The 56575-nt window shown below is 56.5% G+C and carries 54 protein-coding genes and 5 pseudogenes (2 of these 59 only partly in view); 17 read left to right on the top strand and 42 right to left on the bottom strand.

Annotation, left to right across the window (positions count from 1 at the left end):
• Positions 1–748 carry the 5' portion of a dicarboxylate transporter/tellurite-resistance protein TehA gene (tehA, locus tag K5I40_RS05195; RefSeq protein WP_223075352.1) on the bottom strand. The gene continues 257 nt to the left of window position 1, outside the view, so only the first 748 of its 1005 coding nucleotides appear in the window; its start codon is at positions 746–748; its stop codon lies beyond the left edge, outside the window.
• 122 nt (positions 749–870) lie between these two features.
• Here tehA and ydcK point away from each other — a divergent pair, with 122 nt between their 5' ends.
• The gene (gene ydcK / locus K5I40_RS05190) at positions 871–1851 is read left to right on the top strand and encodes a YdcK family protein (RefSeq protein WP_223075353.1); all 981 of its coding nucleotides are present in this window, start codon (positions 871–873) and stop codon (positions 1849–1851) included.
• On the opposite strand, the gene rimL is transcribed toward ydcK, so the two are convergent.
• The 4 genes from rimL to K5I40_RS05170 form a co-directional block, all read right to left on the bottom strand.
• Positions 1846–2397, bottom strand: coding sequence for a 50S ribosomal protein L7/L12-serine acetyltransferase (gene rimL, locus K5I40_RS05185; protein WP_223075354.1), 552 nt, complete (start codon positions 2395–2397; stop codon positions 1846–1848). The two genes, ydcK and rimL, sit on opposite strands and share 6 nt — an antisense overlap.
• A 50-nt stretch (positions 2398–2447) precedes the next feature.
• Positions 2448–4103 (bottom strand): glucan biosynthesis protein D, encoded by a 1656-nt coding sequence (locus K5I40_RS05180; RefSeq protein WP_039028634.1) that lies wholly within the window; start codon positions 4101–4103, stop codon positions 2448–2450.
• Positions 4104–4479: 376 nt separating this feature from the next.
• Positions 4480–5253: an ABC transporter substrate-binding protein gene (locus K5I40_RS05175; RefSeq protein ID WP_138369062.1), complete on the bottom strand. Its 774-nt coding sequence runs from the start codon at positions 5251–5253 to the stop codon at positions 4480–4482.
• A gap of 11 nt (positions 5254–5264) precedes the next feature.
• Positions 5265–6434, bottom strand: a complete 1170-nt coding sequence (locus K5I40_RS05170) for a pyridoxal phosphate-dependent aminotransferase (RefSeq protein WP_039028867.1) — start codon at positions 6432–6434, stop codon at positions 5265–5267.
• Between the two features lie 110 nt (positions 6435–6544).
• On the opposite strand from K5I40_RS05170, the gene K5I40_RS05165 reads away from it, so the two are divergent.
• Positions 6545–7387: a LysR family transcriptional regulator gene (locus tag K5I40_RS05165; RefSeq protein ID WP_138369063.1), complete on the top strand. Its 843-nt coding sequence runs from the start codon at positions 6545–6547 to the stop codon at positions 7385–7387.
• Here K5I40_RS05165 and K5I40_RS05160 read toward each other — a convergent pair.
• Entirely contained in the window at positions 7374–8882 is a 1509-nt protein-coding gene (locus K5I40_RS05160; RefSeq protein WP_223075355.1) for a carboxylesterase/lipase family protein, read from the bottom strand. The genes K5I40_RS05165 and K5I40_RS05160 overlap by 14 nt on opposite strands.
• Before the next feature lie 42 nt (positions 8883–8924).
• Complete coding sequence (locus tag K5I40_RS05155) at positions 8925–10268, bottom strand: VOC family protein (protein WP_223075356.1); 1344 nt, start codon at positions 10266–10268, stop codon at positions 8925–8927.
• A 273-nt stretch (positions 10269–10541) separates the two neighbouring features.
• Between K5I40_RS05155 and K5I40_RS05150 the strand changes: the two genes are divergently transcribed.
• Both K5I40_RS05150 and K5I40_RS05145 read left to right on the top strand, forming a co-directional pair.
• Positions 10542–11465, top strand: a complete 924-nt coding sequence (locus K5I40_RS05150) for a LysR substrate-binding domain-containing protein (protein WP_039028629.1) — start codon at positions 10542–10544, stop codon at positions 11463–11465.
• A gap of 280 nt (positions 11466–11745) precedes the next feature.
• Complete coding sequence (locus tag K5I40_RS05145; protein ID WP_223075357.1) at positions 11746–14124, top strand: glucose/quinate/shikimate family membrane-bound PQQ-dependent dehydrogenase; 2379 nt, start codon at positions 11746–11748, stop codon at positions 14122–14124.
• Positions 14125–14170: 46 nt separating this feature from the next.
• On the opposite strand, the gene K5I40_RS05140 is transcribed toward K5I40_RS05145, so the two are convergent.
• The 9 genes from K5I40_RS05140 to K5I40_RS05100 form a co-directional block, all read right to left on the bottom strand.
• Entirely contained in the window at positions 14171–14623 is a 453-nt protein-coding gene (locus K5I40_RS05140) for an energy transducer TonB (RefSeq protein WP_138369067.1), read from the bottom strand.
• Between the two features lie 175 nt (positions 14624–14798).
• Complete coding sequence (locus K5I40_RS05135; RefSeq protein ID WP_039028626.1) at positions 14799–16490, bottom strand: methyl-accepting chemotaxis protein; 1692 nt, start codon at positions 16488–16490, stop codon at positions 14799–14801.
• 171 nt (positions 16491–16661) lie between these two features.
• Positions 16662–17780: an S-(hydroxymethyl)glutathione dehydrogenase/class III alcohol dehydrogenase gene (locus tag K5I40_RS05130; RefSeq protein WP_103179746.1), complete on the bottom strand. Its 1119-nt coding sequence runs from the start codon at positions 17778–17780 to the stop codon at positions 16662–16664.
• 29 nt (positions 17781–17809) lie between these two features.
• Complete coding sequence (locus tag K5I40_RS05125; protein WP_039028624.1) at positions 17810–18085, bottom strand: metal/formaldehyde-sensitive transcriptional repressor; 276 nt, start codon at positions 18083–18085, stop codon at positions 17810–17812.
• Positions 18086–18313: 228 nt separating this feature from the next.
• Complete coding sequence (locus tag K5I40_RS05120; RefSeq protein WP_039028620.1) at positions 18314–18592, bottom strand: biofilm development regulator YmgB/AriR family protein; 279 nt, start codon at positions 18590–18592, stop codon at positions 18314–18316.
• 16 nt (positions 18593–18608) lie between these two features.
• A complete protein-coding gene (locus tag K5I40_RS05115) occupies positions 18609–18908 on the bottom strand; it encodes a hypothetical protein (RefSeq protein WP_052246150.1) in 300 nt (99 codons plus the stop codon).
• 47 nt (positions 18909–18955) lie between these two features.
• Positions 18956–19195, bottom strand: coding sequence for a regulatory protein YcgZ (gene ycgZ / locus K5I40_RS05110; protein WP_039028619.1), 240 nt, complete (start codon positions 19193–19195; stop codon positions 18956–18958).
• Positions 19196–19626: 431 nt separating this feature from the next.
• Positions 19627–20331 (bottom strand): BBE domain-containing protein, encoded by a 705-nt coding sequence (locus K5I40_RS23990; protein WP_251931005.1) that lies wholly within the window; start codon positions 20329–20331, stop codon positions 19627–19629.
• Positions 20328–21011 (bottom strand): FAD-binding oxidoreductase, encoded by a 684-nt coding sequence (locus tag K5I40_RS05100; protein ID WP_251931004.1) that lies wholly within the window; start codon positions 21009–21011, stop codon positions 20328–20330. The genes K5I40_RS23990 and K5I40_RS05100 overlap by 4 nt, the downstream gene beginning before the upstream one ends.
• A 173-nt stretch (positions 21012–21184) precedes the next feature.
• Between K5I40_RS05100 and K5I40_RS05095 the strand changes: the two genes are divergently transcribed.
• From K5I40_RS05095 to K5I40_RS05080, 4 genes and pseudogenes are all read left to right on the top strand, one after another.
• The gene (locus K5I40_RS05095; RefSeq protein WP_039028617.1) at positions 21185–21382 is read left to right on the top strand and encodes a hypothetical protein; all 198 of its coding nucleotides are present in this window, start codon (positions 21185–21187) and stop codon (positions 21380–21382) included.
• Position 21383: 1 nt separating this feature from the next.
• Positions 21384–22153 (top strand): annotated as a pseudogene (locus K5I40_RS05090) (hypothetical protein).
• A 162-nt stretch (positions 22154–22315) separates the two neighbouring features.
• Positions 22316–23299 (top strand): DUF1852 domain-containing protein, encoded by a 984-nt coding sequence (locus K5I40_RS05085; RefSeq protein WP_139565202.1) that lies wholly within the window; start codon positions 22316–22318, stop codon positions 23297–23299.
• Positions 23300–23326: 27 nt separating this feature from the next.
• On the top strand, positions 23327–24358 hold the full coding sequence (locus tag K5I40_RS05080) for a methionine synthase (RefSeq protein WP_039028614.1): 1032 nt from the start codon (positions 23327–23329) through the stop codon (positions 24356–24358).
• A 36-nt stretch (positions 24359–24394) separates the two neighbouring features.
• Here K5I40_RS05080 and K5I40_RS05075 read toward each other — a convergent pair whose 3' ends face one another.
• The 4 genes from K5I40_RS05075 to K5I40_RS05060 form a co-directional block, all read right to left on the bottom strand.
• Entirely contained in the window at positions 24395–25288 is an 894-nt protein-coding gene (locus tag K5I40_RS05075; RefSeq protein WP_223075358.1) for a siderophore-interacting protein, read from the bottom strand.
• A 104-nt stretch (positions 25289–25392) separates the two neighbouring features.
• Positions 25393–25875 carry a glutathione peroxidase gene (locus K5I40_RS05070; RefSeq protein WP_223075359.1) on the bottom strand — a complete coding sequence of 161 codons (483 nt, stop codon included), beginning with the start codon at positions 25873–25875 and terminating at the stop codon, positions 25393–25395.
• A gap of 59 nt (positions 25876–25934) precedes the next feature.
• The gene (locus K5I40_RS05065; RefSeq protein ID WP_223075415.1) at positions 25935–27398 is read right to left on the bottom strand and encodes a DUF1254 domain-containing protein; all 1464 of its coding nucleotides are present in this window, start codon (positions 27396–27398) and stop codon (positions 25935–25937) included.
• 14 nt (positions 27399–27412) lie between these two features.
• Complete coding sequence (locus tag K5I40_RS05060; RefSeq protein WP_223075360.1) at positions 27413–28891, bottom strand: DUF1254 domain-containing protein; 1479 nt, start codon at positions 28889–28891, stop codon at positions 27413–27415.
• A 196-nt stretch (positions 28892–29087) separates the two neighbouring features.
• Between K5I40_RS05060 and K5I40_RS05055 the strand changes: the two are divergent.
• Positions 29088–29764 (top strand): annotated as a pseudogene (locus tag K5I40_RS05055) (SOS response-associated peptidase).
• Between the two features lie 432 nt (positions 29765–30196).
• Here K5I40_RS05055 and K5I40_RS05050 read toward each other — a convergent pair.
• The 4 genes from K5I40_RS05050 to K5I40_RS05035 form a co-directional block, all read right to left on the bottom strand.
• Entirely contained in the window at positions 30197–31459 is a 1263-nt protein-coding gene (locus tag K5I40_RS05050) for a Y-family DNA polymerase (RefSeq protein WP_223075362.1), read from the bottom strand.
• Between the two features lie 168 nt (positions 31460–31627).
• Complete coding sequence (dsbG, locus tag K5I40_RS05045; protein ID WP_223075363.1) at positions 31628–32383, bottom strand: thiol:disulfide interchange protein DsbG; 756 nt, start codon at positions 32381–32383, stop codon at positions 31628–31630.
• Complete coding sequence (locus K5I40_RS05040) at positions 32319–34400, bottom strand: protein-disulfide reductase DsbD (RefSeq protein ID WP_251931003.1); 2082 nt, start codon at positions 34398–34400, stop codon at positions 32319–32321. Before K5I40_RS05040 ends, dsbG begins: the two co-directional genes overlap by 65 nt.
• Before the next feature lie 46 nt (positions 34401–34446).
• The gene (locus K5I40_RS05035) at positions 34447–34836 is read right to left on the bottom strand and encodes a hypothetical protein (RefSeq protein ID WP_039028605.1); all 390 of its coding nucleotides are present in this window, start codon (positions 34834–34836) and stop codon (positions 34447–34449) included.
• Between the two features lie 676 nt (positions 34837–35512).
• Here K5I40_RS05035 and K5I40_RS05030 point away from each other — a divergent pair.
• Positions 35513–36406, top strand: a complete 894-nt coding sequence (locus K5I40_RS05030) for a GntR family transcriptional regulator (protein ID WP_223075365.1) — start codon at positions 35513–35515, stop codon at positions 36404–36406.
• 45 nt (positions 36407–36451) lie between these two features.
• Here the strand turns inward: K5I40_RS05030 and K5I40_RS05025 are convergent, their stop codons facing one another.
• Together K5I40_RS05025 and phbB are read right to left on the bottom strand one after the other, a co-directional pair.
• Entirely contained in the window at positions 36452–37789 is a 1338-nt protein-coding gene (locus tag K5I40_RS05025) for a CitMHS family transporter (protein WP_139565210.1), read from the bottom strand.
• A gap of 74 nt (positions 37790–37863) precedes the next feature.
• On the bottom strand, positions 37864–38607 hold the full coding sequence (phbB, locus tag K5I40_RS05020) for an acetoacetyl-CoA reductase (RefSeq protein ID WP_039028602.1): 744 nt from the start codon (positions 38605–38607) through the stop codon (positions 37864–37866).
• Positions 38608–38917: 310 nt separating this feature from the next.
• Between phbB and K5I40_RS05015 the strand changes: the two genes are divergently transcribed.
• Complete coding sequence (locus tag K5I40_RS05015) at positions 38918–40006, top strand: lactonase family protein (RefSeq protein ID WP_223075366.1); 1089 nt, start codon at positions 38918–38920, stop codon at positions 40004–40006.
• Here the strand turns inward: K5I40_RS05015 and K5I40_RS05010 are convergent, their stop codons facing one another.
• The 4 genes and pseudogenes from K5I40_RS05010 to K5I40_RS04995 all read right to left on the bottom strand — a co-directional run bounded on the left by K5I40_RS05010 (position 40007) and on the right by K5I40_RS04995 (position 44622).
• Positions 40007–40918 carry a LysR family transcriptional regulator gene (locus K5I40_RS05010; protein WP_052246149.1) on the bottom strand — a complete coding sequence of 304 codons (912 nt, stop codon included), beginning with the start codon at positions 40916–40918 and terminating at the stop codon, positions 40007–40009.
• Between the two features lie 2 nt (positions 40919–40920).
• Positions 40921–43473 carry an aconitate hydratase gene (locus K5I40_RS05005; protein ID WP_251929548.1) on the bottom strand — a complete coding sequence of 851 codons (2553 nt, stop codon included), beginning with the start codon at positions 43471–43473 and terminating at the stop codon, positions 40921–40923.
• A gap of 262 nt (positions 43474–43735) precedes the next feature.
• Positions 43736–44307: pseudogene (locus tag K5I40_RS05000) on the bottom strand (DUF1349 domain-containing protein).
• Between the two features lie 57 nt (positions 44308–44364).
• On the bottom strand, positions 44365–44622 hold the full coding sequence (locus K5I40_RS04995) for a hypothetical protein (RefSeq protein ID WP_039028598.1): 258 nt from the start codon (positions 44620–44622) through the stop codon (positions 44365–44367).
• A 200-nt stretch (positions 44623–44822) separates the two neighbouring features.
• Between K5I40_RS04995 and K5I40_RS04990 the strand changes: the two genes are divergently transcribed.
• Complete coding sequence (locus K5I40_RS04990; RefSeq protein WP_231568109.1) at positions 44823–45488, top strand: hypothetical protein; 666 nt, start codon at positions 44823–44825, stop codon at positions 45486–45488.
• 129 nt (positions 45489–45617) lie between these two features.
• Positions 45618–46178 (top strand): hypothetical protein, encoded by a 561-nt coding sequence (locus K5I40_RS04985; protein ID WP_223075368.1) that lies wholly within the window; start codon positions 45618–45620, stop codon positions 46176–46178.
• Between the two features lie 15 nt (positions 46179–46193).
• Here the strand turns inward: K5I40_RS04985 and K5I40_RS04980 are convergent, their stop codons facing one another.
• The 5 genes from K5I40_RS04980 to K5I40_RS04960 all read right to left on the bottom strand — a co-directional run bounded on the left by K5I40_RS04980 (position 46194) and on the right by K5I40_RS04960 (position 49081).
• Complete coding sequence (locus K5I40_RS04980; RefSeq protein ID WP_223075369.1) at positions 46194–46541, bottom strand: low molecular weight protein tyrosine phosphatase family protein; 348 nt, start codon at positions 46539–46541, stop codon at positions 46194–46196.
• The gene (locus K5I40_RS04975; protein WP_223075370.1) at positions 46513–46764 is read right to left on the bottom strand and encodes a hypothetical protein; all 252 of its coding nucleotides are present in this window, start codon (positions 46762–46764) and stop codon (positions 46513–46515) included. Before K5I40_RS04975 ends, K5I40_RS04980 begins: the two co-directional genes overlap by 29 nt.
• A gap of 230 nt (positions 46765–46994) precedes the next feature.
• Entirely contained in the window at positions 46995–47390 is a 396-nt protein-coding gene (locus K5I40_RS04970) for an Imm63 family immunity protein (protein ID WP_223075371.1), read from the bottom strand.
• A 40-nt stretch (positions 47391–47430) separates the two neighbouring features.
• Positions 47431–47955, bottom strand: a complete 525-nt coding sequence (locus K5I40_RS04965; RefSeq protein ID WP_223075372.1) for a GNAT family N-acetyltransferase — start codon at positions 47953–47955, stop codon at positions 47431–47433.
• A gap of 76 nt (positions 47956–48031) precedes the next feature.
• Complete coding sequence (locus tag K5I40_RS04960) at positions 48032–49081, bottom strand: NAD(P)-dependent alcohol dehydrogenase (RefSeq protein ID WP_223075373.1); 1050 nt, start codon at positions 49079–49081, stop codon at positions 48032–48034.
• 112 nt (positions 49082–49193) lie between these two features.
• Between K5I40_RS04960 and K5I40_RS04955 the strand changes: the two genes are divergently transcribed.
• Both K5I40_RS04955 and K5I40_RS04950 read left to right on the top strand, forming a co-directional pair.
• Positions 49194–49580, top strand: coding sequence for a helix-turn-helix domain-containing protein (locus tag K5I40_RS04955; protein ID WP_223075374.1), 387 nt, complete (start codon positions 49194–49196; stop codon positions 49578–49580).
• 95 nt (positions 49581–49675) lie between these two features.
• Positions 49676–50119: an acetyltransferase gene (locus K5I40_RS04950; RefSeq protein ID WP_223075375.1), complete on the top strand. Its 444-nt coding sequence runs from the start codon at positions 49676–49678 to the stop codon at positions 50117–50119.
• 19 nt (positions 50120–50138) lie between these two features.
• Here K5I40_RS04950 and K5I40_RS04945 read toward each other — a convergent pair whose 3' ends face one another.
• Positions 50139–50723, bottom strand: coding sequence for an XRE family transcriptional regulator (locus K5I40_RS04945; protein WP_223075376.1), 585 nt, complete (start codon positions 50721–50723; stop codon positions 50139–50141).
• A 214-nt stretch (positions 50724–50937) separates the two neighbouring features.
• Here K5I40_RS04945 and K5I40_RS04940 point away from each other — a divergent pair, with 214 nt between their 5' ends.
• Positions 50938–51357 carry a histidine phosphatase family protein gene (locus K5I40_RS04940; RefSeq protein WP_309241928.1) on the top strand — a complete coding sequence of 140 codons (420 nt, stop codon included), beginning with the start codon at positions 50938–50940 and terminating at the stop codon, positions 51355–51357.
• A gap of 234 nt (positions 51358–51591) precedes the next feature.
• Positions 51592–52503, top strand: coding sequence for an alpha/beta fold hydrolase (locus K5I40_RS04935; protein WP_223075377.1), 912 nt, complete (start codon positions 51592–51594; stop codon positions 52501–52503).
• 10 nt (positions 52504–52513) lie between these two features.
• On the opposite strand, the pseudogene K5I40_RS04930 reads toward K5I40_RS04935, so the two are convergent.
• The 6 genes and pseudogenes from K5I40_RS04930 to K5I40_RS04905 form a co-directional block, all read right to left on the bottom strand.
• Positions 52514–52741 (bottom strand): annotated as a pseudogene (locus tag K5I40_RS04930) (SDR family oxidoreductase); the annotation flags it as partial.
• A 167-nt stretch (positions 52742–52908) separates the two neighbouring features.
• Positions 52909–53586: an ABC transporter substrate-binding protein gene (locus K5I40_RS04925; RefSeq protein ID WP_223075378.1), complete on the bottom strand. Its 678-nt coding sequence runs from the start codon at positions 53584–53586 to the stop codon at positions 52909–52911.
• Positions 53573–54951: pseudogene (locus K5I40_RS04920) on the bottom strand (MFS transporter). Before K5I40_RS04920 ends, K5I40_RS04925 begins: the two are co-directional and overlap by 14 nt.
• A gap of 14 nt (positions 54952–54965) precedes the next feature.
• On the bottom strand, positions 54966–55850 hold the full coding sequence (locus tag K5I40_RS04915) for an amidohydrolase family protein (protein ID WP_223075379.1): 885 nt from the start codon (positions 55848–55850) through the stop codon (positions 54966–54968).
• A gap of 9 nt (positions 55851–55859) precedes the next feature.
• Positions 55860–56513 (bottom strand): aspartate/glutamate racemase family protein, encoded by a 654-nt coding sequence (locus K5I40_RS04910; protein WP_223075380.1) that lies wholly within the window; start codon positions 56511–56513, stop codon positions 55860–55862.
• Positions 56514–56565: 52 nt separating this feature from the next.
• Positions 56566–56575 carry the end of an isocitrate/isopropylmalate dehydrogenase family protein gene (locus K5I40_RS04905; RefSeq protein WP_039028582.1) on the bottom strand. 1061 nt of this gene lie beyond the right edge of the window, so the window shows 10 of its 1071 coding nt (coding positions 1062–1071); its start codon lies off the right edge, out of view; it ends in the stop codon at positions 56566–56568.

The following is a 56575-nucleotide window of genomic DNA, read 5'->3' as shown; positions in this document are numbered from 1 at the left end:
GCATCAGCCGCAGAGTAAACAGCAGCTGCAGCAGGCCGTATCCGAACAGCATTTTGGCGAAGGTATCCGCTTCTCCGCCGTTCACGCTGAACCAGGCGCTACAGGCCACCAGCGCCGGTGCCAGCTGAATACCGAGGGATGAACGCATCGGCGCAGGCAGTTCCCCCGCGCTGCGCAGGCGCTGCAAAATCACCGGTTCAAGGCTCAGCCAGGAGAAGACTCCCGCGCCGAGAAACACCAGCCCGGCATCGTGAAAACCCAACGCGCCGCAGGCCATGGCGCTGATAAAGTTGTTCGCCACCGTCGGCAGATAGAGACCCGGCGTCGTCGCCTCCTCCGGATGTTTGCCGCGCCACAGCCCGGCGGACTGCCACGCCGCATAGCTCAGCTGAACCACCACGCCCACGGTAAACAGGCACAGCGCCAGCGGGCGATACCAGGGCACAAAGCCAATCGCCACCAGCATCGTGGTGGCAGGAAACAGGCTGACAAAACTGCTCATCACCGGATGACGCATCTCCGCCAGCACGCTCCCCGGAAAACGCACCAGACGGGTGATAAACGCCACGGTTAACAGCAGCCAAATAACCATCGCCAGCGAGACCAGGATCTCGCCCGGCCAGTGCGATACCGGCCAGATCGTGCTGGCGTAACGCCAGGCAAAGCCCATACCGATGGTCCCCAGCACCATGCCGTAGTAGCCAGCGGGCAAATTCAGAACGCGTTCAGTGGGTTGAGTCTTGTACATTTATTTTAAGGTATAAAATATATTTGAAATGCTAGTTTAAAGCGTTTCATTTGCGGATGCCACTCTTTCGATCAACGTAAACTTTGCTACGTTTAGTGAAGAGGACAACGGCGGGCACAGTGATGAATAAATATCGACTCAGCGATGAGAGCCGTCTGCACCACTGGCAGGACGGCGAGACCAGAACAGCGGTAAAAGTGCGTCAGATTATCGCCGCGCGGGATTTTAGCGATGTAAAAAGCGGCACGCGGGGCGGCTGGGTTGATGACGAATCGGCCTTGTCACACGAGCACGACTGCTGGATCTACGACGAGAACAGCGTGGTCTTTGCCGGAGCGCAGGTGAGCGGCAATGCGCGTATCACCCAGCCCTGCGTCATCAGCCATCAGGCATCAGTGGGCGATAACGTCTGGGTGGATGGCGCGCAGATCAGCCACGGCGCACGAATAAGTGACAAAGTCACCATTCAGTCATCAGTGGTGCGCGGTGAGTGCCACCTTTTCGACAATGCCCGGGTGCTGCACAACAGCATGGTGATTGCCGCCAAAGGGCTCACCCTGGACCATGAGCAGATCCTGCGAATTTTCGGTGAGGCCACGGTCAGCCAGTCGCGGGTGGTGCATCAGGCGCAGATCTACGGGAACGCCATCGTCAGTTACGCCTTTGTCGAGCATCGCGCCGAAGTGTTCGAGAACGCGCTAATCGAAGGCAACGAGGTGAATAACGTCTGGGTGTGCGACTGCGCCAAAGTGTACGGCAACGCGCGCCTGCTCGCCGGGCTGGAGGACGATGCTATCCCCACCCTGCGCTACAGCTCCCAGGTGGCGGAAAATGCGCTGGTTGAGGGCAACTGCGTCATCAAACACCATGTCCTGATTGGCGGTAAGGCCTGGCTACGCGGCGGGCCAATCCTGATTGATGACAAAGTGGTGATCCAGGGCCGGGCACGCATTCAGGGTGAAGTGCTGATCGAACATCATATTGAAATTACCGATGATGCAGTGATCGAAGCCTCTGACGGGGAGATGATTCACCTGCGCGGTGCGAAGGTGATTAACGGCGCGCAGCGCATCACGCGCACGCCGCTGCTCGGGGCATTATGAAGCGCTGATACGGGCGTAGATGTTCTGGTCGTCATAATTCCCGTTGAGGAACTCAGCCTCTTTCAGGCACCCCTCCAGCACGAAGCCGTTGCGCTGCGCCACCTGATTGCTGGCGGCGTTGTCGACGCGGCACTTGATGACGAAGCGGCGGATCTCCCCACGCGAGGCGTAGTAGTCAATAAACGCCTCCAGCGCCCGGGATAAAATCCCCTGCCCCTGATGCTTTTCATCCAGCCAGTAGCCGATATAGCCGGTCTTGTTCAGCGGTTCGATAGCGTTAAACGACAGCACCCCCAACAGCGCGTTATCGTTAAAGATCAGGAACATTTTGGCGTAACCGCGCTGGTGCAGCATCTGGTTGCTCAGGATGTTCTGCCGGGTATCGTTTTCCGTACCGACAAACTGCGGCCAGTTGAGGTAGTCCTGCAGATATGCCCGGTTTTTGACCACCAGATTGTGCAGTTCGGTAGTGTAACGTTCGTCGGCGGCGCGCAGTTCGATATGCGCGGTGACGGGAATAATTTCTTCTTCGTTAGTGGTGTTCATCAGTTTGCCTTTGTAGGCCGGGTAAGGCGCAGCCGCCACCCGGCACAGTATTAACGCATGACGCGGTCATCAACATACTGGCGTTTATCCGGCGCAGGCGGGAAGTAGTGATACAGCCAGGTCTCGCTGATGGCCTCGCCCTGGCAGCGCAGGAACATACGCATATCCACCGTATCGGTCGAATCGCTGGTCGGATACCAGTCAAACAGAATGCGGTATCCGTCGAACGGTTCTACGTACAAAATTTCAATCTGCTTCGCTTCGCCGCTGGACAAGGTGATCACCGGCTCGATCCCTTTCGGGGCCGCCGCTTTCAGATCGCCGCCAACAAAATCAACCGCAAAACGGCGCGCCCAGACTTTCGGGTAGTTCTCGCCCGGGGCCCAGCCTTCCGGGAAGCCGCCCATGCCGGTACGGGTAGCCATCACGTTCGCCAGCGGGGAACGCACCGGCGGTTTCGCGCTCCAGTAGAGACGGTACTGGAAGTCCAGCTTGTCGCCCGCCTTCACCGGTTTTTCCGGCTGCCAGAAGCAGACCACGTTATCCAGCGTTTCACCGGTGGTTGGGATCTCCATCAGGCTCACGGTGCCTTTACCCCACTGGTTACGCGGCTCGACCCACAGGCTTGGGCGCTTGTTGTACCAGCCCATAATGTCCTGATAGTGCGAGAAGTCGCGATCGAGCTGTAACAGACCAAAACCTTTCGGGTTTTTGTCGGTATAGGCGTTGAACTGCAGCTTTTGCGGGTTATTCAGCGGACGGCAAATCCACTCCCCGTTGCCGCGCCACATCGCCAGACGGTCGGAGTCGTGGATCTGCGGGTGAATGGTGTCGCACATGCGGCGTTCGTTGTTGCCGCAGGCGAACATGCTGGTCATCGGCGAGATCCCCAGCTGCTGGATGTCCTTGCGGGCATACAGGTGGTTTTCGACGTCCATGATCACCTGGGTCTTCTCGCAGTGGATCACGAACTTATAGGCACCGGTGATGCTCGGGCTGTCGAGCAGGGTGTAGACCGTGAAGGTGGTCGCGCCCGGTTTCACGGTTTCAAACCAGAATGAGGTGAAGTCCGGGAACTCTTCGGTGCTGTCGGCGTAGGTGTTCAGCGCCAGGCCGCGGGCGGAGAGCCCGTACTGGTAGGTGTCATCCACCGCGCGGAAGTAGCTGGCGCCGAGGAACGAGACGATATCGCGACGTGCCAGCTCCGGGGATTTAAAGGCGCGGAAACCGGCAAAACCTAAATCGCTCTGGCCTTCCAGCTGCTTCGTATCAACGCCCGCGTCGTGGTAGTTGAACAGCTCAGGGCGGAAGTGGATCTCGCGCGCCTGGGAGGTCTGGTTGTCCAGCGAGAACATGCGCACCCGACGGCGGAAGCCCATCCCGACGTGGAAGAACTGCACGTCAAGCTGGCGGTTTTCGATGTTGTTCCACAGCGACTGCTTTGCGTCGTACTGGATGCTGTTGTAAGCCTGCGGCGTCAGCGTCGCCAGGGTTTCAGGCAGCGGACGCGGCGCACCGCCCCACGGTGTTTGCGCCAGGTCGTGCGCCATGGATTGCAGCACAGAAAAGTCGAAACGGCGGCTCGACCCGTCCGCGATATCCGATTCAGCCGCATGGGCTGCCTGGGAAAAGAGGGCGGAAAGTCCGGAGGTCCCGCTCACTGCGGCTACGGCCAGAGAGCCTTTTAAAAAACGTCTGCGATTCATGCCTGGAAAAACGTCCTTATGGTCGTGGGTAGTGGGTTTCGCTTACGGCGAAACAACGGCAAGAAAGAACATCATTAAAGGGGCACAGCCTAAACAAAAACGGTTAAGAATCCAATTATTGACAGGCGAGAATATGAACAAAGCGTGAAAGATTTTTCTGTCGAGGGGAATTGCCTGAAACGCGGGTAAAGAAAAGTATATACCCTAAATAATTCGAGTTGCATGAAGGCGGCGACGCAGCGAATCCCCAGGAGCTTACTAAAGTAAGTGACTGGGGTGAGCGAGGAAAGCCAACGCACAGGCAACTTGAAGTATGACGGGTATAAAAAAGCCCCTGCCGGACATCAACGCCAGGGGCTAAACGATCAGATTATTGTTATTTTACGCTGACATCGATGCCCGGGAAGTACTTCTTCGCCAGCTTGTCGATGGTGCCGTCAGCGCGGACTTTATCAATCGCAGCATCAAGCTGTTTTTTCGTGGCCTCATCGCCTTTACGCAGGCCATAGCCGATCCCGCTGCCGAGAATGGTGTCATCCGACACCGGCTTGCCGATAAAGCCGAAGCCCTTGCCCTGCGGCTTGCTCAGGAAGCCAGCCTGCCCGGCGGCGGACATGACCAGCGAGGCGTCGATACGGCCATTGAGCAGATCGCCCCAGGCCATGTTCTGATCTTTATACGACACCACGGTGACACCCTGCTTCTCCCAGTGCTCTTTGGCGTAGGTTTCCTGAATGGAGCCCTGCAACACGCCAATGGTTTTACCCTTCAGCCCTTCCGGCGTGGCGTCAACCACGCTGCCGGTCTTGCCCACCAGCTGGGACGGGATCCGGTAGATCGGCTGGGTAAAGTCGATGCTCTGGCGACGCTGCTCAGTGATGTTCATCGCCGAGTTGATGGCGTCGAATTTCTTCGCTACCAGCCCCGGGATCAGCGCGTCGAATGAGGTTTCGACCCAGCTGCATTTCAGCGACGCCGCCGCGCAAATCGCGTTGCCCAGCTCAATATCAAACCCTTCCAGCTCACCGGAAGAGTTGCGGCTCTCAAAAGGCGGATACTCGGCTTCAACGCCATAACGTAATTCGGTTGCGGCAAAAGAGGAAAACGAACACAGCAACCCCAGGCCGACAACGAAGGCTTTTAATTTCATGACTGAACTCCTTAGCGTGGTTTTACCCGACACAGGGCCTGCGCACCTGCCCGTAATGTCGCCTCATCTTTCGCAAAAGAGAGACGGATTAATTTGTTATCTGTCCCGTCGGTATAGAACGCCGAAAGCGGGATTGTGGCAACACCGTAGTCAACAATCAGCCGCTTCACCAGTTCGCTGTCGCGTTCATCGCTGAAGTGGCTGTAATCCGCCAGCAGGAAGAACGAGCCTGCGCTCGGCAGCAGGCGGAACGGGGAATCGGCCAGCAGGTTGACCAGCAGATCGCGTTTGCGCTGGTAGAACGACGCCAGCGACAGCCAGGTTTGCGGATCGGCCATATGTTCGGCAAACGCGTACTGCATAGGAGTATCGGCAGAGAACATCAAAAACTGATGGATTTTGCAGATCTCATCCATCAGCTGCGCCGGGGCGACACAGTAGCCGACGCGCCAGCCGGTGACGTGGTAGGTTTTACCAAACGACGAGACGATGACGCTGCGCTCAGCCAGCCCCGGATGGGTCGCCATGCCGTGATGCGGTACATCGTCGAACACCACATGCTCGTACACTTCGTCAGAGAGAATAATAATGTCGGTGTTACGGGTGAGCGCCGCGAGCTGTTCCAGATCGTCCGCCGAGAAGACCTGCCCGCTCGGGTTATGCGGCGTGTTGACGATGATCATCCGGGTGCGCGAGGTGATGGCGGCGCGCACTTCATCCCAGTTCACCGCGAAATCCGGCACCGTCAGCTTGATGGCGATCGGCGTTGCGCCCTGCAAACGCACAATCGGCGCGTAGCTGTCGAACGACGGTTCAAAGTAGATCACTTCGTCGCCGGGATGCACCAGGCCGCTGATGGCCGAGTAGAGCCCTTCGCTGGCGCTAGCGGTAACAAGTACCTCGCTGGCAGGATCGTACTGCGTGCCATACAGCGAGGCGATTTTATCAGCGATGCGCTCCTTCAGCGGCGTCAGCCCGGTCATCGACGCGTACTGGTTGTGGCCCGCCTGCATCGCCCGGTGGACGCCGGCTACCAGCGCGGGGTCGCAGTCGAAGTTCGGCGCGCCCTGAGAAAGGTTGATGGCATTGTGCTCAGCGGAGAGCTGACCGATAACGGTAAAAATGGTGGTGCCAACGTCCGGCAGTTTGGAACGGGTTTGTATCGGAGTGCGCAGCGTCATCATGGATCCCTCTGGTGGATAGTGCATAACTATTCAACCCGAAGGCTATTGTGGCGACAATCGAATTGTTGTCATAATAGCCATGACAAAAAATCATACCTGGAGGTTCTGTGTCGCATCGCGCGTTCCCGCTTACTGCCGTTGAGGCGTTTATTGTTACCGCCCGGCACCTGAATCTGACCCATGCGGCAAAAGAGCTGTGCCTGACCCAGGGGGCCGTGAGCCGCAAGATCGCCGCCCTTGAAGGCTGGTTCGGTTTTCCGCTGTTTGAGCGCCACGCCCGCGGGCTGCGCCTCTCCTCCCAGGGCAGCGCCCTGCTGCCGGATCTGCGCGCCTCGTATGAACAGGTTCTGACGGTGGCGGACCAGGCCCGGGCGCAGCAAACCGTGGTGCGCCTGAAGGTGCCCACCTGCGCCATGCGCTGGCTGGTGCCGCGACTGCTGCAGGTGGAGCGCGAGCAGCCCGAGTTGCAGATTGCGCTCACCACCACCAACGATCACAGCGTGAATTTCAAAACCGAATCCTACGACGCGGCCATTGTTTTTGGCACCCACCTGAGCGCGGGAGATCTGCTGTTCGAGGAGGCCTTAACCCCGGTGATCAGCCCGTTACGCCAGGGCTCAGCGGTGGAGTCATTGACCTTTTTGCATCCGACGCGGGATAAGACCGACTGGTCGCTGTGGCTGGAACGGCAGGCGATGCAGCCCTCTGCCATGCACAAAAATCAACACTTCGACACCATGGATCTGGCGATCACCGCCGCCATCCAGGGGCTCGGCGTGGCGATAGCCGACGAGACGCTGGTGGCGGAAGATATCCGCGCCGGGCGGCTGGTGCGGCCTTACGCCAGCAGTATCAAAACCGGCGCCAGCTACCGGCTGGTGCTGCGGGAGTCGCGCGGCAAAGCGGCGGGGCTGGCCGCCTTTCGCGAATGCCTGCTTAATCCAGGCTGACGTGGTGCTTCATTACCCGTTTGAACAGCGCCATGCGGGCGCGCATAAATCGATTTTCAAGCTTAAAACCCGCATGTTTATTCACTCCAATGCGTAGCAGCACGTCCCGCCCGTGGTGACAGGCAGGCCAGCGCGTCGGGCCATTCAGCGTGTCGCACTGCCGGCTGGCATGGCGGGCGAAGTTGACCCAGTAATCGGCGACCTGAGCGGAAAACGCAAGGTCGTTGGCATTCACATACTGTCGGGCGGGCTCGGCGAGAGTGAGCGTATCAAACACGTACGGCACCTCGTTGCCATGCCACGCCCCGTTGGCGTAGGTGGCGTGCTCGGCTTCAGCCACATAGTCAAACCAGTAGCGCCAGCACGGCTCCCCCACCCGCCGCTGGGCCTGCATCACCACAAACCCCAGGGTGGTGAAGGCCATATCCCGACACACCTGACGCCCCAGTTCGGCATCGTCTTTGATGCCGGGATAGAGCAGCTTTATTAATCCTAACCCCAGCCGCCGCTCCCGGCGCAGCTTCTGGATCTGCCCGGCAAGATCGACGCCAAACACCGCCATCACGCTTGCCTCATCGCTGTTCGAGCCAACCATGATCGGCACAGGATGCTGGCGTGCAGCAAAAAAGACCTCCAGCATCGGCTCCGGAAGCACACAATCCCCCACTATCGGGGCCGGGCCCACGTTGAGGGGTGCCGTCAGCGGCCAGAGCGCCTCGGCCGGGATCGCCCGCAGCTGCTCAGCGGTGGCATCCTCAAGACCAAAATGGGCCGCCAGCGCCTCGCCCTTGATGAGCGCCTGCTCCCGGGGCGTATCCGGCAGGGTGTAGCCGCTCTGGATTATCGCCTTATTGAACAGCCCCTTAGCCAGCGGCGAAGCCAGTAACGACAGCACGCTGCGCGCCCCGGCAGACTCGCCAAACAGGGTGACGTTGTCCGGGTCGCCGCCAAAGCGGGCGATGTTGTCCCGCACCCACTCCAGGGCGGCCATCTGATCGAGCAGAGCAAAATTATGCACCACCCGCTCCTCTTCCCCCGCCAGCGCCGGATGGGCAAAAAAGCCCAGATGGCCGAGCCGGTAGTTGAGGGTGACGATCACCACCCCGCGCTGCGCCAACGCTTTGCCGTCGTAGGGCGGCAGCCCGCCTGCGCCAATGGTAAAGCCCCCGCCGTGCAGCCAGACCATCACCGGCAGCGGCGCGGAGCGCTCCACCGGCGACCAGATGTTCAGGTAAAGGCAATCCTCCGAGAAGCGGCCCGGATCGCCCCCGCCCAGCTGCTGACAGTACTCACTGCTCTGCCAGCTCGACGGCGAAAAGGCGGTGGCCTGACGCACGCCCTGCCAGCTCGCTAGCGGCTGCGGCGAACGCCAGCGTAAGGCGCCCACCGGCGGGGCAGCATAGGGAATGGCGCGCCAGACCTGCACATCGCCATCGGTTATGCCGCTAATATCGCCGTGGCGCGTGGTCACTATCGGGGAAGAGACGTTGTCCATATCGATCTTCAGTTAATGTCACATCCCCGCAGAGTACCGTTTTCAGAGCAAACCGCAACGTCGCTTGCTGCGCTCTTCCGCCTCCTGGTAGAGAGTGAACTCGTCCAGCACCGGGCAACCCAGCGCTTCTTCAAAGGCATCGCGGCTGGCGTTGCCGTGGCTGCGGGCCTGGGTTTCGTTGCCAAGATTCGACTGGAAGATCCCCGCGGCGCTCACCGGGAGGAAATCCTCATAGGTGATGGGCTGAGCGACCACCCAGCCACGCTCGATCAGCGGCTGCGGATCGTCGCCGGGGCCAAAGGCCTGGCGGTGCGCCTCTCCGGCGGGCGTCAGGCGATAGCGGAACCACGCCAGCCCCTGACGGCGCAGGAAGATATCGCTGTCGGGAAATGCCTGGAAGACCTCCTGCAGGTGCAGCTGATGGGTCAGGTTATCCTTGCCGGTACCGGCCTCCGCCAGCAGACGATCGTAGAGGTCGCGCCCTTTCGGGGTTAACGCCACCCCGCGCTGCTCAATCTCGCCAAAGCGCGCGGTATGGGTGCCCCGCTGTTCTCCTGCAAACAGTACCGGCTCCTCCAGCGCCTTGAAGCTGGTCTGGCGCAGCAGGAGCGGCGTCTCCCGGCGCGGCGGCCCTTCGATCAGCATCTTCGGTTCAATACCGTATTCGGGCATTAACGCCTGCACCCGGTCGATATCCAGCGTGCGCGGCGTCAGGTGGTTGATGTGGCAGCCGGGGAAGCAGACCACGTCGGCAATCAACCGGTGTTCATTGTGCAGCGCCTGGTAGGTGTCGTGATCCACCGTGGCGTGGCGATGCCAGCGGAAGGTCTCCAGCGCTTCCTTAACAAACTCTTCGGCCTGCGCCGGGGTAAACGCCCCTTCCGTCTCGTACAGGTCGATCAGTTCCAGGCAGCGGGGGGTGAAGATGTTGCGTCGGGCGAGGATCTCAGCCGCTTTCTCGCGCAGGGGCAGGTTGTCGATCAAATCGAGGCGCAGCAGCGAGGTAAAAATACGAAACGGGTTGCGGCACAGCGCGGCGTCATCAACCGGACGAAACGCGGTTGAGTGGACCGGCACCCCGGCCTGGGAGAGATCGTAATAGCTGACCGGGAACATCCCCATAATGGCGAACATGCGTCGCAGGGTTGCCAGTTCCAGGGCCGTACCGACACGGATCGCCCCGTGGCGTTCGAGGTTGAGGCGAGCGAGTTCATCCGCGTTGGCCAGTTGTTCATGCAGCTTCGGGTTGTTTTCCAGGACTGCCAGATTCACATCCGCTACCAGCTCCAGCAAGGTTCCGTACTGCGGAACTTCCTGCTGGTACATCGCCGACATAGCCTGCGAAAAGTTTTCCCGAATATCATCAGCCGTGATGGTGTTCGCCATGATGTCATGCCTCCAGTGAATATTACCTGGAGTGTAGAGAAGGCCATTGCGCCTGTTTGGAAGAATTTACGAATTGTGATCTGGATGGAGAGGCGCGCGTTTCCTGAACGACCACGAATTTAAGCGGTTCAGGCCCCGGGCAACTATTTCAACCCCTTTCCAAAAAATGCTTGTTACTCAATTAGATTGAATGTTAATAATATTTTGCTAGCAGGTTATCAAAATTAAACAACTTCACTTGTCACGCGTAACGCTCTGTTTTTAACATCGCCTATGGAAAAAAATGGTTTGTTTAGTCAGCGCATTCGTTTGCGCCATCTGCATACTTTTGTGGCCGTCGCTCAACAGGGAACACTGGGACGCGCGGCTGAAACCCTTAACCTGAGCCAGCCTGCGCTTTCAAAAACGCTGAACGAGCTGGAGCAGCTCACCGGCACGCGCCTGTTCGAACGTGGACGCCTGGGCGCGCAGCTCACCCTGGTGGGCGAGCAGTTCCTGACCCACGCGGTCAAAGTCCTCGATGCCCTGAATACCGCGGGCCAGTCCCTGACCCGACGCAACGATGCGCCGGGCGACGTGGTGCGCATTGGCGCGCTGCCGACCGCGGCGCTGGGCATTCTTCCGGCGGTCATCGGCCAGTTCCATAAACAGCAGCGCAACATAACGCTGCAGGTCGCCACCATGAATAACACCATGCTGCTGGCGGGGCTGAAGTCCGGCGAGCTGGACCTGGGCATGGGCAGAATGTCCGATCCGGAGCTGATGAGCGGCCTGAACTATGAGCTCCTTTTTCTGGAATCTCTCAAGCTGGTGGTGCGTCCGCGTCATCCTATCCTCAATGATACCGTGACCCTAAGCCGGGTGATGGAGTGGCCGGTGGTGGTGTCGCCGAAAGGCACCGTGCCGCGCCAGACGGCGGAAACCCTTCTCCAGACCCAGGGCTGCAAACTGCCGTCGGGCTGTATTGAGACCCTTTCGGCCTCGCTGTCGCGCCAGCTGACGGTGGATTTTGACTATGTCTGGTTCGTCCCGTCCGGGGCGGTGAAAGAGGATCTGCGCCAGGGCACGCTGGTGGCATTGCCGGTCACCACTCCCGGCCCCGGCGAACCTATTGGGGTTTTAACCCGCGTTGACGCCCCGCTCTCCGCCGCCACCCAGACGCTGCTCAGCGCGATACGTAAATCCATGCCGGTGTGATCACACTTCCCTCCAGCCCGTCTTGATGACGGGCTTTTTGTTTCCATTACTCAAATAATGCGAAATCATTCATTAACAATTGCACTAAACAATTTAACAGATTTATCATACCCGCCGAATTCACCAAATGGTTCATTCAAACAACACAGCGGTGACTTCTTTGGCGCTACATTGGCGTCATGTTCGACTTTTTCATCAAGGATCTTCTCTTCTGTTACCCATTTGGTTCAGGGTTGAGTCTGCCCTGTCCAGTGAAGACAAGATTATTCAGGAGACAGAAATGGCTATAGGTAATTCGCTACGTGGGTTCCCCAGGATCCTGCAGTGGCTGCTGGTCGGTCTGATGGCGCTCATCGGACTGGCCGTCGGTGGACTGGGCTTTAAGCTTGCCACCGTCGGGGGAAGCTGGTACTTCCTGATCATGGGCGTGGTGATGCTTGTCGCCGCGTTCCTTATCGCGCGCGGTCGCATAAGCGGCATCATTCTGTATGCGGTGGCGTTTATCGCCTCGCTGATCTGGGCCGTGAGCGACGCAGGCTGGGATTTCTGGCCGCTCTTCTCGCGCCTGTTCACCTTCGCGGTGCTGGCGTTCCTCTCCGCCCTCGTCTGGCCCTTCCTGCGCGGTGCGGATCGTCCGGTCAACAAAGCCCCGGCATTTGGTATTGCCGCCGTGCTGGCGGTTGCGATGCTGGTGAGCTTCGGCTGGATGTTCAAGCCGCAGATCCTGGTCAGCGCCAGCGAGCCGGTGCCGGTTAAGCCGGTGGCGGAAGGCCAGCAGCAGAAAAACTGGGAGCACTGGGGTAACACCACCCACGGCGACCGCTTTGCGGCGCTGGACCAGATTAACAAGCAGAACGTCAACGATCTGAAGGTGGCCTGGGTTGCCCACACCGGCGACATCCCGCAGAGCAACGGCTCCGGCGCGGAAGATCAGAACACCCCGCTGCAGATTGGCGATACGCTCTTCGTCTGTACCCCATACAGCAAGGTGCTGGCGCTGGACGTCGACTCCGGTAAAGAGAAGTGGCGCTATGATTCCAAAGCCACTGCGCCAAACTGGCAGCGCTGCCGTGGTCTGGGCTATTTTGAAGACACCACAAGCGTGACAACGTCACCGACAGAGACGCAGCCCGCCGCCTGTGCGCGCCGTCTGTTCCTGCCGACGACCGATGCCCGTCTGATCGCCCTTAACGCCGACAACGGCAAGGTCTGCGAAGACTTTGGCGATCATGGCGTGGTTGACCTCAGCGTCGGCATGGGTGAAGTGAAGCCTGGCTACTATCAGCAAACCTCCACCCCGCTGGTGGCGGGCAACGTGGTGGTTGTGGGCGGACGCGTAGCGGATAACTTCTCTACCGGCGAGCCTCCGGGCGTGGTGCGTGCCTTTGACGTACATACCGGGAAACTGGCCTGGGCCTGGGATCCGGGCAATCCGAACATCACCGGGCTGCCGCCGGAAGGCCAGACCTACACCCGCGGGACGCCGAACGTCTGGTCAGCCATGTCCTATGACGCGAAGCTGAACCTGATTTACCTCCCGACCGGTAACGCCACCCCGGACTTCTGGGCCGGTGAACGTACCGAGCTGGATGATAAATACAGCTCCTCCATTGTGGCGGTAGATGCCACGACCGGACAGGTGCGCTGGCATTTCCAGACCACCCACCACGACCTGTGGGACTTTGACCTGCCGTCGCAGCCGCTGCTGTACGATCTGCCGGACGGTAAAGGCGGCTCCACGCCGGTGCTGGTGCAGACCAGCAAGCAGGGCATGATCTTCATGCTCAACCGCGAAACCGGCCAGCCGGTGGCGAAGGTGGAAGAGCGTCCGGTGCCTGCCGGTAACGTCGAAGGCGAGCGTTATTCCCCTACCCAGCCGTACTCTGTCGGCATGCCGATGATCGGCAACCAGACCCTGACCGAATCCGACATGTGGGGTGCCACCCCGGTTGACCTGCTGCTGTGCCGCATCCAGTTTAAAGAGATGCGTCATCAGGGCGTCTTTACCCCGCCGGGTCTGGATCGCTCCCTGCAGTTCCCGGGCTCGCTTGGCGGGATGAACTGGGGCAGCGTGTCGGTTGACCCGAACAACAGCCTGATGTTTGTGAACGACATGCGTCTGGGGCTGGCGAACTACATGGTGCCGCGCGCGAATGTTGCTAAAAACGCCAGCGGGATTGAGATGGGGATCGTGCCAATGGACGGTACGCCGTTTGGCGCGATGCGCGAACGCTTCCTGTCTCCGCTGGGCATTCCGTGCCAGAAACCGCCGTTCGGTACTATGTCTGCGGTGGATCTGAAGTCCGGCAAGCTGGTGTGGCAGGTGCCGGTGGGTACCGTGGAAGATACCGGCCCGCTGGGGATCCGCATGCATATGCCAATCCCGATCGGTATGCCGACCCTGGGCGCGTCGCTCTCCACCCAGTCCGGCCTGCTGTTCTTCGCCGGGACTCAGGATTTCTACCTGCGCGCGTTTGATACCGCGAACGGGAAAGAGATCTGGAAAGACCGTCTGCCGGTGGGCAGCCAGTCCGGCCCGATGACCTACGTGTCGCCGAAAACCGGCAAGCAGTACATCATCATCAACGCCGGCGGTGCGCGTCAGTCTCCGGATCGCGGGGATTACATCATCGCCTACGCGTTGCCTGATAAGAAGTAAGCGCGTTAGCGTCAAGCCGGCCTCGGGTGGCCGGCTTTTTTTTTGCTTACGGCTTCGCGGTGAGGGAGTTTTCGATCCAGGTCGCCGTTGTGCCGTTCTGGTAACTGACCACCAGGTTCTGATGGACCCCGGCTGGCCAGCAGCTGCGCATTACCGCGCGTTTGGTTTCATCGAAGAAAGGTTTATCCCCTGCCGCTTCGTAGTCCGCTGCGCGGCCGTTCAGCTTGACGTTAAACGACACCGTCACCCGGCCGGAATATTTCTGCGCCGCGGCCTGCTCAGGATAGCGCGGCTGCACCCGGTAGACGTCGCCGTCGCAGTCCACCTGCCCGTTATCCACGGTCGACGAACTGCCGCCCACCGGAAAGGAGAGCCCGACGCCCACCCCGCTGTTGCCCCCGCCGCCGCCAATCCCTATCCCGCCAATGCCCACGCTGCCGCCCGATGCACATCCGGCCAGCAACCATGCGACGCAAATCACCTGCGTAAACTGTTTCATCGCCTTTTCCTCTTCAGCCCTTACAACCAGCATAGCGGGGAATAAAAAAGGGTTCATGTCGAAACATGAACCCTTTTTTTGCCCGGCGGCGCTTCGCTTGCACGGGCCTACATGCTGTGCCGAACCCGTAGGCCCGGTAAGGCGCAGCCGCCACCGGGCAGGATACGCGTGGGGATCAGAAGGTTTCCCAGTTATCGCCATCGGCGACGGCCGGGCGCAGCGGTGCGGCTGGCGCTGCTGGCGCGGCCTGAACGCTGCTGCGGGCCGGGTTCATACCCTGCAGGCGGAAAGTCCCTACCGCTTCGGTCAGACGGGCAGCCTGATCTTCCAGTGAGGCTGCTGCCGCAGAAGCTTCTTCCACCAGCGAGGCGTTCTGCTGGGTCACTTTATCCATCTCCGAGATGGCCTGGCTGACCTGCACAATACCGCGGCTCTGCTCGTCGGAGGCGGCTGCGATCTCCAGCATGATATCAGTGACGCGTTTAACCGCTTCGACGATCTCGTTCATGGTGTTGCCTGCGGCAACCACTTCGCCGGAGCCCTGGTCGATAAGGGAGACCGATTCGCTGATCAGCCCCTCAATCTCTTTCGCGGCGTTGGCGCTGCGGCTGGCCAGAGTGCGGACTTCGCTGGCGACCACGGCAAACCCGCGCCCCTGCTCACCGGCTCGGGCGGCTTCCACCGCGGCGTTGAGCGCCAGGATGTTAGTCTGGAAGGCGATACTGTTGATGACCGCGGTAATCTCAGAGATTTTCTTCGAACTGCTGGAGATGTTGCCCATGGTTTTCACCACCCCGGAGACCATCTGGCCGCCGCGGCTGGCTTTGCCGGAGGCATCTTCCGCCAGCTTGCTGGCGTGATGCGCGTTATCGGCGTTCTGCTTCACGGTGGCGGTCAGCTGTTCCATGCTGGCGGCGGTCTGTTCAATGGCCGCAGCCTGCTGCTCGGTACGTGATGAGAGGTCAGTGTTACCGGCGGAGATTTCGCTGGTGCCGCGATAGATCTCTTCCGCGCCCTGGCGCACGGTGCCCACGGTATTTACCAGCGAACGCTGCATGGTTTGCAGATCGTGGGTCAGACGGCCAATCTCGCTGCGCCCGGTCAGGTCTTCGGCCAGGGTCAGGTCACCTTTTGCGATATGCGCAATACGGTTCGCGGCGCGTTGCAGCGGGTTAATCACCGTGCGACGCAGCACGATAAAGGTGATCACCGTCAGCACCAGCGCCAGACCAAAGGCGCCAACCATAAACATCAGCCCCAGCTGGGTACGGGTATGTGCCTGCTCGGTGAGCATATTGGCGCGATCGGTACGGATCTTAATCGCCTTCAGCAACACCTCGTTATAGGCATCATCCAGCGGACGCGCCGATTCATTTTCATGGTTGATGATGGCTTCGAACATGCCGTTCTTGGCATATTTCAGCATCGGCTGCATGCCGTCGATATAAGCCTGGTAATTCGTTTTCAGTTCGCCGTCCAGCGCTTCGTCCGCCGGGGTGCGAACGCCACGGTTCATGTAAATGGCGAAGCTGTCCTGAGACTGTTTGATGCGCTGTTCGGCTTCGGCGATGTTCTTTTTCATCGCGTCCATTTCGGCGATACGGCTGGCCGCACCCGCGTGGATCATGTTGATACGCGCCGTGCGCAGATGGTTAGAGCTGTTTGATAACCCGGTACGCACCTGAATTTCAGACGTCACATCCTGCTGGTCTTTGTCCGCCTGCAGTAAAAAATAGCCTGCCAGCCCGGCGCTCAGGGCAAACAGCAAAATAATACCACCCAAAATCGAGGAGATAAGCGGGAGCAGCCTGATGTGGTGCAGGAAGCCCAGCTTATGTTGCGCCCGAACTGTTGTTGTTTTGTCCATAGCCGTTGACTCTCTCATAGGTAAGATGCGTGGAAACACGCCTGTAAAGTAGTCATCGGCACTACAACGATTTTGATTACGGCTAAAATCGCAACACTGGTCACACTTTCGCAATGATTTTTAAAGAGATGTCGTCCCGCTGCCCATCAAGGCCAGCGGGAGAAAGGTTTATCAGTTATCGCCGAAATGGATAACGGTACGGATGGACTTACCTTCATGCATCAGATCGAAGGCTTCGTTGATCTGATCCAGCGGCAGGCGGTGGGTAATGAACGGATCGAGCTGAATTTTGCCCGCCATCGCATCTTCTACCATGCCCGGCAGCTGGGTACGGCCCTTAACGCCACCAAACGCAGAACCACGCCATACGCGGCCGGTAACCAGCTGGAATGGACGGGTTTTGATCTCCTGACCCGCACCGGCCACGCCGATGATGACGCTTTCGCCCCACCCCTTGTGGCAACACTCCAGCGCGGCACGCATCACGTTGACGTTGCCAATGCATTCGAAGCTGAAGTCGACGCCGCCGTCGGTGAGTTCAACAATGACGTCCTGTACCGGCTTGTCGTAGTCGTTCGGGTTGATGAAATCGGTCGCGCCCATTTCGCCAGCCAGCTTGAATTTTTCCGGGTTGGTGTCCACGGCCAGGATGCGTCCGGCTTTCGCCTGCACTGCGCCCTGAATCACGGCCAGGCCGATCCCGCCCAGACCGAATACCGCAACGGTATCGCCCTCTTTCACTTTGGCGGTGTTGTGGACGGCACCGATGCCGGTGGTGACGCCGCAGCCCAGCAGACAGACTTTATCCAGCGGTGCCTGCGGGTTTACTTTTGCCAGCGAGATTTCGGCGCAGACGGTGTATTCGCTGAAGGTGCTGGTGCCCATGTAGTGATAGATCGGCTCGCCGTTGTATGAAAAACGGGTGGTGCCGTCCGGCATCAGGCCTTTACCCTGGGTAGCGCGAACCGCCTGGCAGAGGTTGGTTTTGCCGGATTTGCAGAACTTACACTCGCGACACTCTGCGGTGTACAGCGGGATGACGTGGTCGCCCGGCTGCAGGCTGGTGACGCCCTCGCCGACTTCCACCACCACGCCACCGCCCTCATGGCCGAGCACCGCCGGGAAAACGCCTTCCGGATCGTCACCCGACAGGGTAAACGCATCGGTGTGGCACACGCCGGTATGGGTGATTTTGACCAGCACTTCGCCTTTTTTCGGCGGCGCTACGTCAATTTCAACGATTTTCAACGGCTGGCCAGGGCCAAATGCAACAGCAGCACGTGATTTCATCTTGCTTTCCTTTTAGTGATGTCAGGTTTTTATTTTAGATAAGAGCGCAGCAAATGGCCGACTTCCGCCATTCTGACGGCCCGCTGATCGGCAGTGGTCTCGCCCGCCACCAGCTCATCTTTGAGGTGAATTTCAACCATCTCGCCCATCAGGCCGTTTGCGGCGCCGCGCACTGCGGCGATCTGCTGCAGGATGGAGAGGCAAGGCTCGCCGGATTCAAGCGCCCGCTCCAGGGCATCGACCTGCCCGCGAATGCGGCGCACGCGCGTCAGGACACGTTTTTTGTCTTCAGGTGAATGTGGCATCGGAGGGCTCCTTGATACTGTAGTGGGGTATACTATTTTATTTTATACAGACCTGCAAACGGGAATGTCCAAAGATGTTTTGGGGGAACGCGAAAGTCTGGATGGGAAAGGTTTGATGAGAATACAGGAGAAATTGCTGCCCTGGTTAAGGGCAGTCGGCGTAGGCAGTATTATGCGTGATCGCTATTAAGCAACTTATGAATGAAACCCGTCAGGCATAAGTGATGCTTAAATATCATCCCGCGTGAAACCAACAACTATTTCGAGCGTATTGCGGATGACTTCGGCAGCCTCTTGATCGGATGTTTGTTCAAGGGCGTAAATCAACTGCAGAATAATTTGCTTATTGGTAAGGTTATCTCCGCTGAGAATAATACATCTTATCGCTGAACCTAAAACGGCAGCCTCAACGGACAAGGAACTTCCAGCTGAACGGAAGTAAGTTGCCAGCGCCTGATCCTGAAGTGCATTGAAATGCTGTGTATGCAGAGAAGTCGCAGTATTCATATTTTTCACTCTAAGGTTAATGTTTTTTATCGTATTTATGCTGTGCAGTATTCACCATGAGATGGTGCATGCTGTTGATAAGACAATTTTTTCTGGCTTCTGGGTGTACGCGACTACTGGATTTAACCTTTTGCTCAACCTCGACTGCGGCCGCAGAGAGCGCGCTTCTTCTTTCAGCGTCACGCTCCATGCTGGCCATAATTTTCAGTTTGACTGCCAGCGTCTTAAAATTTATTGGACCGTTGTCTTTTAAAATTAACAACACAGCTTCGCCAATAAGATCGTCTCTCAGTCTTTCAGATTTCGTTCTGTGCATAACTGTTCTCACGTGCCTGCTTTAAGCCACAGATGTGCTAACATTCTTTATCGTTCAAAAAACAGAGCGATCAGCTGATTGTAATGGGCAATTTCTTCTTCATCTTCCGTCTGTTCTACCCGGCGTAATAACCTGGTACAGATAGCAAGACGGCTTAGATTACGTCCCTCATTCAGGATCTCACCGACAATTAAGCCCAGCGTCTCCTGCTGGCTACGCATACTGGCTTTATTAAAATAGGCGGTGATTGCCTCAGCTGAACTTTGGCGCGAACTGTTGCCTCGCATAGGTGCTCCGGATTGACATTTAGGTTAGGGGTTAAACTGATGTTAAAAATATACTAAACCTCAGTAGTTGTACATGGCGACTGTACAAGTTTTTGCGATTTTAATTAGCCAGCTAAATTAGCTTTACAAATAACAGCGTGTTAACAAGCACTTAAAATTGTCAGGCGTTCAAAAATTTACAAAACTTTCTTGCGTAAGTCTTTCATTAATAAAACTTAAGTATTACCCATCAAGCATCTCTCCCTGCATGAAATCAGCGCTTTCAGAAGATCGTAAATCGCTCTGCGGACCGCTCATTTCGACACAAAGGCTGTACAACTTCTTGCATGTTCAGATACGCCCTGGGAAAGGAGAAAATTTTGCAGGGCTGCGCCTGACGTTTAGCTACCCCAGTTTTTCACTGCATACGGTCATCAGGCGCAATCCCGGCCTTACACCGGCTTGATATTCTGATTCATCCGGAACAGATTCATCGGATCGTACTTACTTTTCAGTTCCACCAGCCGATCCCAGGTTGCGCCGTAGGCAAAGGCGATACGGTCGGTCTCCTCCTGGGTGAGGAAGTTGATATAGGCCCCGCTGCTGGCGAAGGGCTGGGTTTTGGCGAAGAACTCCCGGGCCCAGGCGACGCAGCGTTCATCCTCTTCGGCGGTTTCCCAGCGCCCGTGCACGTTCATGACGTAGTTTGCATCCCGGCTTGAGTAGGCCATCGCCTCGGGCGCAACCTGGGTCGTATGGCCGCCAATGGTGCCAATGAAGATCTCGCAATGAGGTGACGGCAGTCTGGCGGCGTAGTCGACGATGGCATCGATGACGCCCTCGCTGATTTGCACGAAGTTGTGCGATTTCCAGTAGTTACGCGCCCCTTTTGCCAGCAGCGGATCGAAGGCCTGCTGCCAGGCGACGTAGGGCATTACGCCGATGTGCTCGCCGATTGCCGTGCCGAACCCGCGTAGCGGCGCAATGAGTTGCTCGCCCATTTCGGGATGGCCCACATAGCACAGAGCGAGCGCCACCATCTCCTTCCCGTGCGCCTCTTCAGGCAGGAAAGGCAGCGGCGGCGCCTTGCGGGTGACCATCCAGACGTTCAGCTCTTCCGGCATCGTCTGGGTAAAACGGGCAAACTGCGATATCACGGACCTGGCCTGATCGAACGGAAAACGATCAGCCCGCTCAGCACGTCCGGTCCGACGGGGTGCAGCTGGAATTCAAAGCGCGTTACCACGCCAAAATTGCCCCCGCCGCCCCGCAGTCCCCAGAAGAGATCCGCATTTTCGGATCCGCTGGCATGCAGCAGACGGCCATCCGCCGTAACAACTTCCGCCGAGAGCAGATTGTCGATGGTCATACCGTACTTGCGGCTCAGCCAGCCAAACCCGCCCCCCAGCGTCAGGCCGGCCACCCCGGTGGTGGAATTAATGCCCAGCGGCGTGGCAAGCCCATGCGCCTGTGCCGCCGCATCAAAATCACCCAGCGTGCAGCCGGGCTCGACGGTGGCCCGGCGGGTGTTCAGATCCACCTCTACCCGCTTCATCAGCGAAAGGTCGATCATCAGACCGTCGTCACAGACGGCATTGCCCGCGATGTTGTGCCCTCCTCCCCGGATTGAGATGAGAAGATGTTGCTCGCGTCCAAACTGGATGGCTTGCACTACGTCCTCGGTGGATGTGCAGCGAACGATGAGCGCGGGCTTGCGGTCGATCATGGCATTCCAGATCTGACGCACCTCGTGGTAATCGTCATCTTCAGGAAAGAGTATCTTCCCCTGAAAATGCGCTCTGAACTCATCGATTTCTGCCTTTGATAACGCCTTCATGATTGTTCCCCCTGCTCTGTTTAACCCTACTAATTATGGTAGGTTTGAGAGCGTCGGGCGTTAAAAATGGGGTAGCAAGCCGGGCCTCCCCCGGTGCTTTTCAGCATAACCTTAAGGCAACATCTCTATTTCCCTACCAGACTTAGGCTTTTTACTTTTAAGGAGCCCACGCCATGAGGCGTCTGTTTACGTCGATTTTCTCCAGCCCCGAGTCGCTGCTGCAGGTGATGAGCCAACAGGAAATTATTGAAGCCGTGGAGGACGGGGATCGCATCATTATCGATCAGGATGGTAACGCTTCGGTCAACTTCAAAAGCCGGGAGGTGCGGGAGGACTTTCTGCGCCATGTTAACGCGTTGAAGAGGGCCTGAGATGGGAACGGCGATCTTTATGGTGCTGATGGTTTCCGGGTACTGGTACACCAGCCGCGATCTCTCCACCCGCTTTAAAATCAAGCGATCCTTTGGCTGGGACGTCTATTTTCTCGTGGCGCTCTACGGCTGCATCTTCGTATTGCAGGGCGTGCTTGCCACCGGCCTGGTGTGGCTGGTGCTTCTCGCCGCCTCCTGGGCCGCCAATACTTTCCACTTTGCCTCGCAGGACTACGCCAACTGGCAAATGGACTTTATGAACTGGAGCTTTCTGGGGATTCAGGCACCGGTAGTTGTGATGCTGGCCTTCGCCATTCTGTTTTGCCTCTACCGTTCGAACTGGGCGGGCAGCGCCAGGCTGGACGGCGAAGGCCGCAAGCAGCTTTACAAGCGCCTGTCACAGGCCAGCGGTATTGAACAACTGCTCTATCAGTGCATGGAGGAAGGCGAGCTGGCGCTGGTGACGCTGAAATCGCGGCGGATCTATATCGGCATGATCCATACCGCGACCCTGGAATATGAAAAAACCGCCAATATCGTGCTGATCCCGATGCTGAGCGGCTATCGCGACGGCAAAACGCTGAGCCTGTGCATTGAGCATAACTACAGCAATGGTACGCCGACCACGATATTACGCTCGATTCACAGCCCAAAAGCGCGATGGCTTTCCGCAAGGTGATCATGCTGGACCAAATTGAAAGTCTTTCACTTTTCGATCCTGCCAGCGCCAGTTCGCTGGATCTGGAACGGCACGCGGAGAGTGCAGAGTGAATTTTTTCACGATCATGAAGATGGCTCATGTTGCAGTGAAATTTAGTCGCTTTCACTCCCCTCCTGGCTCTGGCATAACGTTACTCATATTAACGTATGAGCAACATAAAGGGTGATTTCGCAACAGCGTCACGCTTTATGCCAGAGCCAGGAAACGTCACCATGAATAACGATTTCACCTTTACCATTAAGCGCAGCCGTTTCGATGAGAATTACAATCCTTCGGAAAACACGCGCATCACCACTAATTTTGCCAATCTGGCCCGCGGCGATAACCGTCAGCAGAACCTGCGCAACACCCTGGTGATGATGGATAATCGCTTCAACACCTTAGCGCACTGGGACAACCCGAAAGGCGATCGTTATTCCGTCGAACTGGACATTATCTCCGTTGAGATGAATATCGCAGGTGAAGACAATGCCACCACCTTCCCGGCGATTGAAATTTTAAAAACCAATATCATCGATAAAAAAACCAACGAGCGTATCGAAGGGATCGTCGGGAATAACTTCTCGTCCTATGTCCGGGATTATGATTTCAGCGTACTGCTGCCCGATCACAATAAAAACCAGCCTGAATTCAGCATTCCGGATAACTTTGGCGAACTGCACGGCAACATCTTTAAGCACTTCGTTAATTCTGCGGAATATAAAGCTAACTTTAGCAAACCGCCCGTGATCTGCCTGAGCGTCTCCAACAAAAACAGCTACCAGCGTATTGGCAATGTGCATCCGGTTTTAGGCATTGAGTACCAGCAGGAAGGCACCTCACTGACGGAGGCCTATTTCAAAAAGATGGGCCTCCAGGTTCGCTATTTTATGCCGCCAGACAGCGCCGCGCCGCTGGCATTTTTCTTCTCCGGCGATTTGCTGAGCGACTACACCTTCCTGGAACTGATCGGCACTATCAGCACCATGGAGACTTTCCAGAAAATCTACCGTCCTGAGATTTACAACGCCAACTCGGTGGCCGGGCACTATTACCAGCCCAGCCTGACGAACCAGGATCACTCCCTGACCAAGATTGTTTACGATCGCGAAGAGCGTAGCCAGCTGGCGATTGAGCAGGGAAAATTTACCGAGAAACATTTCATCAAGCCGTACAAAAATATTCTTGAGCAATGGTCTGCTCACTGCGCGCTTTGATTAATTAAAACGATAAGGTCACCTGTTATGAAAACATTGCTTCCCACCTCCACGGCCGGCAGCCTGCCAAAACCGTCCTGGCTGGCACAACCGGAGACCCTCTGGTCGCCGTGGAAATTGCAGAACGAGGAATTACTTGCCGGGAAACAGGATGCGCTGCGTCTCTCTCTGGACGATCAGCTCCGGGCCGGGATTGATATCGTCAGCGACGGTGAACAGACCCGCCAGCACTTCGTCACCACCTTTATCGAGCACCTCAGCGGCGTCGATTTTGAGAAACGCGAAGTGGTGAAAATCCGTAACCGCTATGACGCGAGCGTGCCGACCGTCGTGGGTGCCGTCTCCCGCCAGAAGCCGGTGTTTGTTGACGATGCGAAGTACTTACGTCAGCTCACCACCCAGCCGATCAAATGGGCGCTGCCGGGCCCGATGACCATGATCGACACCCTTTACGACAACCACTACAAAAGCCGCGAAAAACTGGCCTGGGAGTTCGCAAAAATTCTCAACCAGGAAGCGAAAGAGCTGGAAGCGGCCGGGGTCGATATTATTCAGTTCGACGAACCTGCCTTTAACGTCTTCTTTGATGAGGTGAATGACTGGGGGATCGCCGCCCTGGAGCGCGCCATCGAAGGGCTGAAATGCGAAACGGCGGTGCACATCTGCTACGGATACGGCATTAAAGCCAATACCGACTGGAAAAAGACGCTGGGCTCAGAGTGGCGCCAGTACGAAGAGGCGTTCCCAAAACTGCAGACCTCAAATATCGATATTATCTCGCTGGAGTGCCACAACTCCCGCGTGCCGATGGATCTGCTGGAACTTATTCGCGGCAAAAAGGTGATGGTCGGAGCCATCGACGTGGCAACCCATACCGTCGAGACGCCAGAAGAGGTGGCCGCTACGCTGCGCAAGGCGCTGCAGTTCGTCGATGCGGACAAGCTCTACCCTTCCACCAACTGTGGGATGGCGCCGTTATCCCGTGAGGTGGCGAACGGTAAGCTCAACGCATTAAGCGCCGGAGCGGAGATAATCCGCAGGGAACTGGCGGGGAAATAAGCGTTCAGGCCGGGCACGCGAGGCGCGCCCGGCTGATTACAAACGGCGGCCGCGAGCCCAGTAGGCCATAAAGCTGATTGTCTCCTTCGACAGGTTTCGTTCCCCGCTCAGATAACGTCGCAGATGCTTCACCGCGCTGGATTCCGCCGCCACCCAGCCGTGGAACCGATTATCGCTTTGCGCGCGATCCCACAGCAGTTCTCCTTCGGCCTCTTCCCGCACCTCCTGACTCCGGGTCAGGGCATACTCCGGCAGCTTCACGTGCTGTTTGACGGCCTGTAACAGGGCTTCACCGTGGCAGGCCCCGGTCAACTCGCGCGCCCGCCAGTGCACTTCCGCAAAGTCATAGGCGCTGAGATCGATACAGTCGCCCTGCTTCGGCACTTCGATAAACACCTGTACCTGCGGGGGCGTATCACGCTGAGCAAGTTGCTCCAGGATCCCTTTTACCGCAGGCCAGGCCGTTTCATCCGCAATAATCAGACCCTGTTCTGCCTGAGGATGGGGATCCCACTCGTAGCCCCCGCTGTCTTCGGGATAGTCACGGTTGGGCGCGACGATCTGCAGTTCATCGCCCGGTTGTGCCCCTGTTGCCCAGGCAGACGCCGGACCTTCGGTGCCGTGCATGACAAACTCCACCTCCATCTCGCAGGCCTCAACGTTCACACGACGCAGCGTGTAGGTGCGCAGGATCGGCCGTATCGCTTCCGGCAGAGACTTGATTTGCTCCCACCAGGATCCTTCTGGGGTCAACGCCAATGGCGTGCCGTTCAGCGACGGGAAAAGCAGTTTAATGCGCTGATCCGGTGCGTCTGATTTCATATGGCGCACGTCGTCGCCCCGGAACACGCAGCGCAGCATAGAGGGCGAAAGCACCTCTTTTCGCGCCAGTTTTACGTTGAATAAGCGATAACTCTGCACAGCCGACATACCTTCACCTTAACGCGCGTCGTGAATTTGTGATGTGCCGATGGTAACAAACGAAAATGATAATGAGAACGCTTATTAAGTGCGGAGTGCTGCGAATCAAAACCTTACTTTTCAAGGGCAGTCACGATAGCGGCTTCCATCTTCTCCGGGGTGGTTATCGGGGCAAAACGCTTGATCGGCTTGCCGTCGCGTCCGATCAGGAATTTCGTGAAGTTCCACTTGATCCGCCCGCCCAGCACGCCGGGCAATGCGTCCTTCAGGTAACGAAACAGCGGGTGCGCAGCCGCGCCGTTGACCTCGACTTTCTCGAACATCGGGAAGCTCACGCCGTAGTTGATGTGGCAGGTCCGGGCGATGTCATCAGCCCCGCCGGGCTCCTGCTTGCCGAACTGGTTGCAGGGAAAACCCAGCACCACCAGCCCCTGAGAGGCGTACTTTTTATAGAGCGTTTCAAGACCTGCATATTGTGGGGTGAAGCCGCACTTGCTGGCCGTGTTGACCACCAGAACGACTTTACCCGCATAGTCGGCCATGGAGATGGGCTGGCCATTCAGGCGGGTGGCAGAAAGTTGATGAAAATTCGTCATCCAAAAAACCTCAAAATCATGATGGCACCCTGCCACCGGCAAGGTGCCCACAGAATGGCTTACTTCACCGTTTCAATTTTAGGCGGCTGCCAGGTGCCATCCAGAATCGGCTGTTCACCCCAGTACGCGCGAATGTAGAGGGACAGATTGCCGTCAGGCGCCGGAAGCCAGTTATTCACTTTATCATCTGATGGGCGGGTTTTGCTGACATACAGCGTCAGGGAGCCGTCATCGTTGTACTTCAGGTTTTTGTTTTTGGTCCCTAACGAGAAGCGGTTCAGCTCGTTAGGGCTGAACAGATGCTTACTGTTATAGAGCGTTAATGACCAGAACCCTTTCACCGGCGGCAGTTCGCCTTTCGCGAAGGTCACCGTGTAGTCATGGTCGCCAGAGAGCTGGGTGCCCGCAGCATCGTTATCGGTGTAGAAATACTGGGTTTCGTTCGGTTTGTTATCGAACATATTCGATTTCGAGGTGCCGGTACGGTTGTAGTAGTCCACCCCAAACTCGGCGTTGTTTTTTGAACGGTTCCAGCCGTTGCCCGCCGGTACGCCGTTGTTCTTCCACTTAAAGAAATCAGCAATGACGGTTTTATCCGTCTCTACGGCGGCAGCATCCATCCATTTGCGGATTTCCGGGTTTTTCTTGCCAGCTTCGACAAGGTGACGGTACTGGGCGTACATGGCCTCTTCGCCAGGCAGCGGCGGCACTTTTTCCAGAACATTGGCGAACTGGTCGAAGAATTTCTCCGGAATAACCCAGCGCGTCTCGCCCGCGCTGGCATCCGGTTTATCGCCGATGGCCGGGATTTTCGAGTATTCGAAGGATTTCATTTTGCCGTCAAACTGACTCAGCGGGTAGGTCATAATCTCTTTGATCGGGGCCTGGATCGCCGCCCGGTCTTCCGGGGTGTCATCCATCTGGACGCGAGGAATAACGTTGGCCATTTCGGTGGAGGACTGAATCACACCGTTAATGCCCTGCGGGGTTTCCCCTTTCCAGTTGGGCCCGACAAGCAGATAAAAACCGGGTTTGGTGGCGTAAGGTTTACCGACGTTACCAATCTGATTGGTGCGGGCATCGTAAATGGCGTACACCCAGAAGCGATCGCCGAAATCGGGAACCTGAATGACGATCGGCTCTTTATCCAGTTCGAAGAAGCCCAGCCCGTAGGCCACGTCCTGGTTTGGACAGGTAACGAAGGTCTCCTCCGGCTTGATGTAGTCCGTCAGCATGCTGAGCTGGCCCATCGGCGCTACCGGCACCATGCCGCCGTTCAGCGCCGGGTAAGGCGCTTTGGTGATGGTTTCCCGACGGTTAAACTGATTCACCATCGGCCAGCCCCAGATATAGGCCTGCTGCGCGATGGCTTTGACATAGCTCTCCGGCATGGTGACATCCGCCGACGGCTGCGTGAGCTGATCGAACTGGGTGGCATGAGGAATGGTCAGCGATTCGGTCTGGGCGAACGCGCCTGCGCTTAGCGCCAGAGTCGTAAACAGTGCCAGATACTTTATTTTCATCACGTCATTCACCTTTATTGGTTTGTCTGGACCAGGTCATCCGGGATCCATGTTTGATCGTAGAATCCGTCTTCGGTGCCATACAGACGCAGCGCCACGAGGAAATTGCGGTCAGGAACGGTTTTGATAAAGGCGCTGTCTTCCACACCGTCCGGTTTGTTCGGCCCGAACCAGAGGTCGATAGAGCCATCGTTGTTTTTCGGGATGTTGTAATAGCCGTTGGTGGACGGTAACAGCTGATCGGTTTCCGGCATGGTGCCGTCGGTAATGTTGTAGGCAGTCACGGCCCAGAACAGCGCCGCAGGTGGGTTTGGCGGCAGGTGCAACTTATAGGTATTGCTGCCGTTCAGGAACTTGCCGGATCCGTCTTTGGTGGCAAACGGATATTTGGACCCCGCGCCGGTGGTATGCATCACCATTGCCGCCGCGCTGGAGTACGCAATCTGGAAGAAGGCCGCGCGCTGGTTGGCATCAAGGGTGCCGTACTGCATCCACTCTGCGGTAGCACCCGCCCAGGAGGTCTCCCACTGACGGTCTTTGTAATAGAGCTGACGCTGGTCATCACGCCCCACCTGACGACGCGCGAGGATCATGCGCGGCGCGGTTTCCACGGCTTTGTTCAGTAACTCCTGCTGTTTGGCCGTCGGGGTGAACGGCTTGCCCTTCACAATGCCGATGCTGAGCAGCGCGCTGCGGGTGGCATCCGGGATCGCGGTCAGCGGTTCATAATCCACAAAGGTTTTCAGCTTTTGCCAGTAGCTGGCGTCGGTGGGATAAACCATGTTCACCCGCTTCCCGCTGGCATCCGGGAACTGCATCGGCTTCACGTCCTTTTCCACATCCCAGAGGGGATAGACGCGGGTGGTTTCGGCATTTTTCACCGCCGGGACCGGATCGGGTTTGCCTTCACCTTTACCCATGATGGTTCTGAAGAAGAGGAAGACGTTATAGGTTGAGGATTTAAAGGCGTAATACCCCTGCGGCACAGGACCGTCGTAATCCGGCGGCAGAAGTAAATAGAGGCCACCCCGGGCGCGGTCTGGCCCGATGGCACCCACGTCGGTGATGGTTTTCTGGAAGAAGTCGGTAAACATCCCGATGACGTTCGGTGGCGCTTTGATCACCAGCGGCCCCGTCTCCTTCAGATCCAGATAACTCATGGAATAGATCACATCTCCGTTAGGCGTAGGCACCACCGCCCGGCTGTCCATTCGCTCTTTCCAGATCGGCAGGACGTTATAGCCTTTGCCAAACGCGGCTTCAGAGCCATCGCGCAGGCCAATGGTATTCAGCAGCGGCAGGGTCTGGATGTAGGCCTGAATCGCATCCTGATAATAGAGTTCGTCGCTTAATGACTGCGCTTCCTGCTCCGGTAACCAGTTACCGTTATTCAGTTGCTTCATCAGAGGGGAAAGCGGCGCGTCGGCGGCCATTGCGGGTTGGGCTAAAGCGAGTGACAGCACAACGGCAGAAGTGATTATTCGGAGTTTCATAGGTGTATCCCGATATAAGAGTAGTAAAAGCGAAATGAACGACTTACATACGATCGGTGATGACTTTTGGCATAAAACAAACGAGACAGAATGTTCTTAGAAAGGATAGTTGGTTTTGCAAAATGAATAGTGTTTTGAGCTATTTAAAATCCGGGAAATACACAACCTATACTTAAGAAAACCCTCGGAGGTAATTATGTGCGGACGTTTCGCCCAGGCCCAGACCCGGGAAGAGTATCTTGCCTTTCTTGCAGATGAAGCGGAGTGCGACATCCCCTACGACCCGGAACCCATCGGGCGCTATAACGTTGCGCCAGGCACCAAAGTATTGCTGCTCAGCGAGCGCGACGATCTGTTGCATCTCGACCCGGTGTTCTGGGGCTACGCCCCTGGCTGGTGGGATAAGCCGCCGCTGATCAACGCCCGCCTGGAAACTGCCGCCAGCAGCCGGATGTTTAAGCCGCTGTGGAACCACGGTCGGGCGATTGTCTTTGCCGACGGCTGGTTCGAGTGGAAAAAAGAGGGAGACAAAAAGCAGCCTTACTTTATCGCGCGCGCCGACGGACAGCCCATTTTTATGGCGGCGATCGGCAGCACCCCGTTTGAGCGCGGGGATACCGCGGAAGGGTTCCTGATCGTGACCGCCGCGGCAGATAAAGGGCTGGTGGATATCCACGACCGGCGACCGCTGGTGCTGACGCCGAAGTCAGCACGCGAATGGCTGCGCGAAACGGTGAGCGGCAAAGAGGCGGAAGAGATAGCCCGGACGGGCGCGGTACCCGCAGAGGATTTCCACTGGCATGCCGTCACGCGGGCGGTGGGGAATGTAAAAATCAGGGGGCAGAATTGATCAATAAAATAAGTGAGCCGTAAAATAAAACCCGATTTTATTAATAATGATTATTTGCAGAAATAACGAAGCGCCAGCAAATATACATTCATCACCAGCGTAGCGGCAAAATAATTAATCGGGAGGGCCGGAATGAACCCTCCTCTTTAACACCTAAACCACCTGTTTTGGCCAGCGTCTCCTTTTAGGAAGCGGCACGCATGAGTGTGCGGTGAGTCGGGTTCCGCAGACGGAACAAACAGCACCATGAGGTTGGGTTTGCGTGGGGCAAAAAGAGGTAAAACGAAACCTTTTGCTTGTGCAAACCGGGCACTCAAATTTTATGTTGGGAATAGCCCCTCCGGGCAGGTGAATAGAGTCACCACCATAGCGTAATTCTTAATCGTCCAGGGATATATCTTCCTTATCTGACAAATAATTACTTTTATTCTTTGCACTATTTTAGTGAAAGAGATTTATCTGACCCGAAGAAAGTCAGAAAAACGCGTGGTATATCGCGGGGATAACATTTCCCTTTTCATTTGCCATTTCTGCTCTATTCCCTGTCCGGCAAACCAGATGGTTCCGCGCCCTTGCTCATTAAGTTTGTCGACGAGGGCCATCAGCTCTGCGCTGTTGCGCCGGGGCGGATTTTCATCAAACAGATTCAGCTGCGCGACGCCGGAACTGAAAAAATCCCCCAGCATGACGCCGGCTTTCTGATAGCGCAGCCCTTCTCTCCAGATAATATCCAGACAGTGCGTTGCCGCTTCAATAATATCCCGGCTGTCTTCCGTTGGCGTCAGCAGTTTGGTTGAGGCGCTATTACCGTAATAAGGCTCGTTCAGCGCAAACGGCGACGTCTTCACGAAGGCTGAAATAAACCGGCAGTACTGGTGTTCAGCCCGCAGTTTCTCGGCGGCGCGGGCGGCATAGCTGCAGATGGCCTGGCGCATTGCCTCGTAATCCGTCACTTTTTCGCCGAACGAGCGGGAGCAGATAATCTCCTGCTTGTGCGGGACATACTCTTCAAACCCCAGACAGGATTCGCCGCGCAGCTCGCGTACGGTGCGCTCCAGCACCACGCTGAAATGTTTGCGGATCAGGGCCGTGGGGGTGTCCGCCAGCGCCAGTACGGTATTAATGCCCATGGCCTCCAGCTTTTTACTCATCCGCCGCCCGATACCCCACACCTCGCCGACGGGCAGCGCCGCCATCAGCTTGCGCTGACGCTCAACGCGGGATAAATCCACCACGCCGCCGGTCTGCCGCTGCCATTTTTTTGCCGCAAAGTTTGCCAGCTTGGCGAGGGTTTTGGTGGGCGCAATGCCCACCCCGACGGTCAGGTGCGTATGTTGTAGCACCGTCTGGCGAATTTCGCGGCCAAAGGCCTCCAGATTGCAACAGTTGCTGACCCCGGTGAGATCGCAAAAAGCCTCATCAATCGAGTAGATCTCAACCCGCGGAGCCATCTCCTCCAGGGTGGTCATCACCCGATTGCTCATATCGGCGTACAGCTCGTAATTACTGCTGAAGGCGACAATGCCGTGGCGGCGGAAAATCTCTTTCTGTTTAAAATACGGCGCCCCCATCGTCACCAGCCCTTTCGCTTCGGCGCTGCGGGCAATCACGCAGCCATCGTTATTCGACAGCACCACCACCGGCCGTCCCTTCAGGTCCGGGCGAAACACCGTCTCGCACGAGGCATAAAAGCTGTTCACGTCGACAAGCGCAAACATGGTTATTTGCGCCCTTTTACGGGCGCGGTAACGCGTGGGTAGATGGGTGGCATAGTCTCAAATCCGTTTAACTGTATATATATACAGTATCAATGATTTTGCGAACAAATCAAGGTGCTTACCGGCACAACGGCTGAGACTATGATTCAGGTTAATAAGCGAAGAGGCTTATTTGCAGGCCACCAGATCGGCCATCTGCTTAGCGTCAGGCAAGCCGACGATCTGCTGCAGGGCGCGATCTTTATTCAGGTAATAAATGGCAGGCGTACCGCTGGCTCCGAGTTGCTCCATCAAATGCTGGTTCTGCTGGATCTGCTTAAACACCGCTGGCGGCGTGTTACTTTTCAGCGCCGGTTTCGTTTTCCCGTCGCTGCTTTCAAGGTCATGCCACACTTTAACCGGATCGCTGGCGGAGAGGATCGCCGCCGCGTACTGGGCACTGTCCGGGCGGATCACGCCCACCAGCAGGGTTTTGGTGCTGATGCTTTTATCCTTGAGATAAGGCTGGGCCTGATGCCAGAACTTGTTGCAGTACGGGCAGAAGGGATCGGAGAAGACCACCACCTGACACTTCGCGTCCGCGCTACCTTCTGCGATCCCCGGCGCGGCGGTGAGCTGTTTCCACATTTCACGCCCGGCAGGAATATAGATCTCATCGTTGATGACCTTCTCGCTCAGGTTATTGCCCTCGGCATCGTACATATAGCCTGAAATCACGTGCTTTTTATCCGGGGTGAGATAGAGCGTGACGCCCATGTCCTGATATTTCCCCAGCCACCCTTCCACCCCGCCGGGGGCGCTGAACGGTTTAATAATTTCAATGCCCTGTTTCTGGACGTGTTTAATGGGTTCGGGTAAATCAGCGGTCTGCGCCAGGGCGCTGAAGCTTAAGGTCAATGTCAACAGGGACAGGATCTTGTTCATTTTTTTCCTCAGTAAAATCAGATGGCGTGGCCGCGTCGGCCTTTGCCAGGGCGGTCAGCAAGGCGTCTTTGCTCAGCAGGGAGGGCAATACATGCCCCTGCGGAACTGAAGGGCCAAAAATGGCGTTAAACGGAATGCCGCTGGCGCCGTAGCGCCTCAGGAACTGCTCGATTTCAGCGGAAGGCTGGCTCCAGTTGCCCTGCAACAGTACCACGTCGTCGCGGTTTAACGCGGCGATCACCTCAGGCCGGTGAAGCACCAGGACTTCATTCACCCGGCAGTTCAGGCACCAGTCGGCGGTGATATCCACCAGCACGCGTTTTCTGGCGTTCAGCGCGTCACTGAGCGCGGCCTCACTCAGCGGCTGCCAGTTCAGGGGTGAACCGGCCTTGCCCTGAGGTTGTGGAGCCAGAAAAGCATACAGCCCGGCACCAAACAACACGCCAAACGTCAGGCTGCGCAGATTTTCCCGGTGGTTCGGCATGGCCTTCGCGCAGCGGTAAAGGAAAAACGCCACCATCAGGCCGCCGCCGATCAGCACATAGCGTGCGCCCCACTCCTTCATCAGCAGCGACATCAGCCAGATGCAGGAGCCGAGCATCAGGATCACCAGCACCAGACGCAGCTTCCTCATCCAGGGGCCAGGCTTCGGCAGCCAGCGCGCCACGCCCGGCACCATGCTGATGGCCAGCCAGGGCAGACTCATCCCGATACCCAGAACAAAAAAGATGAGCCATAGCTGATGGACGGGAGCCGCCAGGGCGAAGGTCACAGCCGTGCCGAGGAAGGGCGCCGTACAGGGCGTGGCAAGCAGGGTCGCAAACGCGCCTTCGAGAAAACTCCCGCCGGTACCGTTGCCGCCCGCGGTCGCCAGCCGGGTGGTGAGCGTGGAAGGCAGACGGATCTCTATCAGGCCCGCCAGGCTGAAACAGAAAATCCACGTCACAAGCACCATCGCGCCGATGAACCAGGGATTCTGGAACTGAAAGCCCCAGCCAATCCAGGCTCCGGACAGCCGCAGCCCGGTCACGACCGCCGCCAGCACCAGAAACGAGAACAAGATCCCGGACGCGGTTGCCAGAAAACGCAGCCGCGTCTGACGGCGGGTGCTCTCTGCCAGGGTCATCAGCGACGCGAGCTTGATGCCCAGAACGGGCAGCACGCAGGGCATCAGGTTGAGGATCAGGCCACCCACCAGCGCCACGGCCAGAATCTGCCACAGCGAGGTAGAAGCATTGATATCAACGCTGAGCTGCTGACTCCGGTTGCCGTCGCTGACCAGCAGCGCGATCTGCTGTAGATGAGAGGCCTCCAGCGGTTGGCCCTGCTCATCGCTGACCCTAAACCGTGCCGTCAGGGTGTCGCCGTCGATCGTCGTCTGCGGCGGGGAAAGAGTCGCCCCCGCCGGGTTATCCGTGAACAGTTCAGGCCGGGACCAGCCTTCCGGCGAGGTCAGTTTAACCGTCAGCTGATCTGCGTCAGTGGCGACAGAGTTCACCGCCACCGAGCCGCTGGTTGCAGGAACCGCACGCATCGCGTTATCCCAGGCGCTGGCAAAGCCCGTCGACGGACCGGACGCCAGGTTGAGATCCAGCGGGAAGGTTTTGACCACGCAGAGATTGCTGCACAGGGAAAGCGTCAGCTTCCCACGCAGTCGCTGCACCTCATCGGTGGTGATTTCCAGTGGAAACACCACCCGGCTCTCGTAGCCCACCGAGCTGAATCCGGCAGACGTAAAGCGCACGGGCCGCGGCCAGTGCCACTGGGTACTGGCCTGCGGCGTCCAGTCGATCACCGGCCGAAAGCCGCCGTCACCGGGGCTTCGCCAGTAGGTTTTCCACCCGTCATCGGGGGTGACATCCAGCAGCAGGCGCACTTTCCCGTTCGCGGGCGCATCGTGTAAGACATGCACCTGAGCATGGGAATTGTCAGGCTGCATCGGCCAGCCCGGGACCGCCGCATAAGCGGTGGACAGGCTGAATAACAGGAACCACAGGCTCCTGAAAAGCGTATTCATACATTTTCTCCGTGAAAAATTAACTAAACAGGGACAGCCCGTTCAGTCATTCACGGAAAACGCAGTTCTTGAGATGTATTCGGAGGAGCGGAGGACGAAACAGGATAACCGGCCTCGGCAGGACGCTGATTTTGATCAGCACCGCTAAAACGAGAACCAGCAGTGTGGGTAACAGCAGAAGGTTATCAAAATGAAGAGGTTGGGCGGCCAACAGGGAGTGGGCGCTGAGCTCGCAGGGCGACAACCCTGGCGACGTCAGCTCCTGCGGGCTGTTTTCAGCGGTCAACGAGAGCGTGGCGGCTTTGACCTGCATGTGGTGCAGGATGCTGGCCCGCTGGGTCAGACAGATCAGCATGACAATACAGGCAACGAAAAGAAGCACGACGGCTCTTAGTTGCCTGTTTTTATGTTGAGTCGGACCCGTCAGGATATTCATGGGCAATGAGAATAGTGAGCGACGCGTCTTCGGGCAAGGAGCAATTTGTAAAGTAATGACAAGGTGCGGGGAACTCAGCTTACCGCGCAATCAGCCACAGGAAAGCATAATGCCGCTTAATCAACCGACGTCTCAATGCGCGTGCCTAATTTAAGGGCTAAGCGCATCACCCGGTAATTTTCGTATGCTTTCCGCGATAAAATAATTTCAGGAGAGTAAACGACATACAGCGACTCCCTCCTCCGGCTGAAAATCGACGAAGCGTTGACCGCAGGCCGGGGCGAGGCGCACGGATGCGCCGAGAGGGGACGACCTACATGGATGTAGGATCGCCCCCGACCCTAAGCCTGCGGGAATAAGCTGAGTGCACCGCGAAGCGGCGATTTTCCTGGCCGGGAGCCGGGATTGCTAAGGGAGCGGCGGCGAGCCCACTTAGCACGTTCACGGGTGACGGGGCTTACAGAGAAGCACAAAACATACAGTGAACGGAACCACCACCACAGCCGCATGCTCCCCCTCACCCCAGCCCTCTCCCTGAATGGAGAGGGGGCAGGCCGTGCCAATATTTATTGTGGTGCTCCCTCGACCTGGTGCAGCGGACATTGCTTTTAAAGAAAAATAAATGCAATAATATTTTATAAATTTGCATTTCTCTCTCCTGAATCAGGGCGCCTGCATGAAAATTAGTGCACTCACTGAACGTATCTCACAGAAATTACTGGGTTTAATCGGCAGCGGCGATATTGCTCCGGGATCGCATCTCAGCGTGCCTAAGCTGGCGGAAACCTTTGATGTTTCGCGCTCCCCCGTTCGTGAAGCGCTGGTGTATCTGGAACAGAAAGGGGTGCTGCTGCAAAAGCAAAACCGCGGCTTTTTTGTTAAAGAGGACTATGCCCCGCAGGCGGATACCCAACCGGCACCTTCTGAAGAGCTGGATCTGCCGGAGTATTACCAGCTTGCCGAAGACTGGCTGCGGGACGAGATCGAGTCGGAAGTGACCGAGCTGTTCCTGATGAAGCGCTATAACCTCACCAAAAGCCAGCTGTCGACGGTGCTGGCCCGAGGCATCAGCGAAGGATGGGTTGAGCGTAAGCAGGGCTACGGCTGGCGTTTTTTACCGGTCGCCAAAACCAAGACCGCGCTGGAGCAGATTTTCAGCTTCCGTATGGTCATTGAACCGATGGCTATCCTGGAGCCTACGTTCAACGCACCGCAGGAGAAGATTAACGAGATCCGCCGCGAGCTGGAAATGCTGCTGGAGAGCGGTATCGAGCGCCTCTCCCCTACCCAGCTGCAGCTGGCGGGCTACCGTTTTCACGAAACGATCATCAGTTTTTCCAACAATCCCTTCTTTGAAATCTCTCTACGTAACGTCAACCGCATGCGCCGGCTGATGGACTATCGGATCATGGATGACCGCAACCGCTACTACGCGGAAGTGAAAGATCATATGCGCATCCTCGCCCTCATTGAATCAGGACAGCGGATTGAGGCGTCGTACACCATGAAGCAACACCTCTCCGTCGCCCTCGATAATAAAAAAATGCGCCGGATCAGCGCGGAAAATTAACCCTTGTCCCAAAAAAAACGGCTCACAGTGTGAGCCGTTTTGCTGTCAGCTGGCAACGGAATAGACCGGATAGAGCCCCAGCAAGAGCCCCGACCCGAGGAAGATCATGCACAGCAGGAACGCCCACTTGAAGGTGTATTTCTGATGGTCGCTGAATTCCACCCCCGCAAGCCCCACCAGCAGATAGGTTGAGGCCACCAGCGGGCTTAACAGGTGCACCGGCTGGCCCACCAACGACGCGCGGCCAATCTCCACCGGATCGATACCGTAGGCTTTGGCCGCCTCGGCCAGGACCGGCAGCACGCCATAATAGAAGGCGTCGTTGGACATAAAGAACGTGCCCGGCAGGCTGATAAGGGCGGTGATCGGCGCCAGATACGGCCCCCAGGACTGGGGCAGCACGTCTAACAGCGTGTTGGACATGGCGGTCACCATCCCGGTGCCGGAGAGAATACCGGCGAAGATCCCCGCCGCCAGGAAGATAGAGGTCTGGTTCAGCGCGGCAGGCGCATGGGCCGCGATACGCTGGCGCTGGGCATCCAGATGCGGATAGTTAATCAGCAGCGCAATCGCAAAGGCAACCATAAACAGCACCGACAGCGGGAGCAGTTCCATCACCAGCGAGGCCATCAGCGCCAGCGTCAGGGCGGCATTGAGCCAGAACATTTTTGGCCGACGCAGCTCGTCATTCACCTCATTGATGGCAGGCAGATAGCTCTCGGCATCCTCTTCCGTAACCGCGCCGTTGCCGTTGGTCTGAATGCTCAGCTTGCCCAGGCGGCGGCGTTCACGAATGCCGATATACCAGGAGAGCACCAGCACCCCCACCAGGCCGCAGATCATCGAGGGGATCAGCGGGATAAACAGCTCGCTCGACTCCACCTTTAACGACGCCGACACGCGCGCCAGCGGCCCGCCCCACGGCAGCAGGTTGGTGACGCTCCCGGAGAGGAACACCACGCAGGTCAGGGCCAGCGGGTCGAGACGAATACGCTTAAACAGCGGCAGCATCGCCGTCACGCAGATCATGTAGGTGGTTGATCCGTCGCCGTCCAGAGAGACCATCGCCGCCAGCAGCGCCGTACACATCACCGCTTTAACCGGGTCGCCGTTAATAATGCGCAGGAAGAAGCGGATTATCGGATCGAATAATCCGGTATCGAACATGGTACAAAAATAAAGAATGGCAAAAATCACCATAATCGCGGTAGGCGCGACCTTCTTTAACCCCTCAATCATCATATCGCCCATCTCACCGCCGAAACCGGCAATAAGCGCAAACAGGATGGGAATAATAGTCAGGGCCGTCAGCGCGGATAATTTTTTGGTCATGATAAGGATCATAAAGACCACAATCATGCCGTAACCCAGGAACGAGAGCATAAGAGTCTCCGACGCAGATATTGCTAAATGCGTAATGAAGTTATGTACGTAATTTAATTGTTGTGGAAAAGCGATTAACTCATGTGCATGCCGCCGTTGACGGAGAAGTTCGCCCCGGTGGCATATCCGGCTTCATCGGAGGCAAGCCAGGCGCAAATAGAGGCAATTTCTTTTGGCGATCCCAGCCGCCTGACCGGTATTTCCTGCACAATCTTGTCGATGACCTGAACGGGGGTGACGGTCTTCAGTTTGCTGGTGGCAAGGTAGCCAGGGGAGACGGTATTCACCGTGACGCCGCGCGCCGACACCTCGCGCGCCAGGGCGCGGGTAAAGCCCCGGACGGCATATTTTGCGGTGGAGTAGTTCACCTGGCCGACGGTGCCAATCTGCGCGTTTAACGAGGAGATATTAATAATGCGCCCCCAACCGCGCGCCATCATGCTGTCCACTACCTGACGCGTGACGTTAAATAAGGAGTTCATATTGGTATCAATAACCGCCTGCCACTCCTGGGGCTGCATATCGCGAAATAATACGTTGCGCGCCGTGCCGGAATTATTAATCAGCACGTCGACCTCGCCCACTTCCGCGCGGATCTTTTCAAAGGCTTTTACCGTGGAATTCCAGTCTGCAACGTTTCCCTCAGAGGCAATAAAATCAAAACCTAATTTCCTGTTATCTTCCAGCCAGGCGTCTTTTCTTTTGGAATTCGGCCCGCAACCCGCGATGACAATAAATCCGTCCTGCGCCAGCCGACGACAAATAGCTGTGCCGAGACTCCCCATTCCCGATGTTACATACGCGATACGTTGGGTCATACCCCTCTCCCGTTGCAGATTATTAACATTGCTCACTTCTCATTAACATTAAGCGGTGGGCATAGTCATTCCGCAACCTGACCTTGTTGGAAATGTGAGCAAGATCGTTCAATTTCTGCATTTGCAAATAATTAAATGCAATTATCAAGACAGAAAAGAATCTGCATTCGTTATCTTCATGGCAGGAAATCTGCCATTAAAGCCGCAAATACACAGGCATAACGAGGGTTGGCACTGAGAAACGAGACAACCATCACGGCACGATAAATGCATTTATATTATAAAAAATGCAAAGAAAACAGGAGCTATCATGACAACCTATGCTTACGTTGGCTGCCGGACTTCGGCATGGCGCAGTGCGCGCGGTAAGGGGATCACCCTGTTCCGCATTACCGAGTCGGGTAAATGGGAGCCGCTACAGTGCCTGGCTTCCGTGCAGGAAAATCCCTCGTGGCTGACGCTTGATATGCGGCGCAACCGGCTGTATGCGCTGCACGGCGATGGCGACCGCGTGGCGGTGTTCGATCGCGATCCTGACACCGGCCTGCTGACGTTAAGTAGCGAGCAGACCACCGGGCCACGCCACCCTCACCCGGATCTGGAGCCCGCCCGCAGAAATAATCCGGTTGGGGCCGCGCTGACGCCCGACGGCAACACGCTGCTGATCGCCAACCATGAAGGGGGCAACATTGCCGCCCTGCCGATCAGCGATAAAGGGCTGGAGCCGCCCATCGATTTCGCCCGCATCGCCGGTCATACCGGTTCTGACTCCCTGTCCCGTCCGCACGAGATCGTTTTTGCGCCGGGGTGCAATCTCTTTGCCGTCCCGGTTCAGGGCCGCAAGGCGGGCAACGGCATCGATATGATGCGCCTTTATCACTGGGAGCAGACCCGCTCATGCCTTGCCGATGAGGTGATGCTCCCGGCAGGCAGCTGGCCCCGCCACGCCGATTTTCATCCCAACGGCCAGTGGCTGTACGGCATCAGCGAGCTGAGCAGCACCGTCACCTTTTTTCACGTTGACCGGGAAAACGGCACGCTCTCGCTGCGGCAAACTCTCAGCGCGCTGCCGGAGGGTTACGACCTGCGCAGCGACGCCAGTGAGATCGAGGTGCATCCTTCCGGGCGTTTTGTCTATGCCGCCAACCGCGGGCATGACTCCATCGCTGTGTTCAGCGTCAGCCCGCAGGATGGCTCGCTCACGCCTGTTGGCTGGGTGCCGTGCGGCGGAAAAACGCCTCGCTTTACCACTCTGTCGCCCGACGGCAGGCAGTTCATCAGCGCTAACGAAGATTCCGACACTCTTCAGGTGTTCGACGTCGACAGTGAAACCGGCATGTTGTCGGCAACGGATGTCGTGGTTGCCACTGCCAGCCCCACCTGCATCTGTTTTGCCTGACTACTCCTCGGCAGGTTCACAGGGGATCAGGCTGCCGATAAGGGATTTAACCGACGGCGAGGCCTGGGCGTAATCTTTTACGCCCACCAGCAGCTCCCGCTGCGCCCAGGGCTCGGCGAGGGGAATTAACCGCACGCCGCTGTGCAGCGTTGAAGAGGCTACCTCGTTCACCGGAACAATGGCGATCCCCAGCTGCTGGGCCACCAGCTCGGCCATGGAGATAAAGCTGCTCACCCGCAGCCCGACGCTGAGGGTCTTACCGCAGGCGCGGGCCTGGCGCTCAAGGATGTGGCTCACGGCGCTGTTGCGGTGCGCGCCAATCAGCTTCTCATCAATAATGTCTTCAAATTTCAGCTCGCTGCGCCCCGCCAGGGGGTGAGTGGGCCACACCAGCACCGACAGCAGATCGTGCTGCCAGGGCCAGGAGACGATCCCCGCCGCAGACGTCCAGCTGGAGAAGAACCCGACGTCCGCCTCGCCCGACAGCAGCCCCTGCACCACGCTTATCCCGGTGTGCTCCTCAATCTCAATATCGGTCTGCGGATAGTGGGCCAGATAGTCGCTCACCACCCGCGGCAGGTTATTCATCAGCGCCGCCGAGATGGTGTAGATGCGGATATGGCCGCGGATCCCCGCGGCATAGTCACTGAGCTCTTCTTCCATCTTCTCAAGATTGCGGAACACCTGGCGGGCATGGTAGAGCAAGGAGTGGCCCGCCGGGGTAAGGGTGATGCCCCGGGGCATGCGCAGCATCAGCGGGGTGCCCACCTGCTGCTCCAGCTCCGCGATACGCTTGCTGACCGCCGATACCGCGGTATGCTTCCTGCGGGCCGCGTGGGTGAGGTTTTGCTCCTCGGCGACCGCCACGAACAGTGATAGAGAGACCAGATCAAAGCGCATTGTTTTATCCATGGTTAATGCTTCAGCGTTTGCTGAATAACATACGGCAAAATACCGCCGTGGCGGAGATAACGCAGCTCCTGCTGCGAATCGAGGGTCAGCGTCAGCCCGAATTCGCCCAGCAGGCTGTTGTCCCGCCGGATACGCATCGTCAGCTGCGTCCTGCCCGCCTGGAGGTTTTCCAGCCCTTCCACGTCGATCGCTTCGCGCCCGTCCATCTCCGGCAGGCGCGCGGCGTCAGCCGGGTCGAGATGCAAAGGCAAAATCCCCATGCCGATCAGGTTGGTGCGGTGGATCCGCTCGAAACTCTGCGCTATCACCGCCTTCACCCCCAGCAGCGCCTGGGCTTTAGCGGCCCAGTCCCGGCTGGAGCCCGCGCCGTAGCGCTCTCCGGCGAAGATCACCAACGGCGTTTCACGTTGCAGCCAGCTTTGCGCGGCGTCATACGCGGGCAGGATCTGCTGATGCGCGGCATCCCAGGCCTTTCCGCCGCCGCCACGTAGCGCCGCCGGAAGCAGGCGGTTAGAGAGTGCGGTATTACTGAAAGCTCCGCGCACCATCACCTCGTGATTGCTGCGACGCGTGGAGTATAAATTCAGGTCCTGCGGGTCTTCGTGATGCTCAATCAGCCACTGCCCGGCGAGACTCGCCAGCGGGATCGCTCCGGCCGGAGAGATATGGTCGGTGGTGACATCATCCCCTAACCACAGGAACGGATGCGCGCCGGAGAGCGTCAGCGGCGCGGCGGGATCCCGGGGTAAACGCTCAAGATAACCCGGACGGCGCAGATAGGTGGAGCCCGCCTCCCAGGGATAGTGCACACTTCCCGGGGCAACGATCTCCTGCCAGTGGCCCGTACCCTGCCAGATAATCTCCCGGCGCTTAACGTAGTGCTCGCGTTTCATTACCCGCCCGAGCCAGGTTTCTACCTCTTCGCGCGACGGCATAAGATCGCGCATCATGATCGGGCGCTGCGCGTCGTCAACCCCGAGCGGTTCGTTCAGCATGTCATGAGAGATATGGCCTGCGAGAGCCCAGGCGATCACCAGCGCCGGAGAGGTCAGATAGCCGTGTCCGAGGGAGGGATTCACCCGACGGGGGAAATTACGGTTGCCGGAGAGGACGCAGACCGCCTGCAGGCCGTCGTTGACCAGCGCCTCCATGGCCGGTTGCAGCGCCCCGGAGCTGCCGATGCAGGTCATGCAGCCGTAGCCCGTCACGTCAAAACCGACCTTTTCCAGTTCGGACAGCAAACCCGACTCGCTGAGATAGTCGGTCACCGCACGTGAGCCCGGCGAGAACGAGGTTTTCACCCAGGGCTTTGGCTTAAGGCCGTGCTTCGCGGCGTTGCGGGCAAAGAGCGCCGCCTGAACAATCAGCCACGGGTTCGCGGTGGTGGTGCAACTGGTAATCGCCGCGATGGCCACCGCCCCCTGGCGGATCGGCTCCGGGTAGTCCGCCCGCGTCCACTGCCGCCCTTTCGCTTCGACGCTCAGCGTCTCGTCGAAGCTGCTGGCCGCCTGCCCCAGCGGGATCTGCTGGTGCGGGTTTACCGGCCCGGCCATGCAGGGCTCGATAGTCGAAAGATCGAGCTCTATGCGCTGGCTGAACGCAGGCTGCGGCGACGCTTCTGTGCGCCACAGGTGTTGCGCCTGCATATAGGCCCGGATTAACGCCTGCTTTTCTTCGCTCCGCCCCGTTAAGGCAACGTATTCGGCACTGCGTTCGTCAAACGGAAAGAACACCACCGTCGCGCCGTATTCCGGGGCCATATTGGCGATGGTGGCCCGGGATTCAACCGACATAGCGGCTAACGCCGGCCCGGTGAACTCGACAAATTTACCCACCACGCCCGTCTCCCGCAGCAGACGGGTGATGTGCAGGGCCAGATCGCTGTCGCTCACCTCAGAGGAGAGTGCGCCGGAGAGCGAGATGCCCACTACCTCAGGGAAACGCAGCGTGACCGGTTCCCCCACCAGCGCGGCCTGCCCTTCGAGGCCGCCCACGCCCCACCCCAAAATGCCCAGGGCGTTGATCATCGGGGTATGGCTGTCGGTGGCGATCATGCAGTCCGCATGCAGCAGCGGAACGGCAGCGGTGTTATCCACCGTCACCACCTCTGCGACGGCCTCGAGGTTCATCAGATGGATGATCCCGGTGCCGGGCGGGATCACCCGGAAATTATCCAGGCTCTTTTCTGCCCAGCGAATAAAGCGGTAGCGTTCGGCATTACGACGAAAATCGAAGCGCAGATTCTCTTCCAGCGCGGCGGGTGACGCATAGCTTTCGACAATCACCGAGTGATCGATAGTCAGCACCGCCGGAATGCGCGGGTTAATCGTCGTGGCATCGCCGCCCAGTTCGGTCGTGAGATCGCGCATGGCGGCAAAATCGGCCAGCGCCGGCAGGCAGGTGGTGTCGTGAAACATCAGACGATCGGGATAAAAGGCCACTTCGCCCTTCTCCGCCGACCCGGCAAGCATCTGCAAAAACGCGGGCAGCGCTCCCGGCGAACGCAGGGCCACGTTTTCCAGCAGCACGCGCAGGCAGAAAGGGATGGTCTGCAATCTCTCCAGCGGCAGCAGCCGGGTGAGATCCAGAAATGGTAAGGCTGATTATCAATGATCAGCTCTGATTGGTTGAGGGCCAGGGTCGATGTCATAAAACCTTCCGTCACAGCAGTATTGTTATGTTCATGTGCGGATAACGTTGCCATGCCGGGGAGCGGGTGAAAATTGAACTCTTGATAAGATAGCGTTCTCGAAAGGAGAACGCTAAGGGAAATGTCTGTGTACGGTGGGAAAGTACTTTGGGAATGGCCTTGTGACATTAGCTCAAATCATGCAGTGCCTTATCCAGCGGCGGCGTTAAAAGGATGTCCTCAAACACGACATCCAGGCCCGCCCGCTCCGGAGTACAACACATTGCACCGATCCTGACCGGCCCCGGCGGAAAATAGCTCAGGCGTATTAAAGGCCACGTCTGTCCCTCCGTTGAATACTGCAGTCTCAGGCTGTCTCCTTTACGCGTGAGCCTGAGCCAGAACGCTCGCGCATCGCCGGGAAAAATTCCTGTAGCCCAGTCGGAATGACCGAGCGTCAGCACGCTGCCAATGGCGGCGCGCCGTCGTTATATTCAATCCCCGCTTTTAACCAGTGCTGTTCATCACCTATCATCATCAATCCGGCCTGATCGTACAGCGTGGTAAAGTCTGCGCAGATTTTGAGCTGGAAAGTAAAATCGCCCTCAGCCTCAGTGGCAAAGACATGACCGGAAAAGCGTTCAAACCCGTACCAGGTTTCGCGCCAGAAATCAGTTTTGTCATCGGTGGTGACCTGTAGAGTGCCGTTCTGGCACTGCCACGTTGCAGGCTCATTTATCCAGGCGAACGATTTAAACATAACAGCTCCAAAATGGGTTTTTCATCTGCGCAGCGGTAAGAAATAATGACATCTGTATTATTCACTCGCCCTCACTATTTTATGGAGCCAACTTCGCTCAGATTCTTGCCATGATCCCTGCCAGAGGTCAAAACGTTTTAGTTTCTGAAGTTTGCGCTGAACGACATCGTCCCCCAGGGAGGAGAGAATTCTTTCCGGTACTGAAATACCAAAAAGGCCTTCAGCGACCGGGAAAATCTCGCATTCTGACGCCAGCGACCCTAACGATTTTTCTATCTTCTTAAGGTCGGCTTTTACGATTAACTGAAGTCCCATCAGCTTTTAAACTCCACAATAGCTACCTGCTCAAGCGCTTGTCTGATCTGGGCTCTAACCTGGTCGGAGATTGATTGTCCTCTGGTGTCGTAAACGACCCTGCAAGTTTGAATGTGAGGAGGAAGCTGTGATCGCCCATATGATATTCTGGCTGTATTATAAGCAATACTGAGACTTATCGATTCCGGAGAGCCCAGGCAGTGATTGGCTACGAGAACAAACTCTCCGCCATCTTCAGATATAAATTCCGGGGTAAACATCATCTCTCCTTTTTATTACAATCGCTGACCATACATGGATACTCAATGTCATTACAAGCAACCTGGCATGAACAGCCTGCACCCGGTGATGAAACAGAAGGTGTTTCGATCATCGACGTCAATCCTTTTGGCCCTAATGGAGAAAAGGATCGGCGATTGCTAATCAGTAACGACGGTGAGCCCCTTCTGATTTTACAGTTATATATACGTGCAGATGAGGATGGCTGGCTTATTTCCAGCGCCTTTTCTGGTTTTCTCCTGAATGAATCCCACGTGGCTATCATTTGTGGCGACCACTTTCATGTTTTTGAGATGGCCACACATACGTTCAGAAGCTATCCACTGGGTGATTACGTTGGCCATCTTTACTCAGTTCCTGACATCCATTCTGACAGACTACAGGATCGGGTTCTGGTCGCCACTTACTGCCACGTTTTTCTGATGGATATTGCTGCGGGCATTCTCTGGAAATCCGGGCAGTGCGCCATCGATGGCGTGATCGTTACATCCATAGAGAATGATACGGTGCTTGGTGAGGGAGAATGGGACCCACCAGGAGGCTGGGAATCTTTTAAGCTCGATCTCAAAACGGGTATTCTGATTTGAAGAAGGGCTCACCCTTAGGGTAATAGCCCGGCAGATTGAACCAGCGTTCAGGTTCGAATGATCTCGTAATCAACAACAATTAAATCGTTAACAGCTGCCGCTTCTCGCTCACAGGAAAGGGAATATCAGATGCCTGGTTTATACTCACTCAACGATTTGCTCGGACTGATTGTTTTTTCACGGAAATATCACTTTCTCCACAGTGATCTGGACGGTCTGATCGTTGCATGGGCTGAAGCTCAAATTACCGCAGGAAATGATTCGGAAACGCTTTTAATTCTCGCTTCACTGGGGCTTGATAATCAACCTGAACGGACCGAGGTGGAATTATATCTGTCGCGGTACCTGGCCGAGCAGCGGATAGTTCTGCCATCGTTCAAAACAGCAGCACTGATCTGGATAAAGCTCTTTATGAGTCAACTTTCCCGGTGCGCGTCCATCCATGATGCAGAACAGAAAATGTATTTTCTGGTGTGTCATTGGTTTGAGCCTGACGTAAAGATTTTCGAGGCGGTGGTCGATACGCTGAAATCGCTTTACTGGCATCTTTTTGATGAATGGGAAGGGCCAGGGACAAGCGAAGCAGTAAAGATGGATGAACAAGAATTCTTTGAGCTGATTAATCGTGCGATGCTGCCCTATTCCCGTAAAATTGAGGATCCTGATTGGCTGGAGCTGCTTGTTCGGTAGTTTTTATTAGTATCCTTATCGGCTCGCTGTTTCTTGAGTGGTTAGCCCCAGCTTTTCCGGTACGACATGGTTGAATATTGCTATCAACTCAGGATCCATAAAGAGGTAATCATCGGCGATATCGAGCACATGAAGAGGCTTAAATGCGATGAGCCGGCCATATTGAGCCAATAAACGGTTTTTGTGCTTCTCTTCCATCACGCAGACAACATCAGCCCATTGAAGCAATTCAGCAGAGACTCTTTTTTTAGCATTCCGGCTAGTCCCAGCGGAAAGTACGGAAAGGGATGGATAACGGCGGAACACCTGTTCCACCGTCGGGCTTCGCCATTGATTACGACTGCATATAAAAAGTACGTTCATTAGAATAGTGATACTCTTCAAGACCTCTCAGGGCACGTTGTTGGTTAGTCATACGTGGATACTCATGCCCCAGTTGTGCGGCACGTAACAATTTATCTGACCGCGTGTAAAGCATCTTCCAGTTTTTTTCGCCACGGAAGGTTAATAAGGCCTTGTGGACATCACGAGACTTGTTGCGTCGCTTCTGTGCATTGCGCCAATCTCGGGTACGTTTTATTTCCATTGTTTTACTCTCTCAGATTAATCGGGTCAGCAGCCGCGATAATACGGGGAGAACAATCTGAAAAAGTATAGCTTCTTCCGAAGACAATTTATATCCCGGGTTGGGTGAGTCATATTCCATTCTCTAGCTTCGGCGACAGACATAGTGGAATCTAACGAAGGGAAAACAACCCTTTAAAACAGGCCCTCTTCACCACGCCTCCCCCCGCCAAACCAATAACATTTCTGACCCTAACCCCTAAGAATTTCTGTCAGTTCTTTGCGCTTCCTTGTTGCCCATTCAGGTTTAATGGACAGCAGTAAACTATATTGTTTTCGGAAATAAACATGCCTGAATTCCTTATCAGGGGCGCTGTTCAGGGCTGCATACTCTGCAGCCAGAGCGACCACACCACAGTCAACAAACCAGTACAGGATCTCATCATCACTCAGCGTCACTTTACGCGCTATTTCGATCCCTCGTTCAGCGACGACGAAATGATATTCTTCACCATGAATTTCCAGATATGGCGTTGCCAGGCCATCAGGACTGTCAGGGATGGTGAAGTAATGATTGGGTCTGACCCCACCGCCCATTTTCTCGCCGATTCTGAAGAGTTCGGCGCGTAGCTGTTCGATATTTTTCATGATTTTTTATGGTCAATACGTTACAGAAACCCTGGCAGCCTTAAAAGTCTAACCGCATCCCGACGCGCCGCGCCGGATCGAAACCCTTTCCAATTTCCTCTTCTATCTGGCTTATCAGATGAAGCGGGCACGATTCCCCTTCCACTATTTCAAAACCCAGCGAGGCGTAAAATTTTGCATTAAAGGCGGCCACCTTATCTGTTGTTAATGTGGCGCCAGCCAGGTCGCGCTGCCGCGTGGACGCGAGCATCGCCTGCATTAACAATCTGCCGATCCCCTTCCCTTGCCAGTCCGGGTGCACATCAATTTCGGCAATGTGCAGCCAGTTGCTTTCGAACGTGCCTGCTATAAATCCGACGGGGGTAGAATCTGCAGCAAACGCGGCAAGCAGCACACCGTCGCGGCTGAAGTCACAAAAATCCTTCAGGCTATTTGCGACAGCCTGACCTGTCACCGCCCCTGCGCCACGCAGTGTCTCAAAGGCAGCCAGTTCAATGGCGCGCAGTGCATCAAAATGTTCACATTGCGCATTGCTGATGGTGATTTCCAGGACCGAACTCTCCATGTATGTCTCCCCGCTCATTAACGCAAAATTATGCCAGGCGACCAGCAATGGCCGCCCGGAATAGCTTATTGCCCCACTACCAGTGCGTGGCCTGCATATCGATGACAAAGCGATACTTTACGTCACCCTTAAGCATACGGGCAAAGGCAGTCTCAATATCCTCGCCACCGATCTTTTCGATATCGGCGGTAATATTATGCTCGCCGCAGAAGTTCAGCATCTCCTGGGTTTCCTGAATGCTGCCAATTGACGATCCGCTGATGCTTAAACGCCGGAACACCATGGGCGTAATATCCGGCGAGACGTGTGGTTGGTCCGGAATACCGACCAACACCAGGCGACCGTTGGTTTTCAGCGTCGCCAGATAAGGATTCAGGTCGTGCGGTGCCGCCACGCAGTCAATGATAAAATCCAGTGAGGTGTGGCAGGCCGCCATTTGCGCGGCATCGCGCGATACCACCACCCGTTTTGCCCCCAGACGACGGGCATCTTCGCCCTTCTCCGGGGAGGTTGTAAACAGCGTCACTTCCGCCCCCATCGCACTGGCGAGCTTTACTGCCATATGGCCTAGCCCACCCAGGCCCACAACACCCACGCGATCGCCGGCAGCCACGTTGAAATGGCGCAGCGGCGACCAGACAGTCACACCCGCACACAACAGCGGTGCAACCCCGGCAAGCGGCAGGTTGCGCGGTACTGACACAACAAAATGTTGATCGACGATCACGCTCTGCGCATAGCCGCCCCGGGTTCTTTCGCCGGTATATTTATCCAGGCCGTTATAAGTCGCCGTAAACCCAGCTTCGCAGTACTGCTCTTCATGGTTCTGGCAGAAATTGCACTCGCGGCAGGAGTCGACCATCACGCCCACACCGACGATATCACCCGGTTTAAAATGGGTGGCCTCGTCGCCAGTCTCAAGGACGCGCCCGACGATTTCGTGCCCCGGCACCAGGGGATATTCACTCACCGCCCATTCGTTACGCGCCATATGGAGATCGGAGTGGCACACGCCGCAATAGAGGATCTCAATTTTGACATCCTGTTGTTGTAGCGGGCGCAGCGAAACCTGGCCCGATGTCAGGGGTTGTGTCGCGTCATGTGCGACTAATGCATTGATTTTCATCTTACCTCAGGAATGTGCTGGTTCAGGCTAACTCAAGGGGGCAGACTATAGTCAACAGGATCCCATATTGATAGTAGTTACCATTTGGTGACCATAAGCAGAGGAGAGAACAGTGCCAGCCTGGGTTGAAGGTAAACTTTATTTTTATGCGGACTCGCCGCCGCGCCGCCTGATGGAACTCTTTTACGTTAAATGGAGCACGATGGTGCTGCACGCGCTGTATCACTGGCCGGATGAACGCGCACGCACCGGTGAGTTACAGCGTAGCCTGGAGGGAATTTCTAAGAAAATGCTGTTCCAGACGCTGAAAGAACTGGAACAGCGGGGGTTGATTGCCCGCCATGTGTACGACGTGATCCCACCCAAAGTCGACTACCGGCTGACCCCACTCGGCAGAACCTTTGCCGAGCCCATTGAGCAAATGTACCAGTGGGGGTTAGAACATCAGGATGCACTTGATGAAATGGAAGCCTGTTATCAGGCGGCGTCCGGTCAATAAAATCACTATTGTGAATTTATTTTCACTATAGTAAATCTTAATGAACTCATTTTTTATGTGAATACACAAAGCAAAGAACACGTTAAGGAATAAAAATGTTGAACATCAGAATGTCACAACCGGCTGAAGCGCCAGATATTATCCAGATCTGGAAGCGTTCAGTGGATGCTACACACCATTTTCTGACAGCAGAGGATCGCCAGGAGATCGAAAAAGAAGTTGTCGGCTTTTTTTCAGAAACCCCGGTATGGGTTGCTACAAATCAGGATGACCAACCATTAGGATTTATGTTTTTGCATGATGGTCATCTGGAGGCGCTATTTGTGGATGCGTCTGCTCGCGGACTTGGCGTCGGCAAAGGGTTGATCTCACATGCGCTCGCCCTGCATCCCGATCTCAGCGTCGACGTAAATGAACAAAATCAGCAAGCTGTAGGGTTTTATCAGCACATGGGTTTTGAGGTTTCAGGGCGGTCAGAGCGGGATAATCAGGGGAGGCCATATCCCCTGTTGCACCTGAGCAAAGCAAATGGGAACTAGCCGTTGTAGCAGCACAGTGTCATGGATTTTTTTGGCTAAAAGCAACGATGTAAGAACAGCCCTGCTCGCTATCAGGATTACTTAACTGGCACTCGCTTGCAAAGGTCAGAGCAAGAGAGTCACCGGCGCGTAGATGATGGGTCTGATGATTGACGCGAAAATCAAGGCTGCCACTCAACATCCAGAGTGTTTGCCCGGAAAGATGCTCATTCGCGGAGGCGGGGATCGTCAGCTCACCCTTAGCCGGAATCTCAACTCTTATAAGTTCCGGGCAGGCCCCCGCAGGGGAAAGCGACCAGCGGGTAATGCCTGAATGTTCATCCGTCCAGTGCTGCTGCTCATGAGCAAAAAGAACAAGTGAGTTCTGATGTTGCTCAAGCTCTGCGAAAAGCTTTGATAGCGTAAGATTCATCGCGTTAGCTAAACGACTCAGTATCGTTGCACTGGGGCTGGAGGTGCCTCGTTCCACCTTGCTAATCATGGCCTGACTGACGCCCGATCGTTGAGCAAGCTCAGTTACCGTCAGGTTGCGAGCCTTTCTGTGTTTAAGCAATAAACGTGCGATGTCGCTGTCGAGTATCTGATTTTTAGATGTTTTATCCACTTTCACCCCCACTTTTGCCAGCCTGATTATGCCATTTCATAAATCAGGCTGAAACTGATGATTTAACAGGTATGAAAATCAGGTTTTACCAAACGTTCTACATCTGTCACACACCCTGATCGACCGGGGTCAACCCTAAATATGGTGGTGGTGCCACCTGCCTTCATCGCGTTAATCTGTCTGCGTCAAAAGAACCAGAAAAACGAAGCTCTTTATGGAAATTATTCTGATGCGTCATGGAAAGCCGGCTTATGCAAGCTCTGCGAGAGTAACAAGCCTTGAGATGGCTGAATGGATTTCAGAATATGATCTCTCTGATACGGGCAACGATATGCCCCCGCAATCCAGTAAAGCATTAGCATCCAGCGCATTGCACATCATAAGCAGTCCTCTTCCCAGAGCGCTCTCATCCCTGAAGGCTTTAGGGAGGGAACCGGACCTCATTGATGAAGTCTTCCGGGAAGCAGACCTGCCCATAATCCGGATGCCCGCTCTCAAGTTATCCCCCCTCTTCTGGGCGGCTTTTTTCCGCGTGATGTGGCTGTGTGGCATATCCCGTAACGCAGAGTCTCTGGGAATAGCGAAACAACGCGCCGCTCAGGCTGCGGATATCCTGATTGCGTTTGCAAAATAATCAAACGGTCCTGTGCTGCTCATAGGTCATGGGGTGATGAATCGGTTGATCGCAAAGGAACTCATATCGTCAGGCTGGAGAGAGTGCCGTCGCCAGGAGAGGGGTTACTGGAACGCGAGTATTAACAGCTTACTCCAGACCCGTTCCTCTGCCTGAGCACTCAGTGGGTCAATTAATCAGGCCAGGCCCGGGCTCCCGCTCTTTTAAACCGGCTGGCTTAAACAGGAAGATTTGATGTATACCAAAAATATTTGTGCGATGCTCGGCGGAACTTTTTTACTGATGTCTGCGTTCATTACGACGTCCAAAGCTCAATCTCTGCCCCTGGCATCAAAACAGCCGAATTTGCAGCTGATGTCCGTTCAGACGCAAGGCTCAGGAACGGATGTCATATTGATTCCAGGGCTGGCGTCGTCTCGCGGGATCTGGACCGATTTAGCATCAGGTTTACAGTCTGGCCACCGCGTTCACATTTTAGAGCTGGCGGGCTTTGCGAGTACACCCGCAATTGCCAGCCGGGACGGTAAGGTCATCGCCCCAGTCGTTGACGCCATCGCTGAATACATCCGCACCCAGCACATCAACGCTCCGGCGATCGTTGGCCATTCTCTTGGCGGCGAGATTGCATTGATGTTGGGGGCCCGGTATCCCGATCGGGTTGGTCGCTTAATGATTGTCGATGCTTTACCGTTCTATTCGTTAATGATTGACCCTGAAGCGACCAGCGAAACAGCTTCCCAGCGTGCAATTGCTACAAGGGAGTGGATACTGGCGCAATCGCCGCAAGAATTTGAAGCGTTTCAGAAAGCATCCATAGCCCGCTTAGCTAAGACCGAAGCGGTGAGGCCTGCTCTGGTGGCTGCTGGGCTCAGTTCCGATCGCAGAACCATTGCAAACGCTGTGTATGAATTGATGGTTACCGACTTGCGCCCCGAGCTTGGCCGCATTAGCGCACCGATTGAGGTCGTTTATGCGTATGACGCCTTATTCGGGGTGCCTGCCTCCGGTGTGGATGAAATGTACCGTCGAGCCTATACCAATGCGCGAGATATCCATTTCACACGCATCGATGACAGTTTTCACTTTATCATGCTCGATCAGCCAAGACGGTTCTCCAGCGCGGTTGAGTCATTTTTAAATAAATAAGGCATGGTCATCAGGCGTTACGGCCCGCCATCACGCCGCCATCAATATCCCAGATAGCGCCGGTGACCCAGCCAGTCTTGTCAGAAAGCAGGAAAGCCACGGTTTCGGCGATATCAACCGGTGTACCTATGCAACCGATCGGGTGGAAGCTGTCAAAGCTGTTCATCACCTCCTTCACCTCGTCTTTCGCAATAAAGCCTTCGTAAATCGGCGTGTGAACAACGGCTGGAGACACCGAAACCGGCCAGCTGGCTCAGCTGCATCCCGCCCATCGGTGGCAGATCAATTGGTCTTATTATCTGGTCACCGCGCAGCAAAAAGTCATGCGTGCTGAAGTCAACGTCTTCCATGACTGGCTTCTTCAGGAAGGAGATTGTCGAAGCACATTTCCACCAGGCTTTACCATTACGCCATAGCCAGTTCACGATCAATAATCCCCTGCACCGCCCCGTCCACCTGCCAGCGGGTCAGCATCTCAACAAGCTGGTGGTAGCGCTGTTCATTACCCCGGGGCACGCAGATCGCCTGATGTATCTGACCGAAATTATCGGGCAGAACCCGATAACCAGAGTGCGCGGCAGATGTGCGCTCCAGCGGCTGGCGAATTCCCGCCGCCATGTCCCCCTCCCCCTGCAGAAACGCATCAATGGCGGCCTGGGATGAGGCGAGCCGGTTGAGGGTGGCATGCTGCAGGTGTCGGGTCAGATGCAGATCGTATGCCGCCCCCTTACCGACGTTGATCACAACCCCTGGCTTATCCATCTGTTCAACGCTCTGCCACGAACTCCCTTCGTGAACCAGCACCGTGCCCTGAATGGTGATATAGGGCTGAGTAAACTGCAGGATCGTCTCCCGCTGCGGGTCCACCGCCAGAAAGGCGATGTCCCAGTAATCCTTCTGCGCATCCTCCACCACCTTTCCGGCGGCCGGGTAAGTTTTTAGCTGCGCGCTGCAGCCCAGCTCCGCGGCTATCTTATGCGCCAGCTGGACCGTTATTCCGCCGGGACTGCCGTCCGGTAGCTCCCTTGCCAGAACAGCATTGCCCAGATTAATAGCAAAACGCAGGTTTTTAGTGACTGACATGAGGCTCCTCCGCAAGTCGCTCAGGTTCATGATTATCAGTGTCAAAACTCAGACGCTGGATTTTCCCTGCGACGAATAAATAACAGCACAGATTCAGGAACGCACAGACGCCAACGAAGATAAGCGCCCCGTTAAATGAGCCGGTGTCTTTAATAATGTAGGCGATAATAATCGGCGTGAAGATCCCGGAAATATTACCGATCATATTGAACAGTCCGCCGCTCAGGCCAATCGCCTCTTTTGGCGAGAAGTCGGAGACCACGCACCACCCCATCGCCCCGAACCTTTGCCGAAAAAGGCCAGCGACATGATTGCCACCACAATCCACGCCGAGTCGACGTAGTTACAAATCACCATGCTCACCGCCAGCAGCATGCCGATCACAATCGGCGTTTTACGCGCCGCAGAGAGGCTAAAGCCGCGCGAGAGCATGTAATCGGACAACACGCCGCCCAGCAGCGCCCCCGCACAGCCGCACAGGGCCGGTAACGAGGCCACAAACCCAGCTTTGAGGATGGTCATGCCGCGATCGTGAACCAGGTAAACGGGAAACCAGGTCAGGAAGAAGTACGAGAGCACGGTAAAGAAGAACTGCCCCATATAGACGCCGAGCGCCAGGCGGTTAGTCAGCAGCTTGCGGGTATAACCTTTGCCCGCGCTGTCACCTTTTTTCGCGGCCTTAAGGTTGGTCAGCCCTCCGCCCGACTGGATATAATCCAGCTCCGCGCTGTTCACCAGCGGGTGAACCTTCGGCGTGTCGGCAAGCACCCGGTGCATCAACAGGGAGACCAGAATGCCCAGCTCGCCCATAAACCAGAATACCGATTCCCAGCCGTAACTATAAGAAAACCAGCCCATTAAGGGTAAAAAGACCACCAACGCAAAGTACTGTGCCGCCGTGGTAAACCCGGACGCTTTACCGCGTTCACGTGCCGGGAACCAGGCGGCAAGAAAGCGGGAGTTGGCAGGCAGGGTCGGTGCTTCAATCAACCCCATCATAAAGATAAAGCCGAAGATCATGATCCGGGTGACCCAGACGTTATCAAACGAGGTGCTGAACCCCACCAGGAAAACAAACAGCGACCAGGTAAAGACGCCTGTCACCAGCACCCGTTTGGAGCCGAAACGATCGAGCAGCCACCCGCCGGGATACTGGCCCAGCACGTAAGCCCAGGTGAACGTCGATATCAGGTAGCCCAGCGCCACAATATCAAGGCCAGCGGCATTAACCATATCGGTACCGGCAATGGAGAACGTGGCGCGATCGCCATGATTTAACGCGATACTCAGGAACACCATCAGCAAAATCATATAGCGATAGTGCGTGGGTTTCTTTTTAGATGAAGCAGAGTCAGGTGTTGTCATTCTTTTCGGCCTTATCACGAAGACGAAGAGTTAAATCCGTAAAGGTCTGCCGGGTTGTGCACAAACAGACGGTGCCGGACCCGGTCGTTATTTGCCCAGTGCGCAATGCGCGAGAGGATCAGCGCGTCGTCGGGCATGTTTTTATTGGCGCTGATGAGATTCGGGTGCGGCCAGTCGCTGCCCCACACCACCCGCTCGGTGGCATCAAAGAGAAAACCTTTAATTATTCCCGCCATATCAGACACATCATCCCGCTGCGACTGATGGTAAAGGGCGGAGAGTTTGACCCAGCAACGTCCCGAATCGATAAGCTCCCAGGCCAGTTTCCATGCCGGATGGGAGAGCGGTTCCGGCTGCGGCAGGCGAAAGAAATGGTCGATCACCAGCCTGCCCGGAACCTGCTTCAGCACCGAACGCAGGGCCCAGAGCCGATCGGCGCTGGCATGAACCTGCACATGCCAGCCGCGCTCCGCCACCCGGGCGGCCAACGGCAGCAGCATCTCCGGCGTGGTGATACTCCCGGCAGCAAAATTGAAGCGAATGCCGGTCACCCCGGCGTCGGCAAGGGTGTCCAGCTCCGCGTCGCTGACGGATGGCGTCACCACCGCCTCGCCGCGCGCGTTCTCCCCAAAGGCCTTCAGGGCATCGAGTAAGCAGCGGTTATCCGCCCCGTAGGAAGACGGCTGTACCAGCACGTGGCGCGTAAAACCGAGCCATAACTGGAAAGCCCGATAATCATTCACCCTGGCATCAGGGAGGTTGCGTTCATCATCCGGCGCCCAGGGGTAACGCCGGTCAAAAATATGATGATGGCAGTCGCAGCTGTTGGCAGGTAACAGGAGATCCGGCGCAAAGGATATGCGGCTGTATTTAATCTGCGTCTCTTTATGATTATTCACGGCGGTGCCTTACTTCATCATCCGCTTTAATTTATGCACGGCGGACTGCGGGCTACTGAATACCGCGCAGGAGACGGCGGAACTCACCTCCTGCCAGGCGATCTCCATCGAGAAATGGGCCAGCAGGATCGCATCAGCCCCCTGATGTTGCCGCGCCGCCTCGACGATGAGCTGGTTATGCAGGCTGGCATTTCCTGCGTTCAGGGCATCACGCGCGCCGGGCACAACGTAGCTTTGCAGCCTGGCGTCCACCTGGCGGGCAGAAGCCAGAGCGCTGAACTCCTCCTCCATCCCTTTTACGGCGGGCGCGAAGGTCGCCAGCATCACGATATTGCGCCCCTTCGCCAGGGCATCCTCGAACATCGCCTCGTTAGGCTTGAGCACCGGCAGAGGAACGACTTGCGCGCTGGACTCAATGGCGGCCCCGAACGCCGAGCAGGTAAACAGCACTGCGGCGGCATCAATGCTGACGGCATACTCCACCAGGGCGTGAATACGTTGATGCAGGCGCGGGGTCAGGGTTGGCTCTTTGGCCCGATCAACGCTTAAGGCATCGTCGAGCAGATTGCTGATTTCTGCTTCAGGCCACAGGTTCCTGAAGGTGTCGTTGATCGGCGCGACGGCCAGGGGCGTGGCGTGGATCAGGACAATACGTTGGCTCATGGTGCTCTCCGGAAAACGGGCTGCCCGCAACGAGGGCAGCCGCAAATCATGCTCAGGAGCGA

Source organism: Leclercia sp. LTM14 (assembly GCF_023736175.1).
Lineage (GTDB): Bacteria > Pseudomonadota > Gammaproteobacteria > Enterobacterales > Enterobacteriaceae > Enterobacter > Enterobacter barmai.
Note: the sequence above shows the minus strand (reverse complement) of the source record. Positions and strands in the feature narration are given on the sequence as shown.

Excerpts from the sequence above, each read along its gene's own strand:
- ydcK (WP_223075353.1), top strand. The coding sequence starts at position 871 with ATGAATAAATATCGACTCAGCGATGAGAGCCGTCTGCACCACTGGCAG.
- rimL (WP_223075354.1), bottom strand. The coding sequence starts at position 2,397 with ATGAACACCACTAACGAAGAAGAAATTATTCCCGTCACCGCGCATATC.
- K5I40_RS05180 (WP_039028634.1), bottom strand. The coding sequence starts at position 4,103 with ATGAATCGCAGACGTTTTTTAAAAGGCTCTCTGGCCGTAGCCGCAGTG.
- K5I40_RS05175 (WP_138369062.1), bottom strand. The coding sequence starts at position 5,253 with ATGAAATTAAAAGCCTTCGTTGTCGGCCTGGGGTTGCTGTGTTCGTTT.
- K5I40_RS05170 (WP_039028867.1), bottom strand. The coding sequence starts at position 6,434 with ATGACGCTGCGCACTCCGATACAAACCCGTTCCAAACTGCCGGACGTT.
- K5I40_RS05160 (WP_223075355.1), bottom strand. The coding sequence starts at position 8,882 with ATGGACAACGTCTCTTCCCCGATAGTGACCACGCGCCACGGCGATATT.
- K5I40_RS05155 (WP_223075356.1), bottom strand. The coding sequence starts at position 10,268 with ATGGCGAACACCATCACGGCTGATGATATTCGGGAAAACTTTTCGCAG.
- K5I40_RS05150 (WP_039028629.1), top strand. The coding sequence starts at position 10,542 with ATGGAAAAAAATGGTTTGTTTAGTCAGCGCATTCGTTTGCGCCATCTG.
- K5I40_RS05145 (WP_223075357.1), top strand. The coding sequence starts at position 11,746 with ATGGCTATAGGTAATTCGCTACGTGGGTTCCCCAGGATCCTGCAGTGG.
- K5I40_RS05140 (WP_138369067.1), bottom strand. The coding sequence starts at position 14,623 with ATGAAACAGTTTACGCAGGTGATTTGCGTCGCATGGTTGCTGGCCGGA.
- K5I40_RS05135 (WP_039028626.1), bottom strand. The coding sequence starts at position 16,490 with ATGGACAAAACAACAACAGTTCGGGCGCAACATAAGCTGGGCTTCCTG.
- K5I40_RS05130 (WP_103179746.1), bottom strand. The coding sequence starts at position 17,780 with ATGAAATCACGTGCTGCTGTTGCATTTGGCCCTGGCCAGCCGTTGAAA.
- K5I40_RS05125 (WP_039028624.1), bottom strand. The coding sequence starts at position 18,085 with ATGCCACATTCACCTGAAGACAAAAAACGTGTCCTGACGCGCGTGCGC.
- K5I40_RS05120 (WP_039028620.1), bottom strand. The coding sequence starts at position 18,592 with ATGAATACTGCGACTTCTCTGCATACACAGCATTTCAATGCACTTCAG.
- K5I40_RS05115 (WP_052246150.1), bottom strand. The coding sequence starts at position 18,908 with ATGCACAGAACGAAATCTGAAAGACTGAGAGACGATCTTATTGGCGAA.
- ycgZ (WP_039028619.1), bottom strand. The coding sequence starts at position 19,195 with ATGCGAGGCAACAGTTCGCGCCAAAGTTCAGCTGAGGCAATCACCGCC.
- K5I40_RS05100 (WP_251931004.1), bottom strand. The coding sequence starts at position 21,011 with ATGAAGGCGTTATCAAAGGCAGAAATCGATGAGTTCAGAGCGCATTTT.
- K5I40_RS05095 (WP_039028617.1), top strand. The coding sequence starts at position 21,185 with ATGAGGCGTCTGTTTACGTCGATTTTCTCCAGCCCCGAGTCGCTGCTG.
- K5I40_RS05085 (WP_139565202.1), top strand. The coding sequence starts at position 22,316 with ATGAATAACGATTTCACCTTTACCATTAAGCGCAGCCGTTTCGATGAG.
- K5I40_RS05080 (WP_039028614.1), top strand. The coding sequence starts at position 23,327 with ATGAAAACATTGCTTCCCACCTCCACGGCCGGCAGCCTGCCAAAACCG.
- K5I40_RS05075 (WP_223075358.1), bottom strand. The coding sequence starts at position 25,288 with ATGTCGGCTGTGCAGAGTTATCGCTTATTCAACGTAAAACTGGCGCGA.
- K5I40_RS05070 (WP_223075359.1), bottom strand. The coding sequence starts at position 25,875 with ATGACGAATTTTCATCAACTTTCTGCCACCCGCCTGAATGGCCAGCCC.
- K5I40_RS05065 (WP_223075415.1), bottom strand. The coding sequence starts at position 27,398 with ATGAAAATAAAGTATCTGGCACTGTTTACGACTCTGGCGCTAAGCGCA.
- K5I40_RS05060 (WP_223075360.1), bottom strand. The coding sequence starts at position 28,891 with ATGAAACTCCGAATAATCACTTCTGCCGTTGTGCTGTCACTCGCTTTA.
- K5I40_RS05050 (WP_223075362.1), bottom strand. The coding sequence starts at position 31,459 with ATGTTTGCGCTTGTCGACGTGAACAGCTTTTATGCCTCGTGCGAGACG.
- dsbG (WP_223075363.1), bottom strand. The coding sequence starts at position 32,383 with ATGAACAAGATCCTGTCCCTGTTGACATTGACCTTAAGCTTCAGCGCC.
- K5I40_RS05040 (WP_251931003.1), bottom strand. The coding sequence starts at position 34,400 with ATGAATACGCTTTTCAGGAGCCTGTGGTTCCTGTTATTCAGCCTGTCC.
- K5I40_RS05035 (WP_039028605.1), bottom strand. The coding sequence starts at position 34,836 with ATGAATATCCTGACGGGTCCGACTCAACATAAAAACAGGCAACTAAGA.
- K5I40_RS05030 (WP_223075365.1), top strand. The coding sequence starts at position 35,513 with ATGAAAATTAGTGCACTCACTGAACGTATCTCACAGAAATTACTGGGT.
- K5I40_RS05025 (WP_139565210.1), bottom strand. The coding sequence starts at position 37,789 with ATGCTCTCGTTCCTGGGTTACGGCATGATTGTGGTCTTTATGATCCTT.
- phbB (WP_039028602.1), bottom strand. The coding sequence starts at position 38,607 with ATGACCCAACGTATCGCGTATGTAACATCGGGAATGGGGAGTCTCGGC.
- K5I40_RS05015 (WP_223075366.1), top strand. The coding sequence starts at position 38,918 with ATGACAACCTATGCTTACGTTGGCTGCCGGACTTCGGCATGGCGCAGT.
- K5I40_RS05010 (WP_052246149.1), bottom strand. The coding sequence starts at position 40,918 with ATGGATAAAACAATGCGCTTTGATCTGGTCTCTCTATCACTGTTCGTG.
- K5I40_RS04995 (WP_039028598.1), bottom strand. The coding sequence starts at position 44,622 with ATGGGACTTCAGTTAATCGTAAAAGCCGACCTTAAGAAGATAGAAAAA.
- K5I40_RS04985 (WP_223075368.1), top strand. The coding sequence starts at position 45,618 with ATGCCTGGTTTATACTCACTCAACGATTTGCTCGGACTGATTGTTTTT.
- K5I40_RS04980 (WP_223075369.1), bottom strand. The coding sequence starts at position 46,541 with ATGAACGTACTTTTTATATGCAGTCGTAATCAATGGCGAAGCCCGACG.
- K5I40_RS04975 (WP_223075370.1), bottom strand. The coding sequence starts at position 46,764 with ATGGAAATAAAACGTACCCGAGATTGGCGCAATGCACAGAAGCGACGC.
- K5I40_RS04970 (WP_223075371.1), bottom strand. The coding sequence starts at position 47,390 with ATGAAAAATATCGAACAGCTACGCGCCGAACTCTTCAGAATCGGCGAG.
- K5I40_RS04965 (WP_223075372.1), bottom strand. The coding sequence starts at position 47,955 with ATGGAGAGTTCGGTCCTGGAAATCACCATCAGCAATGCGCAATGTGAA.
- K5I40_RS04960 (WP_223075373.1), bottom strand. The coding sequence starts at position 49,081 with ATGAAAATCAATGCATTAGTCGCACATGACGCGACACAACCCCTGACA.
- K5I40_RS04950 (WP_223075375.1), top strand. The coding sequence starts at position 49,676 with ATGTTGAACATCAGAATGTCACAACCGGCTGAAGCGCCAGATATTATC.
- K5I40_RS04940 (WP_309241928.1), top strand. The coding sequence starts at position 50,938 with ATGGAAATTATTCTGATGCGTCATGGAAAGCCGGCTTATGCAAGCTCT.
- K5I40_RS04935 (WP_223075377.1), top strand. The coding sequence starts at position 51,592 with ATGTATACCAAAAATATTTGTGCGATGCTCGGCGGAACTTTTTTACTG.
- K5I40_RS04925 (WP_223075378.1), bottom strand. The coding sequence starts at position 53,586 with ATGTCAGTCACTAAAAACCTGCGTTTTGCTATTAATCTGGGCAATGCT.
- K5I40_RS04910 (WP_223075380.1), bottom strand. The coding sequence starts at position 56,513 with ATGAGCCAACGTATTGTCCTGATCCACGCCACGCCCCTGGCCGTCGCG.